This is a genomic window from Mesorhizobium sp. M0296 (genome assembly GCF_040321675.1).
Taxonomy (GTDB): domain Bacteria; phylum Pseudomonadota; class Alphaproteobacteria; order Rhizobiales; family Rhizobiaceae; genus Mesorhizobium.
Map to the genome: position 1 here is coordinate 112402 of NZ_JAMYRZ010000010.1, position 54083 is coordinate 166484.

The following is a 54083-nucleotide window of genomic DNA, read 5'->3' on the forward strand; positions in this document are numbered from 1 at the left end:
CAAATCGATCTCGCCCTCTGTCGTCTTGCGGATGAATTGTTGCGGCGTGAGGTGGCTAAAATACGAGCCGCAAACCTTGTCGACGGGAATCACAGCCGCGCCGTCGAATTGCGCCATGAGCAGGAACGCGGTGTTCATGGGTAAACCATGATCGGCGGATTGATGGCGCGGTCAATGAAGTTGCGGAAGATTTCCGGATGCGACGTGCCATAGGTGATCATGTTCTCGATTTGGCGCTGCCGCTCGGCGCGCAAGGTGCGCTCTGTCACGCGCCGCCATCGGTCAATCTCACGCCATTGCTCGCGCGTGGTGCTTCGCGGGATTGCGTCGGCGTTAAACAGGAGGTGGATCAAATCCGCCTCCCGTCCAGCCATGCAATCGCCTTGGCCTGGATTTCGGCGTCTCGCGGGTCCCGGGCTGGCAAGGCTACGATCGCCTCGGCAATGGCGAAGGCCGGCGCGCTGGCGGCGCTTATTACGTCGCCCTCGTCTCTGATGCTGGCCTCCTGCGGAATGGCGTCACCTACCGCTTGGCAGTAAGCCGCGGCGATATGCAGGGCGTGCCTGAGAAATGCAAACTCGGCATGTCGGTCGGCAAACCCGTCTTTCTGCTTGGTGAGTTCGTCAACCAAGCGCTCGAACTCCGGCAGGCGGAGATCGAAACGCTCGGCAACACCGGCGATCCGCTCGCGCCACTCCGCAACCTGGGCGTCTGTGATGCGGCTCATGGTCAAATCTCCCGTCTGTAAACGAAACCGTTGATGTTCAGCATATCAGGCAATGGCGGCGGCGCGGCGTTCGGATCAATGCCAAGCTCGCCCAGGCAGGCCGCAATGTGCGGCTCGGCCTCGCTGCCTCTGATTTCGCGGCTGTAGCCTTTCCAGAGGGCTTCGGCGGGGCCGCGCTCGCTGATCTCCAGCCTGCCGGCGAACTCGCGGACAAGGAACACCCTGATCAGCGCCTCGCCGTGGTGGCCGGCCCAATAGCGCATAGCGGCCTTGCGGGCCTGGGTGAGATCGTCGGGCCGCTCCTTGCGCGGCGGCTTGAAGGCAACGCCACCATTGCGGCGGAACAGGGCGACGGATGCGAACGGGGTCATAGCTTGGCCCTCCAGTTGAAGAAGCCAAGCGCGCCCTTGACCGGGATGAACTCGACTGGCCGCGCGTTTGCGATGACAAAGCCGTACTTGCCGACGAACCATTTGGATGGCGAGGCTCTAACGCAGCCGACGATCTCGGCAACGCCGACGATGCCGCCGCACTCGTCTGTGTGCGGCTCTCCATCTGCGACCGTGAAGCGCTCGCCCGTAACCGGGTGGCGGTTCAGCGACAATTCCCAGGCGCAATCCTGGTCAAACTTCTTGCCGGCATGAATGCAGACCGGGCCGCGGAACTTCGTCGGCCAATCGCGGTTTTCGATGTGCTTGTGGCCGTTGACGATCAGCCATGCCCAAGGCTGCATGATCGACAAGGCGCGATCGGGGAGAGTGGCGAGGTCGATCATAGCCGTGTCTCCCTCAACATGTAGCCGAAACCGGCTTGCGATCCGATCCGCGCGCCAGACCGCTTTAGGCCGGCCATGTCGCGATAGATTGTTCGGATGTTGCAGGCTGTAGCCTCGGCGAGTTCGTCGGCCGTATGAACCTTGCCGTCGCCCATGATCAGCAACAGCTTTGCTCTCCGGTCTCGCTGGGCGAAGTTGAACAAATCGCTCACGGCTTAGCTCTCCAGTTCGTTGAAATCGTCGGCTGGGTCGTAGGGCTCAAGCTCAAGATCGGCAGGCGTGACGCCTCTTTCGAGTTCGGCAAAGGTCCGCTCAAGCACCTCGAAATATTCGCCGTCCACAAGGACGAGGATGCGAGTGGGCAAGCCGCCGCCGTGGCGCTTGGTGACCAATGTGACGCTCTGCTTGGCGCGCGGCTTCATGCCCAGCGCGGCGGCAATGTCTGTGCCTGTCACGCCGTAGGGCGTGCGGAATTTCGGGGAGACGGTCATTCCTGGATCCTCAGAGAAGCGAAAGCTGCGCCGGGTTCGGCAGATAGATGCCTGTCACTTCCTCAAGCGGCTGGCGGTTCATCGAAAACGTGTGGCCTATGCGCTTCTCGGTCTCGACATAGCGCCGATACAGTTCCGGCTTGAGCTTGGCGGCGGTGCGGAGATCGCCCCTGCTCGCCATGATGCAGAAGACGCAAGAAAGGCGCGTCATGCCCTGAGCGTAGGCAGGATGAGGTTCCTGGCCGGCGGCGGCGATCTGCTCAAACACCTGCTCGGTGGTAAGATCGAAGATTGGAAGCCAGTTGTACCATTCTCTCCCGGCGCTGCTGTTGCGCTCGTCGATACGGAACGGCGTTTGCTTGCTCCTGGCTGGGCTCTCGGCGGCACGAATGCCCATGCAGTTGACGACAAGGCCGTTGAAATGCGGATTGGCTTTAAGGTGGCGGCGGATTTCCCGATTGATCGGATCGCGCTTAAGGTCGCTTGTGCACTGGCGCTGACTGGCGCTTGGCCACATGCCGCGCCGCTCGACCATTTCCAGGAACGTCTTGTTCTCGTTGCGGCACACGATCAGCGGGAGATCGCCAACCGTGGCGCGGATGAAATCAACGTTGCCGTCCCATTCGATTTCTCCAAGGTCGGCATGAATGACCAAAAGCTGAGCGGCGGGGATGATCTTCCGAAGCGCAATCGTCATGGCCTGACTGTCTTTGCCGGCGCTGTGGTTGACGACGAAAAGAGCGCCGCGTTTGATCAGGCTTTCAATCCGGCTGTCCATCTGTTGTGATCCTTGTTGAAGTGATGCGTTATTCGCATCACTATAGACCTGTTTATAACCGCGTCAATAGAGCGTTTGAGAAAATCGCCGCATCACTGCGGCGCTCCTTTGGGTACGGCCTCAGCGTTCTTTTCCGCGCCAGTCGCGGCGGCAATCAGGCGCTCCGCAAGCAACCGGGCGGTTGCCGCGCTGATGTCAACAAAGCGCCAATTCCGCTGATCCGGCAGCATCATGACGGTGATCCTATCACCGTCGCCGCCATTGCTCACAAATGCATCTATGTCGTCTTTTACTGCGCATGCACTCACTTGTTTGGCCTCCTAGCCACTTGGTGTTGCCTAAGCTTTTCGCCTGTTTCTTGTTGTTGGTCGCTGAGCTAGGCCCGCCGCCCTGATCTCAGCAACAGTGATAGGTAGGTCGTTGAGGTAGTATTCGCTCGCCCAGGCGATCCGTTCGCCGCGTTCGCCTGCCCACTGCCGCCGCCATGTCGTCACGCGCAAGCGGCCTATAGGCGTATCGACGCCTGCGGTCGCGTCCACGCCAGTGTCGACGCCAACGATGGCGCGCTTCCTGGCCCATAGGTCTCGTGCCGCATCCTGCACCTCAGCCATATAATCGCGCCGGTCGAGCGAGGTTACGCGCGTCGGCTCGCCATCGCGCAAGCGTTTAATCGCGTCGATGATCCTGAACGCCTGTTCGGTCGGAACCTCGTCGCCAAGTGCGGCGTTGATGGCGCGCAAGGCGTCTGTGATGGCGTCCTCTCGGGCAAGGCGGGCTGTGTGGGTCATTGGTCGCCCTTCGGGAACAGCATCGCTTGAAGCTCTCCGCGCACTCGGGCGTGCTGAGGCTTCTCAAGCTCAATGGCGATGTGATCCCATTGCATAGGATGAGGCAGCATATGCTCAGCGATCGCGTCTAGCACGGCAACCTGGTCGTCGCTGTTCATCGCCGCGAAAACGCGACCGAACGTGTCTGGATCGGCTTCAATGAAAAGCGGGGCGTTTGCTCTGATATCAACCTTAATGCCGGTCATTTTGTCCTCTTTTGCAGCCAGTAGCGGGCGGAAAACTTGGTGTCCTCGTCCATATCGCTTGTGTCCCGGATCCACTCCAGGTAGCTCGGGTCATCTTGCGCGCACTGCTCGAATGTCATGGTGACGCCGTTGCGCCTGTACTTGCCGAACTTCATGACTTTGAGCAGCGCGGGATACTCACTGATCTTAGCCATTTCCTCTGGCGTCTTGTGGTCGAGCAAGCGGATGAACAGGTGCGCCGTCACATAGCTGTCAGGCAATGCACGGTGCGGCGGATCGGCGAGCTTCCGATCGCATGGAAGCTCCAGCCAATAGCGCAAGCCTTGGTTCGAATGCGTCGGCGCGTCAGGCCATACGATGCGAGCAACCTTGTATGTGTCGATCCAGCGAATGCCCCATGGCGGCGTGAAGTGTTTTTCGAAGTCAGCCTTGTGAGCGACAAGCCAGTTCGGATTACCGGCAAGTAGCCGGTCCCACAAATCGCGGGCGGGCGGCGCGTTGGCAACGTCTTCCTCGTTTATGTGATGGATGGCCTTGGTCTGCGGCGTGATCGGTCCGCGCGGGCGGCACAGTGACGTGAACGCGCTTTTAGACAGAAGCATGCGCGAGATCAGATTGACGTCATAGCTGCCCATTTCGATCACTTCGGGATCGGCGTCCTCGGGCGTTCCCGTGGTTTCGAAATCGATAACCCTTGCGATGCTATGCGACATGTTTCCATGCCTTCCCGCTGCGGATTTGGCGGATAGCCGCGCCGCTGACGCCGAAGATCGACGCGACCTTTTCTGACGATAGGTGCGAGTAATTCGCCTTTATGTCGGCAACGTCCGCCTCCGTCAGCTTGGCTTGATACGATCTCGATCCGATGCCTCGCTTGCCGTTCTCTATGGCGTCGACCAAGTTGTTTGATCGCGTTCCCCACCTGAGGTTTTCGAGGCGGTTGTTCGCCGGATCGTCGTCGCCGTGCAATCCCTCCATGCCGGGCGGGCAGGGGCCTTTGAAAGCGGTCAGCACGAGAACATGAACGTGCCGGCTGTTGCCTTTCCCGATGGCGACTGTGAGGTGTCCGCTTGGCGTTCTGCCTGGGCGTAGGACGCGACCTTTGAGCTTGCGCGAGACGGTGACGATTGAGTTGGAATAGTAGTCCTCGCGGCTATAAGTTTCGATCCTGTCGAGGCTGCGAACGCGCCCGAAATTCGAAACCTCGTATGCGCCTTCGTGGCTGACGACAGGCATCCAGATTTCGGCGAGGGCGCTCATTGCCCGATGGTCTCCAGCGCGGCGGCGGCGCATTCGGCTGGCGACTTGCCGTCAACGAAAGCTGTCAGCATCGCGAGGCGCGCGGTGCGTGTGGCGTTCTGCATCTCATAGTTCTTCCACGTCTTTTTTGTCGTGGAGACGTTCGCCTTAATCTTGGCCTCGACGGTCGACCACTCGGCGCGCATCGCGGCCTCAAGCTCGGGCTTGCCGGCGATCATCTTGCGGGCCTTCTCGGCGATCTTGTTGGGCTTCACAGTGTCACCTCATCCTTGATCCGCTCGGCTTCAATCCTGCCGGCGTCGGTGACAACGTAGCCGCTTCCGGCCATCGAAAAATCGGCTGGGTTTGAGAGCATCGAGAGCGTCACCATTCCCTTGCGCGCGAGCGCCCGAACGACGCGGCGGACGTTGGCCGGCTCGATCACCTCCGCATGGCGGATCGCCTTCATGTAGATCCCGTATTCGGGCGGAACGTCCTCGGACATATAGACCAGGACGCGCTTTTCGCGGTCGGACAGTTTCATGTTGCGGCCTCGCATAAGTGTTGCGTCTTTCACAACGCATCGCACAAACCGATTAGCCGCGCAAGCAGGTTTGTAAGAATATTTTTAAGGCCACGTTACAGGAGGTTATATAGTGCTGTGAACGCTCTTCCGGATAACGTCCCAAAACGTTGAACAATCCAAAAAATCCTCCGTTAAAAACCTCTTCGTCTGTAAATATCCAATGAAATCAATATAATAAGTAGTGACAAGATAGTTTTTAAGAAGGCAGTAAACTTTTTAATCGTGGTGGGTTGGTCGGTTTATAAAATTGAGGCTGATATATAAACGGCATATTCACCGTAATTAAAAAAGTTTGGTGCTCCTTAGAAACCTCCTTCCAAACCTCAGGCGTGATCTGCGGTCTTCGCGGCAACCATTGGTGCGTAATTCTCAACGTCTAATGCATGCTGAGATTGCGACTGGACCAATGACGCCGAAACAAGAGCAATTCGTGAGGGAATATCTGATCGATCTGAACGCAACTCAGGCGGCGATTAGGGCTGGGTATAGCGCGAAGACGGCCGGCGCTGTCGGCGCTGAAAACCTCACGAAACCTGAAATAAAAGCCGCACTCGACGCGGCCAAGCTCCAGCGCTCCGACAAGCTCGACATCACGGCTGAACGCGTCCTCAAAGAAATCTCGCGCATGGCCTTCTATGATCCGCTCGACCTGATCGAAGTCATCCGCGATGCGCTGCCCGATGAGATCGCTGATGATGTCGAGCTATCGGACGACGGCAAGGTGATCACCGGCCTGCGCAACGCTCGCGATCTCAAGTATCTGCCGGAAGACGTTCGTCGCGCCGTGGTCGGCTGGGGCTATGACCGCAACGGCAATTTCACGCTCAAGCTCGCCGACAAGAGTAAGGCGCTCGACCAGCTGGCGCGCCACCTCTCGCTCTATAACGACAAGCTCGAAGTGACCGGGCTGGACGCGCTCGCGGACCGGCTGGCGCGGGCGTCTAAACGCGATGTCTGAGAGGATCGCCTGTTGCGTGCCGTTCTGCCGTCGCACCATAGCGGCGGCAAAGCTCGCACCTCATAAGGATTGGGTTTGCTCCGTCCATTGGGCCGGCGTCTCGCGCAAGCTAAAGGCGGAATACAACCTCGCCAAGCGCCGCGCTCGCCGCATACTGAGGTTCAAGCCGATCTATGCCGAATACTGGAAGCTTCCGGGCGGATCGCCTGGGCGACTGTCGGCGGTCGCAATGTGGCGTCGGCTTGATGTCACCTGGGCGAAGTGCAAAGCCGACGCGATTGAGCGAGCGGCCGGCATATGACCAAGTTCACTGATCCGATGTTCCCGATCCTCGGCGACCCTATCGTCAAGGCTATTCCGTGGGACGCTATCAGGCCGCATGAAGTCCAGGCGCTCAAGAACCATTACCAAGCATTGAACCGGCTCGCCCAGCGCGGCGGGCTCAGTGTGGTCGAGGCTGTCCTTGTGATGCTCGGCAAGCCGCTGCACTTCAATAAGATCACTCCTGGGCAGATGGCGCACTATCGCGTCATCCTCATGCAAGAGTTGATGCGCTTTGAGCGTGAGCGGGTCGAATGACCGCCGCCCGCCGCCGCGCCGATCCGAATGACGCGATAATCGAACTCGCTGCCTCTTGCCGGTTCGATCCTCGCCGCTGGTCGCGCGTCGGCTGGGATTGGGGACACGGCTCACTCGAAAAACACGCTGGCCCGCGCGAGTGGCAAGACGACATCAACGAGATCATCCGCGACCATCTGAGCGATCCCGAGACGCGCTTTCAGCCGTTGCAGATATCGGTCGCGTCCGGTCACGGCATCGGCAAGTCAGCCGAAATGGGCATGCTCTCGAATTGGGCAATGTCCTGTTGGGATGACGCGAGGATCGTCACCACGGCGAACACAGAAGGCCAGTTACGCACCAAGACAGCGCCGGAAATCGGCAAGTGGTTCCGCATGTCGCTCACGGCTCACTGGTTTGATGTGCAAGCCATGTCGATCAAGAGCCGTGATCCGCTGCATGGCGATAGCTGGCGGCAAGACTTCATCCCCTGGAGCGAGCACAACACCGAAGCGTTCGCCGGCCTGCACAACGAAAGCAAGATCATTCTCTTGCTGTTCGATGAAGCGTCGAAAATCCATGACAAGGTTTGGGAAGTCGCCGAGGGCGCGCTCACCGACGAAAACACTGTCATCATCTGGATCGTGTTCGGCAACCCGACGCGCAATAGCGGGCGCTTTCGCGAGTGCTTCCGCCGCTTCCGTCATCGCTGGGTCAATCGGCAAATCGACAGCCGCACGGTTCCCGGCACCAACAAGACTTATCTGCAACGCCTAGTGGACGATCACGGCGAGGATAGCGATCTCGTCAAGGTTCGTGTGCGCGGCCAATTCCCGAGCCAGTCAGCCATGCAGTTCATCAGCGAGACCGACGCCGACAAGGCGCGCAACGTGCATCTGCGCAAGGAGCAATACAGCTTTGCGCCCGTCATCATTGGCGTCGATCCGGCTTGGACCGGCGACGACAAGCTAGAGATCATGCTGAGGCAAGGGCTCTATTCCAAGAGCCTCGCCAGCATCGCCCGCAACGACAATGACGTTGAGGTGGCGAACCTGATCGCCCGCCTGGAGGATGAGCACCAGGCCGATGCGGTGTTTGTCGACGCGGGATATGGCACGGGCATCGTCAGCGCCGGGCAGACCATGGGTCGGACGTGGCAACTGATTTGGTTCTCGGGCAAGCCGGTCGATCCCGGCTATCTCAATCAGCGGGCCTACATGTGGGGAATGGGCAAGCTTTGGCTCAAGGCGGGCGGTGCAATCGATCCGCATGACGAGGAATTTTATCAAGATATCGTTGGGCCGGAAACGGTCGCGCGCCTGGATGGCAAGATCCAGCTTGAGAGTAAGGAGGACATGAAGGAGCGCGGCCTGCCGTCGCCGAACAAGGGCGATGCCTGGGCGCTGACGTTTGCCCAGCCCGTGGCGAAGAAGCTGAGGCCAGCGATCGGCAGCGGCGGCGCGCGGCCTCATCAAGCTGAGGTCGATTACAACCCGCTCGGCTGAGTTGGTCGCGGCAACCATCCCGCGCGTAGTGGTCGATCCATGGAACAAACGACCGACGCGTACAGGATCGCCGTAGCTCAGAACGTCGCCACGAACGGCCGGCTGTTCTGCATCCTGCTTGCTGCCGCCAATTACGCGGCTGGACACCCTCTCGCCGTTGCGCTCGCCGCGCTTCCTGTCGGCCTCGCATGGGTCGCCGACGTTGCGCCGCGCCCATACAGGTCAAACCTCGCTGTGGCGTCGGTCGCGTCCTCGTTCGGCCTCGCAATCGCAACCCTCGTCAACTGCTGGTGATCCGCAATGTGCATTTTTCCGAAGCAAGACACTCCCGACGCGCCGCAGCTGCCGCCTGAGACTGCCGCCATGCGCGAGCCCGACGCTGGCGCGGTGCGGTCGAATACCGGCCGGCGCACGCTGGACAAGATCAGAGCCGGCACGGGCACGGTCTTGACCTCTGGATCGGGCGTCACGGCGGCGGCTCCTACCGATAAGAAAACACTGCTCGGTCAGTGATCCATGAAATTCCGGCTGCTCGATAAGGACGGCAAAGAGAAGGTTCATGAGGGCGTCATGGCGCGCCTCAAGCCGTCTCTGTCCGTGACCTGGGGAGACCGGGCATTTGTCCGCATGTCCGTTGACGATGATGTCGCGATCTTTCGTGAGGTCGACAATTTCAGGATCGGACGATGACCGACAACGCACCGCGCAACGAAACTCAGGTCGCATATCATCGCCGCCGCGCCGAAGAACTGAAAACGGTTCGCAATCCGTGGGAAACGGTCTGGCGTCCGCTCGCCGAATATATCGAGCCGACGCGTCTTCGCCTGTCCAACGCCAATGAAGGCGCGATGTCGCGCGCCAGCATCCTTGACAGCGCCGGCACAACGGCACTGCGAACGCTTGCCTCTGGCATGCATTCCGGCATCACGTCGCCGGCTCGCCCGTGGTTTCGGCTGGCTACGTCCGATCCCGATCTCAAGGACTTTGCGCCGGTCAAGGCTTACCTGTCCGAAGTCGAGACGCGCATGCGCGAGGTGTTCGCCGGCTCGAATATCTATAACGCCTTCCACATAGGCTACGGCGATCTCGGGCAGTTCGGGCAGTCGGTCGGGCTCTTGGTCGAGGACGAAAAGTCGACCATCCGCATGCAGCAATTGTTGCATGGCCGGTTCTGGATCGCCCGCGACGAAAAAGGCCGCGCAACCACGCTCTATCGCACGTTCCGCTGGTCTGTGCAGCGCATTGTCAGCCGCTTCGGCTATGACAAGGTTAGCTCGCGCATCCGCACTCTGTTCGATCAAAGCAAGTACGATGAGCGCTTTGATATCTGGCACGCCGTTGAGCCGCGGCTAAACCGCAACCCGTCCCTGATCGACAAGAAGAACAAGCCGTTCCTGTCGAACTATTGGGAGGATTGCGGGACGTATGGCAGCGGCGCGGGCGGCGAAATGCTGGAGGAAAGCGGGTTCGATGACAACCCGATCATCGCGCCGCCCTGGGAGCTTGCCGGCGATGATCACTATGGCTTGTCGCCTGGGCAGATTGCCCTTGGCGACGTGAAGGGCTTGCAGCTTGAAACCAAGCGCAAATGGGAAGCGATCGACAAGAAAGTGCGCCCGCCAATGACCGGGCCAACGTCAATGAAGAACAATCCGGCTTCGCTTCTGCCTGGGTCGGTCACGTACGTCGATGATCCGACCGGCAAGGGCTATCGGGCGGCGATGGAAGTGAACATCGATCTGGCCCACCTCACGGCCGACATTCGCGAGCTTCGCGACCACATCAAGGAAATTTTCTACGCCGATCTGTTCTTGATGCTCGCCAACATGGAAGGCATACAACCGCGCAATCAATTCGAGATCGCGGAGCGCAAAGAGGAAAAGCTGCTCGCGCTCGGGCCGGTTCTGGAGAACATTTACGGCGGTCAGCTTGAGCCGGTGATCGACCGCACCTATGCGACCATGATCCGGCGAAACATGCTGCCGCCGCCGCCGCCTGACCTGCACGGGGAAAATCTCGAGATCGAATACATTTCGATCCTCGCCCAGGCACAGAAGGCCGTCGCCACGGGCAGCATCGAACGCGGCTTTGCCTTCGCTGGGCAGCTTGCGTCGGTCAAGCCCGAAGTTCTCGACAAGCTCGACGCCGACGAAGCGATTGACGTGTATTTCGATTACCTGGGCGTACCGCCGTCGATCGTCATCCCTGACGATGAAGTCGCCAAAATCAGGCAGTCGCGGGCTAAGCAACAGCAAGCGGTCAAGAACGCCGAAATGATGGCGGCTGTTGCGCCCGCCGCAAAGCAAGGCGCGGATGCCGCTGCCGTGCTGGCCGGCGCACAAAACAACCCAGGCGGCGCGGAACTGCTCAATCGGCTGGGGATCGGCTGATGTCCGACGATTTGAGCGAACAACTATCTCCGCAGGAACAATCCGAGCGTGACGAACTGGCGAAGGCGTTTCGCGATGTCGTCGCCACGGCGTCGGGCAAGCGCGTCCTGTTCTGGTTCATGGAACAGACCTCGCTCTATCCCGATCCGTTCGCGGGCGAGAACACGAACGCCACGAACTATTCGCTCGGGCTCCAGGCGGCAAGCCGCAAGCTGATCTCAAAGCTCGATGAGATCGATCCGCGCCTTTATCCGCGCCTGCTGCTCGATGTCGCCGATTTGAAAGCAATGGACCGCGCGGCGCTCGCCGCCAAACAGGAGACGGAAGATGAGGAATAGGATCGCGGCGCTGATGACTGGATCGTCGCCCTTCGCCATGGCGACTTTCAACGCGGATGGTAGCGGCGGTGGCGGTGCGCCTGCCGATCCGCCCGTTGCTCCGCCGCCGCCTGAGAGCGTGCTGTTCCCGGCCGAAAAGCCAGCCGATCCTCCTGCCGGTGAAAAGCCGGTTGACGGCGAGAAGCCGGCCGACTGGAAAGAGTACGTCGATGATCCGACCAAGTCGGCAGACGAGAACGCCGCCGCCAAGGTCGAGCACGACAAGACCAAGCCGGCCGAAAAGACCGACGCGGAAAAGGCGCTCGATGTCGTTCCCGAGGACGGCAAGTATGCGCTGACGATGCCGGAAGGCGTCCAGGTCGATCAAGAATTGCTCGACGCCCTGGGGCCGAAATTCGCGGCCAAGAAGATGACGACGCGCGAGGCCCAAGAACTCACCGACGAGTACGTCAAAATCGAAACCGCGCGCTCGCAAAAGCGGCTCGAAGATTGGGGCAAAACAATCTCCGGCTGGGTCGATACCGCCAAGAAAGACGGCGAGATCGGCGGCGACAAATGGGACGGCACAGTCCAGGCCGGGCAGCGCGCCGTCAACACGCTCGGATCGCCGGGCCTCAAAGATTATCTCAACGCGAGTGGTGGCGGCAACCATCCCGAGCTTATCCGTTTCATGGCAAAGGTCGGCGCGATGATTTCCGAAGACAGTCCGCCAACGGATGGGGCGGGAGGCAAAGGAAAGCCAGCGGAAGCCGCACACGTCTTGTTTCCGAACGACGCACCGAAAGGCTGAATGAACTATGGCAACCATCGGCAACACCTACCCGCAGCTGATCGACATGCACAAGGCGTCTGCCGAAGGCACCGTCATCGAACTGCTCAAGCAGAACAACCCGATCCTCGACGACGCGATTGCAACGCCCTGCAACATGGATGCGCTGCACCGTCATTCGATCCGCACCGGTTATCCGACCGTCTCTTGGGGTCGGCTGTACAAGGGTGTGAAGGCTTCCAAGGCCACCATGCAGCAGGTCGATGACACGACTGGTTTCCTCCAGGCGCGTTCCGAAATCGACGTTAACCTGCTCAAGCTCGCGCCCGATCCGGCCAAGGCCCGCCTTGTGGACAGCGCGCCGTACCTGGAAGTCATGAACCAGGAAATGGCGACCGGCATGTTCTATCACAACACCGACGCCACGCCCGAAAAGTTCAAGGGCTTGTCGCCGCGCTTCGCGCTCTACAACACCAATATTCCCGATCCGACCAAGCCGAACATCGCCAATCAGGTCATCCACGGCGGCGGCGTCGGCTCGGACAATACCTCGATTTGGTTCATTACCTGGGCCGATCACGCCACCTCTCTGCTTTACCCGAAGCTGAGCAAGGCTGGCGTCCAGATCATGGACAAGGGCGAGGAAAAGGTTTTCGACGCCAACAACGATCCGTACTACGCCAAGGTGACGCTGTTCCAGTGGGATATCGGCGCTTTCGTGAAGGACTATCGTTACAACGTCCGGATCGCGAACATCGACGTTTCCGACATGCTCGCCGGCACGGTCGATCTGTGGGCTCTGCTCCGCAAGGCTTACTATCGCATGTTCCAGGTCTACGGCATCGGCGCTCTTGGCGGCAAATCGGCCTGCTACATGAACCGTCAGGTTCTCGAAATCCTGGACGCGCAGTCCACGGATCGCGCGCTGATCGCCGCAAACCCGAACTATACCGCGCTGGGGCAGGCCCAGGTCGAGGGCAAGCTTGTCAGGACGTATCGCGAAATACCGATCCGTATGACCGACGCGCTTCTGAACACCGAAACGGCGGTCGGCTCCGTCGCCATCTAACGGATCACGCTTGGGCCTGTCGCCATCTGGCGGCGGGCAAATGAACTTTCAACGAAAGGCAAGGCAATGATTTTCGACCAGCAGACTTTGCTTTCCGACGCCCAGGCGATCACGGCGACGGCGGCAAGCACCAATCTAATCGATCTCGGCCCGATCAACGCCGGGTTCGCCCGCGATATCGGCAAGGGTAAGCCGATCCCACTGCGTATCCAGGTGGTCGAGGCGTTCAACAACCTCACCTCGCTTACCGTCGCTCTCCAGACCGACGACAATTCGGGTTTTGCATCGCCGAAAACCATCTGGTCTCAGGTGGTCGTGCTGGCCGATCTCATCCTCGGCAAGGTGGTCGTGCCCGAGTTCATCACGCGCGGCACGGATGAGCGCTACATGCGTCTCAACTACACCGTGACAGGCACCGCGCCGACGCTTGGCAAGGTCACGGCCGGCGTCGTCATGGGGGGTCAGTCCAATGGCTAAAGTGATCGCACAGATGCGCGGTTACTTCGGCGGCATTGTCCGCGAAGTCGGCGAGGCTTTCGGGATCGATGACGAGATCATGGACGATCCGAAGCGCCGCCCGCGCTGGGTCAAGGAAGCCGGCGCATCGGATGAAGTGGCCGAGGTCGAAGAGACCAACGCCAATGCCGACGCCGACGCCGACGCCGACGACAAGCCGAAGACAGGCAAGGGCAAGGCCGGCCGCAAGTCCAAGGCCGAAACGATCCAAGCTCCGGAAGCCAAGCCGTTCGCCGACGCCCCGACTCCGATCCGGGCCAAGAGCGAGATCAACGACGCTCTCGGCACTACGCAGCCGGATTGGCTTGCGCCCGGCGCTCCCGTCGCTGTGACCGATTAAACGGAAGGGCGCTTGTCGCCCTTCTTCTCTCTCCAGGCGGGTGATCCGTGGCCGAGGTCTTCAACGATCAGAGGGTTCTTGGTGTCCGCCTCCAGGCTGACGGAACGACCATGTTCAACGGCCTTCCCGTCATCGGCGTTGTCGACGCCGGACTTGCCCTGATCGTCAGCAATCAGCGAACGCTTGGCGTCAACGTCCTGGGCGCGGATGTCGCGATCAGCAACGATCAGCCGGTTCGCGGCGCGGTACTGATCGGCGATGGCCGCAAGCTTTACGGCAATCAACTTGTCATTCCGGTCAAGGCGATTAGCGGGGTTTTGGCATGACCATGATCTACGATTTTGCGCTCGCTCTCTTTTGGTCCGTCCTGGCCGTCACGCTCGGGATCGCGGCTGCACTCATCACTATGCCGGGGAGCTTCTGACCGTGAAACTGACAAGCCTCAAGCGCAAGTATAGCGAGCTTAGCAAGCCAGTCGGCGCTGAGACGGATGAATACTATCCGTCCCTCTATCTCGATGAAAAGCAGATGGATGGCCTTGAAGTCGACAACGCGCGCGTCGGCACGGAAATGCAGATGACGGCGACTGTCCGCGTCTCAAGCCTCAGCGAGAGCAAGAACGGCTCGCGGTCGATGTCATTCGAGATCACCGAAGCCGGATTTGAGCCGAAGGAAAAGAAGCCTGACGCGGCCTCCGTCCTGTTCCCGAACGGATAAGTCGCATGGCCTCCGTAGTCTCGATCTGCAACATCGGCCTGTCTAACCTCGGCAAGGACAATATCAGCGCCTTGACTGATGCCGGCGCTGAGGCGCGCGCGTGCAACCAGTTCTATGATCACGTCCTAGATACGCTGCTCCAGGTCTATCCGTGGAGCTTCGCGGGCAAGACGGCATCGCTCGCGCAAGTCACCAATGACAAGGCCGGAACGTGGCTGTACGCCTATCGCCGCCCGACTGACTGCCTCAAGGTCCGCTATGTGAGGCCGCAGTATTCCGAAGCCGATCCGGCTGACTACAGCGCAGCCAAGGCCGACGCCTTCGGCTTTGCGCATGAGATCGAAGGCCAGACGATCTATTGCGATCTGTCGCCGGCCTTCCTGCGCTACACCTGTCGGCTCACCGATCCAACCAAGTATTCCCCGATGTTCATTGAGGCGCTGTCCTGGCACTTAGCCGTGCGCTTCGCCATGCCTCTGACGCGCGATCCGAAGATCCGTGCCGACGCCTATCAGCTTGCCCAGGCTACCCAGGCACAGGCGGCGGCGTCGGACGCGAATGAGGTTCGCGAGACTTCCGACCACGACAGCGAATTTGTCACCGGGCGGGCTTGATGGCTGATCTGCGCGCTTATCAGCCCTCGTTCACTGCCGGTGTTCTGTCGCCGGCACTGTGGGCGCGCGTCGATCTGGCGAAGTACGCGACCGGGCTCAAGACAGCGCTCAACCTGTTCATTCATCCGCACGGCGGCGCGTCAAACCGGGCAGGGACGGAGTTCATTCGCGAGGTAAAGGACAGCGCCGACAACGGCAACCTCATCCCTTTCCAGTTCAATACTGAGCAGTCCTATATCCTGGAGTTCGGCGATCTCTATTTCCGCGTCTTCCGCGATGGCGCGTTGATCCTTTCCGGTGGCGTCCCTTACGAGGTGGTGACGCCCTACGTGCACGCGGACCTTGACGACTTGGTTTTCGTCCAGGAGGCCGATGTCATGTACATCACGCATCCAAACTATGCGGTGCGGAAGATCGGCCGGCTTGCGGATGACAACTGGACGCTGGAATTGGTTGACTTTGCGCCGGCCACGGTCGCGCCGACAGGGCTGACGGGAGCAGCGACATACTCTCTGCCAAAGGGCGATGGCGATAACCTTGCGTTTAAGGTCACGGCGGTCAACTTGGCCGGCGAAGAAAGCGCCGCATCAGTAGCAGCTAGCTCAAGTTTTTTTCGGTACGGCGAGCCAGCCGGGCGCTACCTCAAGATGATCTGGAGCCCAGTCGTAGGCGCAAATATTTATCGCGTCTACAAGACGGGCGGCAACGGGGACCAAGGCTTCATCGGCGAAGCAATCGCGCCTGAATTTGAGACGACATCAAACAATGGCGATCCGACAGACCTAGCGCCTGCCGTGGCCGATCCCGGCGCTCCAGCCACTCCGGCCGGCCTCGTTGTGACAAATGAGTTTGGCAAGAACCTAGTCTATGTGGTTGCGGCAGTAGACGAGGATACCGGCGAGGAAAGCCTGCCGTCGAATGAGCTAACGCTTAAGAATGATATGTCATTCCAGGGCAACAGAAACAGGCTGTCATGGGATGCGGTTGCCGGCGCTTCCGCCTATATCGTCTATAGGAACGACAACGGCGTCTTTGGGTACATCGGCCGATCTGAGGCCACGACTTTTACCGATGAGAATATTACCGCCGATATTTCCGACACGCCCCAGACCGCAAGAAACCCGTTTGTAGGGGCTGGCAACTATCCGCGATGCGCCACGTTCATAGAGCAGCGCCTCGGGCTGTTTTCGACAAAGAACGAGCCTCAGGCTGCTTGGCTATCTCAATCAGCGAATTATGAAAACTTCGGCGTGTCGTCGCCAGCAAAGGCGAGCGATGCGGTAACGTTCCGCATTCGTGCGCGGCAAGTGAATGAGATCAGGGCTGCGCTGCCGATCCGCGGCATGATGCTTCTCACCTCGGGCGCTGAGTGGGTTGTGTCTGGCGGAGCCAATTCCGACGCGATCACGCCATCGGCTATCAAGATCGAAAATCAAGGCTTCCGGGGATCGGCCAAGGTTCAGCCGGTCGTTGTCGGTAACACGGTCCTATTCCCTCAGGAACGCGGCTGCGTCATTCGCGATTTCAGCTATGAGTTCGCGCAAGACAGCTTCACCGGCAAGGATTTGACGATCCTCGCGCGGCATCTTTTCGAGAACAAGAACATCAAATCATGGGCGTTCGCCCAGGCTCCCTATTCGATGGTGTGGGTGGTGATGGATGACGGCTCGCTTGTCACGCTCACCTATCTGAAAGAGCATGACATTTGGGCATGGACGCACCACGAAAGCGGCCCGAATGACGATGCTGTTTTTGAGAACGTGGCGGTGGTCGCTGAGGGCAACGAAGACGTTCCGTATTTCATCGTCAAGCGCACCGTCGACGGCTCGTCCAAGCGGTATATCGAACGGCTTCACTCGCGCGCCTTCACCTCTGTCGAGGATGCATTCTTTGTCGACTGCGGCCTTACCTATGAGGGCGCGGCGGCGACGGTGATCAGCGGGCTTGACCATCTTGTCGGACAATCTGTCGTGGCACTTGCGAACGGCAACGTGGTCCGCAATCTGACGGTCTCGCTCGGCGGATCGGTGACGTTGCCGAACGCGGCAACAAAGGCTCATATCGGCCTGCCGATGACTGCGGCACTGCAAACGCTCGATCTCGATCTTGGGCAAGTGAAGGGGCTCGGCACGGTTCAAGGTCGCATGAAGTCATTTTCTGAGGTGACGCTGAGGGTCCAGGACACGCGCGGCATCTTCCTGGGTCCGAAAGACGGCGGGCGCGACGATGTGAACACGCTGGTGGAGTACAAACAGCGCTCAACTGAGGCATGGAACGAAGCGATCCAGATGTACACCGGCGATATCAGGATCACGCCGCATTGGGATTGGTCCGATGGTGCGAACATGTGGGTCAAGCAATTCGATCCTCTGCCGATGACAATTCTTGCGCTGATGCCAGATGTCACGCTCGGCCGTTGATATCCAGGTAGTCCCGGCCCGCGCCGCGCACATCAGGACTATCGCCCGGCGCATGCGTCAGGCGGATCGTGATGAGGTGTTTGCGGCGTCTGAGCGCTCGCCGGCCGGCGCGTTGGTCTTCTCTCTGCGCAAGTCGTCGCACGCCTGGACGGCCATGATCGACGGCGTTCCTGAGGTGATGTTCGGAATTGGCGACATCAACGTTCTTGCCGGTATCGGCGCGCCGTGGCTGCTCGGGACCGATGCGGTTGAGCGGCACTATGTGGCGTTCCTTCGCCGCTCGGTCGGGTTTCGGGACCAACTGTTGAAGCGCTATCCGACCATGAGAAATTTTGTCGACGTTCGCAACCGGGCGTCGATCCGCTGGCTGCGCTGGCTGGGCTTCACGCTCTCCGATCCGGTCACGCTCCGGGGGCATGAGTTCCGGCTGTTCGAACTGAGGTCTGCCTAATGTGCGATCTGTCAATTGCCTTGATGATCGGCTCGACGATGCTCGGCGCGGCTGGCACGGTGCAGCAAGCCCAGGCGACGGCTGCGGCGGACAAATACAACGCCCAGGTCCAGGACATGAATGCCACGCTCTCTGAGCGCCGGGCGAGGGATGCAATCGAGCGCGGGCAGAAAGAGGAACAGCGCAAGCGCCAGCAAGTCGCCGGCATCAAGGGTCAGCAGCAAGCCGCGATGGCCGCGAATGGCGTCGATCTCACCTTTGGCTCGCCACTCGATACCCTCGTTGATACCGCCGTTATGGGCGAGCTCGACGCCCTGACGATCCGCACCAATGCCAATCGCGAGGCGTACGATTACCGCGTCGATGCGGTCAACAAGCGGGCCGGCGCGAACATGAGCCGGATGAGCGCCGCGTCGGCAAGCACGGGCGGATATCTCGATGCCTTGGGAACCGTCCTCGGCGGGGCTGGCAAGGCTTACGGGCAATACAAGACTTCGCAAATCGGCAATATCGGGTGAGGTGAGGGATGGTCAAGGTTCCCGAGTATCAATCGGATATTTCGACGCGCCCGATCTTTCAGCAAGACTTGGACGCCAACGCCACGCCGGAAGCTTTCGGCGCGGGCATTGGTCGCGGCATGCAGTCTGCGGCGCGCGGTCTCGATATGGCCGGCGATGCCGTCGCTCGCGTCCAGGAGCTTGAGGATGTGGCTCGCGCCAAGGATGCCGACAATTCCTATTCCGACTGGCTTCGCGAACGCATGTATGGCGACAACGGCTTTATGACGCTGGAGGGCCGCAACGCGATCGATCAGCGCAAAACGTTCGAAGAGGACGCCGCCAACAAGCGCAAGGAATTTGGCAGTAGTCTTTCGGCCGGCGCTGCTCGCGCTTACCAGACCGCATCACAGGCGCGGCTCCAGTCTGTCTATCAGCAATCGATCATCCACACTGCTGGCGAGCGCAAAGCATGGTTCAAGGACGCTTCGGCCGCGCGCGTCCAGACGTTCGCGAACGATGCGCTGGTCAATTTCAACAACCCGTCTGCGGTCAACAAGAACCTCGGGGCGGGCATTATGGAAATCAGGGAGACAGGTGCGCTCCAGGGTTGGGATGCCGACACGCTCAAGCTGCGCGAGAGCGAGTTCACCTCGGGCGTTCACAAGAATATCACTCTCAGGATCGCCCAGGACGATCCTGTCGCCGCAGAAAGCTACATGAAGGCGAACGCAAAGCAGATGACCGGCGCGGATCAATACGCGTTGAGCACGTCGCTTGAAACCGAACTCGTGGCCGAAAAGTCCAAGCGCGAGGCTGAGGCGATCCTGTCGGGCGGTCGCGCCGCCGATGTGCCAGCGGCGTCAGCTGCGGATAGAACCGTTCGCGAGACCGGCCCGACGAAGGCGCGCGGGTTCCTTTACGGTCGCTTGACGGGAGGCAAAGGCAAGGGAAGCGTCGACGGCCTGCGGGAGAGCTTCGCAACCAATCTGGCCGCGATGATGCAGGATGCCCCTCCAGGCATCCGTGAGGGCCTGGGCATCTATTCCGGCTATCGCTCGCCGGAGCACCAGGCGGAGTTATATGCATCGGCGGTCAAGCGGTATGGATCGCCCGCTGCGGCTCGCAAATGGGTCGCGCCTCCAGGCCATTCGCAGCACAATGAAGGCAACGCCGTCGATCTCGCCTATAACGGCCAATCGCTTTCGCATGCGCCGAAAAACGTTGTCGATTGGGTGCATGAGAACGCGGGCAAATACGGTCTCTATTTCCCGATGAAGCATGAGCCGTGGCATGTCGAACCGATGGGAACGCGCGGGTCGGCGGGTTTCGCCGGCACTGTCGCGCCTAGGAGCAACACCGTCGCACCGCGCGCCGTCGCGCCGTCCTATGACGACATCGAGACGAAGCTTGCCGCGATCTCCGATCCTGACGTGCGAGACGCCACGCGCAAGCGGCTCTATTCGGCGTTGGAGGCTCAAAGCAAGGCAGGGGAAGCCCAGGAGAAGCAAGCCAAGGCCGAACTGTGGAAATATATCGATCAGGGGCAGACGCCCGATCAAGTGCCCATGGAGGTTCGCCAAGCGGCCGGTATGGCGGCGGTGTCGTCGGCCTGGGAATACATGAACAAGGCGGCGTCGGGCCGTGCCGTCGATAGCGACGAAACGCTGCTCTATGACATGCGCAAGTACGCCGCGACCAATCCGACCGACTTCGCCGCCTTGGATTTGAACGATTACCGCGACCGTCTGTCGAAAGAGGCGATCAAGGAACTGACCGGAACGCAGACAACGGCGCTGACCGATCAGCGCAAGGCGCGCGAAGACGGGATGACGCTTACGACCGCGTTTTCCCAGGCGCAGAGCCAGCTTGAAGCCGTGGGCATCACAACGACCGGGAAAGAGGATAGCGCGCGCGAGGATGCAGCCAAGCGCGTGGCGCAATTTCAGAACGCCTTGGCCGCGCAAATGGAAGAGTTTAAACGCTCAACCCAAAAATCGCCGAACCAAATGGAAATTCAGTCGATGATCAACCGCCTGCTCTTGCCGGTGGTAATCCGCGATCAGACTGAGCGATCGATCTGGAACCCGCTTAGGACGCCATGGTCTTTGAACGCGACGAGTGAGCGGAGCGGCTTTGCGTTCGAGGCGGGTCAGCGCTCGGACAGCGAGACCGTCGATGTCGTGGTGAAGTACGGCGATATCCCGATTGACCTGCGGCGCGGCATTTCAACCGATCTGGAGCGCGAGCTTGGCCGCAAGCCCAGCGAAGAAGAGGTTGTCCAGCGCTACGAGGATTTCGTTCTCAACCGTTGATCGCTCTGGCGGCAAGCTCGATTTGTGCCGCCAACCAAATTCCAAAGAGGATCAGCGCGACAACGCCGATGCCCTCATTTGTGACGCGCCAGTTGCGCCGCTGTTCTCTCATAGGAATGTGCCCCTAAATGGATACAATCGCGGACTATAACGCCTGGAAAGATAAGCAGCAACAGAGCGGCGTCGGCGCGGCGCAAGTCGTGCTTGGCTCGGTTAACGAGAAGCCCGACGAAATAGCCGGCGATCTGAACCTCGCAAACGAGTTCGGCAAGGCCACAGGCAACCCGGTTCCGCCGCTGCCAATGGTCCGCGAGTACCGGAACGTCTTTCAGCAAAAGATCGAAGAACAGAAGAACAAGACGATCCTGTCCTCTGCGCCGCGCCTGACGGAATGGCTGCGCAGCCCCGACAATGCGGCGCTCGCCCGCGATGATCTGCAAAACCTGTCCTGGTTCGAAGGCTTCGGGCGCGGCGCAACGAACACGCTGGCGCGCTCGGGTGATCGGCTTAGCCAGATGGGCAATCAATTCATGTTCGAACAGACGGCCGGCCGCGACCGCGACCGCTCTAAGCCGTTCGGGCAAATCCTCCAGGAGGAGAAAACCAGTTCCGGCTTGAAGGACATGCAGGGGAACCCGCTTGAGACCTGGACGGGCGCGGAATACCTCGGCGCGTTCGGGCGCTGGGTAGATGCCCGCTACGCCGACATGATCGGCGCGGATGACAACGCGGCTGCGGTGCAATTCGCGGAGGGCGTCAAAGCCAGCCAAGACCGGCTTGCCGCAACGCCAAAATCAGCGACCGCCCAGTCGTTTGAAAAGGCCGCAATCGTCAAGGATGCGACGCCCGGCCAAGCGATTGCCAATTTCGGCACCGCGTTCCTTCAAAACCCGGTAGGCGGTCTGTCGTGGGCTCTGGAGACGGCCGGCGAAAGCGCGCCACAACTCGCGGCGGCGCTCGTAGCTGGCCGGTTCAGCCCGGCGCTGGGCGTTGGCGCTCTCGGCGGCGGCTCCTACGTTACCGAACGATACACCGCGCCGGCCGATTTCCTGGCGGAAAAGGGGATTGATCTCGGCAAGCCTGAGGACGTGCAGCGCGTTCTGTCCGATCCGAAGCTTATGGAGGAAGCGGCAAAGCGCGGCGTTATTCGCGGCGCAATCATTGGCGCGTTCGATCTGCTGTCCGGTGGTCTCGCCGGCAAGGCCGCTTCCCACAATCCCCTTGTCGAGGCGATAGCGCAAAGCGCTCAACAGGCGATCCTCGGCTCTGCCGGCGAATACGGCGCGCGGGTTGCGGCTGGTCAGCCAGTCGACTGGAACGACATCATTGCGGAAGGTGTCGCGGAGATCGCCACCGCGCCCGTTGACATGGGCGTGGCCGGTCGAGAGTTTGCAGCCAATCGGCGCAAGGCCAAGACCGCTGAGGGAACAGTCGCCCAGGTTGGTGAGATATCCGCCAACGCCCAGGCGTCACAGGTGCGCGCTCGCACGCCCGACAAGTTCCGCCAGTTTGTCGAGGCCGCGACCGCGAACGGGCCGGTGGAAAATGTCTATGTCCCGGCCGAACAGTTCTCAACGTACTTCCAAAGCCTCGGCGTCGATCCTTATGCCCTGGTCGATGAACTCGACGGCGTGAGCCGTGACGATCTCGACGTTGCGCTTGCGGGCGGCGGCGATCTGCAAATCCCGACTGCCACCTATGCGGCCAAGATCGCCGGCACCGAACACGACGCCTTCCTCATGGAAAACATGCGGTTCGATCCGAATGAGTTCACGGCGCTGGAGGCCAAGGAGTTCAACGAACGCGCGCAAGACGCGATGGATGAAGCATTCCAAGCCGCTGAGACCGCGCGCCTGGAGGATGAGGGCTCGCGGTCCTTCGAACAGCAAATCTACGACACGATGGTTTCGCGGTTGCGCGAGGCAGGCCGGTCGACAGATGTAGCCACGACTGAGGCCACGCTTTATCCGGCGTTCTATCGCACCATGGCCGAACGCTCGGGGCAGTCGGTCGAAGACTTCATGGCCGCTTATCCGCTGCCGCAGGTGAGCGGATCGATACCGGAAGGCATGCAGTTCCGCGACGTTGACGCCTTGAACCGGACGCTCGCGGAGGCGCGAGCCCGCCGCTCTGCCGGTCTCGACAAGCGGCAATCGCTGCTGGAGTTCATTTCCGACTATGGCGGCATCAATGACGTAGGCGGCAATTTGAAGGCTCGCGATGCTGCCGTGATCAAACGCAAGGGCAAGAAGTCGCTCAAGTTGGCGCGCGGCGGCATTGTGGACGGCGTGCGCGATCTGTTCGGGCAGGCGAGCGGCAAGAAGCACGGCGTTGATGATGTGGCTCAGGCGGCGATTGAGGCCGGCTATCTGGCGAACGATCCGGTGGCGACCGAATACCGCAACGCGGTGAAGGAAGGGCGCGAGGTTCCGAACATCGGCAATGCGCTGCTCGACGCCATCGACCGCGAACTGCGCGGCGAAGCTGACTATGCGGTTCCGGCCGATGCAGCTGCGGCGGATCACTCCGCCCAGCTTGACCAAATCGAGGCGTATCTGTCGAGCCTGGGCGTCGGCCTGGACGATAGCGATGAGGCGATCCGCGCGGCGGTCCAGTCCGATCAGGCTGATGAGGGGCAGAAGTACGGGCAGAGCCGCCCGGCTATCGAGACGCAGGCCTTCAAGCGCTGGTTTGGCAAGAGTAAGGTTGTTGATGACAACGGCGAACCGATGGTTACCTATCACGGTACGCAAGCAAATTTTGATGCGTTTCAACCGTCTAAAGCCGGGAGGCTGGATAGCGGGTTCTTGGGCGAAGGCGTGTATTTTTCATCCAACCCTGACACAGCCAACTATTACGCAAATAGCGGGGTCGACGAGGGACAAAATGTCATTCCTGCTTACCTATCAATTCAAAATCCATATGTTTGGAATGCTAAGACTAGAGGTGTTCGCGGCGTTGTTATGCAGGGCCTTCGCCTGCCAGACGATATCCACGATAAGGTAATGAAGCGAACCGGCTTTTCTTACGACGAGAATGCCGAGTGGGACGCCAACGCCGAACGGCTCATATCGCGCGCCGTGACGGAAGTCCTTAAAGAGCGCGGTTACGATGGCGTCGTGGCCGATGTCGGCGAAGGGGAGCAGGAGATCGTAGCCTTCTCTCCTGAGCAAATCAAATCCGTCAACAATCGCGGCACGTTCGATCCGGCTGATGCGCGGCTCCTGTTCCAATCCGGCGACGTTCGCGGGCCGCGCGGCTCGATCCAGTTCCCAGGCGGCGGCGTCGGCAATGGCGACACGGTTGTTCGCCTGTTTGAAGGCGCGGACCTGTCCACATTCCTGCATGAGAGCGGGCACTACTTCCTGACCGTTCTTCGCGATCTCGCCGCCAAGGGCGAGGCGTCGGCCGCTGGCGACATGGAAAGCGTCAAGGCATGGTGGGGCGAGAATGCCGACGCCGTGGCGAAAGACGGCATGCGCGTTATGCCCGATGTCACCCTGACTGCCGATGACGTGAGCGCGGCGCTCGCCAGCGGAACGACCGGCGATCTGATGAAGGACGCGGCGGTTGATGTCGGCATGCAAGAGCAATGGGCGCGCGGGTTCGAAGCCTATTTGATGGAAGGCAAAGCGCCGTCCATCGAATTGCGCGGCGCGTTCGAAAAATTCCGGTCTTGGCTGATCTCGGTCTATCGCCGGCTGGCTGGCCTCAACGTCACGGTCTCGGACGGCATTCGCGAGGTCTTCGACCGCATGGTTGCCTCGGATGATGAGATCGCCAAAGCCAAGGAGCAGGCCGGCGATCACGGCCCGATATTCGCCACAGCTGACGAAGTGGGCCTGACGCCCGGCGAGTTCGTCTCCTTCCTCAAACTGCGCGATCAGGCTGAGGATGACGCCAAGGCGCGGCTGTTGCGCGAGGCGATGGCTCCAGTAAAGCGCGCGCAAGAGAAGTGGTTCAAGGATGAGCGCGCCAAGGTGCGCGAGGAAGTCGAGCGCCAAGTCAACACCTATCGCTATTATCGCGCATGGGAATGGATGGGCAATCGCCGTTGGTGGGACACCGAAACGAAGCCGGAAGGAATGCCAGATATCCGGCTGTCCAAGGAAATCCTTGTGCAGCGCTATGGCGATGGCGTCTTGAAGACGCTGCCGCGCGGCATGCAAACCATTTACGCGGTCGAGGGCGGGATTGACCCTGACGACGCTGCCGGGTGGTTTGGGTTCGATAGCGGCGATGAGCTTGTCCAGGCTCTCGAAAAGGCTCCGCCGCGCAAGGAGGCGATTGAGGCCGAAACGGACAAGCTCATGCGCGAGCGGCATGGTGACGTACTGACTGACGGCTCAGTCGAGGCGGCGGCGCTCGATGCGCTGCACTCCGACAAGCGCGGCCAATGGATCGCGGCCGAACTCAAGGCCGTTGTCGAGGTCGCCGGGCTCGGCGTCGGCATGACCGCGAAAGAGGCTCGCGCGTCGGCTCGTGCGTCGATTGCCCGCATGCGCGTCCGCGATGCCGTCAATTCCAGCCGGCTTCTCGCCGCCGAACGTAAGGCCGCTGATGAAGCCGCCAAGCTCGGCGCGATGCTGGCGCGCGAAAGCCTATGGATGCAGAACGCCCGTCGCCGGATCGCGACTAAGGCGCGCGCCGCCATGCGTGAGGCCGGCACAGTCGACGCCGTTGCACCTCAGATCGACCGGGCAAATGCTTCGACAGGGAATTACAACGAAACGGTTGCTCGGCTGGTCGAGACCAAGCGCCGCCAACTGATCAATCACGCGCTCTACATGGAAGCGCGTAATGTCGCCGATGAAGTCGAGAAGGCGGAGAATTTTGTTGCCAAGCTCGGCAAGAAGTCGACGCGCGAACGGATCGCGGGCGCTGGCCGGCGCGAGAACGCCCAGGTGGACTATCTCGGCGCTATCGATGAAATCCTTGAGCGTTACGACTTCCGCAAGCTGAGTGGGGCCGCTGAGGGCCGGCGCGGGGCGCTGAACGCGTTTGTCGCCGCAATGACGGCTGCGGGCCGGGAGAATGAGCTTGCCATTCCTGAGGCCGTTCTGAGTGACGCGGCGAGGCGTCCCTACAAAACCCTGCCGGTCGAAGAAATGCGCGGCGTGATCGACAGTCTCAAGAACCTGGAGCACATGGCGACACGCTGGAACAAGCTGATCGACGCGCAAAAGCAGCGCGAGCTTGAGGCGGTCGTGACCGATGTTGTCGCGGCGTTCGACGCGAACATGCCGAAGCGCCCGCCCGGCCGCGTAGGCACCAAGCGCGAGGCGTTGCGCCATTCGGTTCGCCAGTTCTTTGACCTGGTGCTGAACGCCGGCACGATCCTGCGCGAGATCGACGGGTTCAAGGACATGGGCGCGGCCTATCGCAACATCAAGACACCGCTTGATGAGGCGATGGATCGGCTAACCGTGCGCAAGCTGAAAGCAGCAAGCGACCTCGAAAGCCTGTATGCCGTCTATGACAAGGCGGATCGCCGCCGCATGGCCGTCCGGGATCATATCCCCGAACTCGGCTATGCGCTTTCGAAGTGGGAGCGGATCGCCGTTGCGCTCAATCTCGGCAACGCCGGCAATCGGTCGAGGCTCACTGATCCCAAAGTTAGAGGATCCTTGTCTGAGGCTCAAATCGCCGCCGTGATCGCCACGCTCGACGCGAAAGACGCGGCTTTCGTGCAATCGGTGTGGGATTATGTCGGATCGTTCCGTGACGATATCGCCGCTCGCGAGCGCCGCGCCACGGGCGTTGAACCGGATTGGGTCGAGGCAACGCCGGTCGAGATCGCCGGCAAGACGTTGAAGGGCGGCTATTATCCGCTCAAATACGATCCGCGCTTGTCGTCTCGCGCTCGCGATGATGAGGCGAACAACATCGCCCAGGCGCTCCAGGCCGGGCGGTTTGGCAAAGCGCAGACACGGCAAGGGCACCTCAAGGAGCGCGCGCGTTCCTCGGGCCGCGATGTCGAGCTTGATATGTCGGTGCTGCACCGTCACGTCAATCAGGTGATATATGACCTGGAGCTTAGTGAGCCGGTCGCGAACTCCTGGCGCATTCTCCAGAACGGCGAGGTCCGCTCCGCGTTCATGGAAGCCGGAAAGCAGGCCGATTTTGACGCTCTGGAAATCTGGCTAAAGGACGTGGCGGAAGGTGAGTTGAAATCCGCCGATCTGGTCGGCCGCGCGGCCCGCACGCTGAAATCGAACTTCACCGCGGCTAAATTGGCCTTCAACATTTCGACGGTCGCAATGCAGGTGACTGGCCTGTCTCAGTCAATGGTTGTCGTCGGCAAGAAGGATATGGCCGTTGGCATCATGCAAGCGGCGAAAAATCCGATCAGCATGGCGCGCGATATCGCGGCCAAGTCGCCGTTCATGGCGACACGCCAGACCACGTTCAACAAGGATATCTTTGATTTCTATTCCGATCCGAAGACAGGGCCGATCGCCTCGCGTTGGGGCGAGATCAAAGCGGAGATCGTGGGGCCGCTGGCCTTCTGGCTGATGACCAAGACGCAATGGTATCTGGCTGACGTGCCGACATGGCTGGCCGGCTATCGGCAGGGCTTGCGGCAGAACGGCAATGACGAGGCTAAGGCCGTCGCCCATGCTGACGCCGTAGTGAAGCGCGCCCAGGCGTCTGGCCTGTTTGCCGATCGCTCGGCGGTCGAGCGTGGTTCGGTCTCGCGCACCGCGCGCCAAAATGACGTTGTGCGACTGTTTACGGCGCTCGGCTCGTACATGTTCGCCAAGTTCAACGTCGCCTATGAGCGCACGGCCAAGGCCAAGCGTTTAATCGGTCAAGACGGATTTTCCGCGCGGTCGGCGCAAGAGGCGCTTTCCTGGACCCTGGATATGGCGTTCCTGTTCACGCTTGAGGCTATTGTGGGCGCGGCGATCCGTGGCCGGCTACCCGACGACGAAGACGACGACGATGACGGCTGGGCGGCGTTCCTCGCCAAGCAAACAGCGTTTTCCGTCATGGCGACGATCCCAGGCGTTCGCGATGTCGCTGGACCGCTGCAAGGCTTCGGCGGCGGCGGCTCTTATGGAGCGGTCACTGAGGAAATCGGAAAGCCGCTCGTGGAAGGCGCGAAGTCGATCGAAGACGGCGAGGTTCGCCGCCAGTTCCTCAAGTCGGTCATCAATGCGACCGGCCTCGCAACCGGCCTGCCGGCCACTCAGATAAACCGCGCCGTTGACGCCGCATGGCGAGAGGCTGAGGGCAAGGACGTTTCTCCGCTCGAATACCTTCTTGGCCGGATTGGGAAATAACTATCGGCTCCTATCGTGCTTGAAACCTTTTGAGCGCGAGATCACATGACTGTTCCAAGCGATGCCAACCGTTCCGGTCCTTACAACGGGAACGGGGTGACGACAGCCTTTGATTATGACTTTCGGATCATCAAGGACAGTCATATCCGAGTGGTCAAGACGGTCACCGCAACCGGTGTCGAGACGACGCTAACGCTGGGCAGCGATTACACCGTTTCAGGCGTTGGCGATCCGGGCGGAGGTCAGGTCACCGCGCTTGTCGCCCCATCCGCTGGCGAGACGATAACGCTTCTGCGCAAGGTTCCATTCACCCAGGAAACCGATCTCGAAAATCAAGGGGCGTATTACGCCGAAACGGTAGAGGCGGCATTTGATCTTGCTGCTATGCGCGACCAGGAATTGCAGGAGCAAGTCAGTCGCGCGGTCCTTCTGCCTCCCGCGGAAAACCCCGATCAACTAGACGGGTTGGTCGCCGACATTCTCAGGCTTGCGGCAAGCGCTGACAATATCGATGAGGTCGCCGACAACATCGACCTTTTGGAAGATGTTGTCGCCAACATGCCGGCGATTATCGCCGCGCCGGATGCGGCCGCAGCCGCCGCTGCATCCGCTGGCGCTGCGGCAGGATCAGCCGGAGCCGCCGCCGCCTCAGCCGCCGCCGCCAGCGGCTCGGCAGCGGCTGCAAGCGGCTCGGCGACCACCGCGACAACCAAAGCGCTTCTCGCTCAAGCATGGGCTGAGGGTACGCTCCCTGGCGGGGCCGGCACGCAGTCCTCGAAGGAATGGGCGGCGCAGGCGGCATCGCTCTTTGCAGGAGGCTATACAGCATCGACAATACCTGCTGCGGCAATCGCGGCCATTAAGGCGCTCAACACTGCGACGTTTCCAATCGCCTATCGGAAGGATGCCGGCAAAGAGGGCTTTTACGAATGGGACGCCACAGTTGATAGCCAGAGATCGAAAGGCGATCTGATCGAGGAATACGATTATATCTCGCCTAATACGGCTGTTAACGGTGCCTACAAGCGGGTGAATTTCTCAACGAATGAACAGAAGGCGATCAACAAGGCGCTCAACGAAAGGCCGTTTGAGGCTCCACCGGAAGTCATCGACACTTTTAACGCGATTGTTCCTCGGTCGCCTTACTATGGCCGGCAGGTCAATTGGAACAGCAAGTCAGAAGACCTAACCGACGTACACTATGCCAAGGACACGCTAACGCTTGTGGCTGGTGATACTGTCAAATGGCAGGGAATTACGCTCCAGCGCATCACCAACACGGGCGGTTTTGGTGGTACGCGCATCCGCGATTTGAGGGGGTCTGATTATCCTTTGATCCCCGGCAAACGATACCTTGCGTCTGTCGTGGCGTGGGCTCCGTTCATCGAAACGGATAGCGAAGGGATCGAGGGACCGTGGAACCGCTTCATGTGGCTTCAATCTGTCGCGAACGGCAACACGTTCGGTAGCGGCGCAAAACTGCTCGGGCCGGTTCCTCGCCGAATTTCGATCCTGATCGAGGCCGACACGACCACGACGTTTAAAGTGGTGGCCGATCCTCGTCTTAGCCTTTCGGCACAGACCGGCAGTTCAACCTCGTTTGGATGGTATTATCCAAACTTTCCGCTCGGCGGTGCTGCGCCGGCTCCGATGGATATTTACATCGGCGGAATGCAAATCGAGGAAGCGCCAAATCAGACCGAAAAAACCGGCATCGTCACGCTTGGAACATCGATCGACGTTGGCGGCGGCGGTGCTGGCATCGGCGCAATGTGGACTTCTGGACGTGGCTGGCCGCGCTGGCTTGAGGGCTTGTTGAACGTCCCGATCTATTGCGCGTCCGTCGGCGGTCAATCTTCGGCGACCATCCTCGCCCGCTTCGATACTGACGTCGCACCGCTTGCCGCAAGCGCGCGGGATATCGTTCTCTGTCACAACGTCAATGATTTTTCGACCGGCTTCAATAGCGCGACCTATCGTTCGAACTGGCAGCAAATCAACGATAAAGCCGTGCTTGCCGGTTTCCGGGTCATTCACATGACCATTCAGCGGCGTTCCGTGTATGACTATGCGAACGGTGCCGCCGATCTGGAAGCAGAAAACGCTTACATCAAAGCAACTTACCCCTTCGTGATCGAGCGCGATAAGGTGCTGCAAGACGCGTTTAATGCCAATCTCCTAAACAGGTTCTATGAGAGCGACGGCATTCATCAAAGCCACAGGGCAAACCGCGCTTTCGCCTTCATGCTCTTTCACGAATACCGGCATTTCTTCCCGTTCGACAATGCGCAGCCTGGCCCGTATCAGGTCACGGTAAACGACAACGCCAAGGTCCAAAGCTTTGGGAGTCCGTCTTGGCTCAATCGCCGGTGGGCAACGAGGGTCGACGCCTCGGGCTCGATCACGTCAATCCGGGACACAGAAAAGGCGACCGCTCCAATCTTGGTGTTTGAGGGTGCGGCCGGAAGCGCGAAAGTTTTCCAGTTGCCATGCGCCAATTATCAGCGTGCGGCGGAGCGGGTTAACACCGACGTGCAGACACAGACGATCATCAACGCCACGAGCGACAACCAAGACGTTTCCATCCAGTATTATTCGCGCGATGTCGCTGACGCTCTCACGTCTTATGGTTCGGTTTTTCTCATCCGTCCTGGCGAAAGCGCCACGCTGATGACGGATGGAACTGCCACCTGGCGGGCCGATCTTGGCGGGAGCGCGAAACAGCAGACGATTGCAACCGATGTCAACGTGACGCTCCTGCCCGCGAACAACTCGCCGGAAGTGCGCCACACGGGAACGCTGACGGCCAATCGCACGCTCACGCTGTCGACGACAGGCGCGCTCGCCGGGAAAACGAGGTTCAAGGTTACTCGGACGGGTGCCGGCGCTTTCAATCTCAGTGTGGGCGGGCTGAAAGACCTAGTGCAAAACACTTGGTGCGAGGTCGTTTACGACGGCGCTGCCTATTATCTCTCGGCCTATGGCGCGTTGTAATTCAGGGACGCTGTTCCATCTGGAAACAATACGGATCGGCATTTCGCCATTGCCCGCGAAAGGCCGGTCTGTCCCTCTTTGTTCAGGTGGATAACGTCTCGATACCCGCTATCGGCGATGAAGTGAGCGTCATCTATAATCAGAACGCTGCTCACCCCACTAACGATATCTGAATAGCCGTCGCCGCGAATGCCTGAACTGTTTTCCAGCCTATCCGCGTGGGTGATAACGCAAACCGGAATGTTGAGGCGGGTCATGCGCGCTATGGCCGCAAGGGCGCTTTTTGCCGCTGGCCTGACAATCTCCTTCGGTGCTTCCCTCCAGGGCATATATCGAGGGAGGTAGCGGGAGGCCGCTTCCGATAGGGCAAACCAAGGCGTTTCGGTCGGATGCGTTGCTGGATTTAATGCTGCAAAACTTGGCACGTCGCCCGCGTCGTGAGTGGACAGCACAAGGATAAGCATGTCGGCGTTGAAGGTCCCGAACTGGTTGATATATGCTTCTTCGTTTTGCGGTCCCCAACTCCCGGCAGAAGCATTCAGGTAAAGCGCGCCGTCGACCGACAGGATGTCCGTCGCGAGTTCGGCTTGGTCAGTAAGTGCCCCGCCACCTATGACGGAATCGCCGACGACCAATGCGCGAAACTCGCCACTCGGCTTTTCGATTGGAAAATCGGAGCTTCGCATCCCAAACTTGTTGATCAGCACATGATTTCCGAAGCGATATAAATCCTGATTCGGAGCCCACATGTATTCGATGGTCGGGTGAGTTATCGATAGCGGCGGCGTTCCGAGGCCGAGATAATATCGGCAGAACAGTTCGCCGCAGACCAGCGTCCAAAAGCAGACGCCCAATGCCGCGACCGATGCAGCGACACGACCGCAGCCGACGCCGCGCCCTTTAACGTGAAGTTTCATGAAGTCTTGCCCCGAGCCCACGATCTTCTTAGCTGGTCTAGTTAGATGTGGTCAACCTTTCGCCTCTAGCTACATTGTTCCAGTAGCCGCGCGGAGACTGGTCTATTGGCAGACATCAATGACGTGATGGTGGCGCTCGGGCGCGTTCAAGAGGGCGTCAACCGATTGCGCGAAGACTTCGGCGACGAAAAGCGCCTCGCGCATGAAAGCCGGGCCGTCATTCATCACCGGCTTGACGAGCAAGGCCACGAGATCGCCAGCCTTAGGACAGACATGGCAATCGCCGGCAAGGTCGACGCCCAGGTGCGAGACGAGATCAAGGCGCTCGCTGGAAAGGTCGAAGCCAACCAAAATGAAGTTCTCCCGTCCGTCCAGGACTGGAAGCGCATGAAGACAATCGGCGTCGGGATCGCTGGGCTCCTGGCGATCGGAGGCTTGTCATTCGGTGCGATGCTCATGTGGGCCGGCGATGCAGCTGCAACAGCTGTTCGGCACTGGCTGCGGATCACCTGATTTTCGCGGCAACTCTTACGGGCGCATGGTCTCCCGCCAAACCGGAGATCGCGCCATGACCAAGACCTTGCGCCGCTGGCGCACCTGGATTTTCAACCTTGCCGCTGCCGGCGCTCTTGCCTTGCCGGATATCCTGCAACAGCTTGGCGGCGTCTATTGGGGCGATATCATCCCGCCGAAGTATCTCGCGTACTTCACGATTTTCGTTGTCCTCATCAATATCATGATGCGCCCGCGCGCCGCCGTGCTGCCCGATGACGACGAAGTGAGGCGGAAATGATCGCCGGGTTGCTTGCCGCTGTTTCTGGGCGGGCGCTGTGGATCGCTATGGCGGTCTTGGCTGGGTTTGCTCTGGTCGGCGGCGTGTTCCTGTATGGGCGTTCAGTGGAAGCCCAGGCGGGCCGCGTGTCGGCCCTGGAAGATACCGTCAAGGCTTACAGGAAAAGGAACGATGTCGATGCGACTGTACGGAACATGGATGCTGCTGATTTGTGCGCTGAGCTCGGCGGGTTGCCAGACGACTGCAAGCAATTGCGCGGGGTGGAATAAGATCAACGTCAAGCCCGCGACGGCTGTTTATCTGGCCGGTAACGACGCGGTGGCAGGGCAGGGGATCGCCGGTCATAACCGGTTCGGCGTGGGTCAAGGCTGCTGGAATTAGCGGCGGCGCGATCCTGTCGCGTTGTCCCTGACCAAGACCTCGCCAATCGGCAGGCGTCCGGTCTCGCGCAAATTCGTGAGCGCCTTCCTCGGCGGCATGTAAGAGCGCCGGCCCGGCCGCTGCTCCTGGTCCTCTTGCTGCCAGCGCAATTCTAGGCGGCACATTTCAGCCCATATGCCTAGCAGCTTCGCTTGATCGCGCTCGCGGCGCATGGCGCGGAATAGATCGTACATTTCCGCGCCTCGCTTCATGCGGCGATTGTTGAAACCAATGCGGCATGTGGTGCAGCAAAATTCGCGGCCCGCCTTGCGGTCATTCCAGAGCTTTCCGCATTCAAGGCAACCGATGTGCCGGATGGTCATGTGTTGCGCTCCTGATGCGATAAGGGCACTGACGTTTAAACGCGTCAGCGCCCTCATGTTGCATACTGTTGCGAAGAACGCAACAGTATTATGCTGCCTTAGACTTTTTGTCCTTCTTCAAGAACTCCGGTACGTCTGCATCGGCGGCCGGCTCGGGCTTCGCCTCGGGCTCGGGATCGGGCTTCTGCTCATCGGAAGTCGTGCCTCCTGACGTTTCCGTCGAGGTCGACTGTGAGACCGAAGTACCATTTGATCCGGACAAAGGGGCGGCATCCTCGATCCTCCGCGTCTTCTGCTCGGTCTTCACGTCCTCGACGGTCGCGGCCTTCAAGAGCTCCGAATAGTCGCCGGTCTCATGCGCCGTCTTGACGATGCTGAGCGCTTCGAACTGCTCATTCAATGTCTTGCCGGTTTGCAGAAAGGCCCGGATGGTGATTGCAATTCCAGTCTGGTTTGCCATGTGGATTATCTCCGTTGCTGGCGTTGGTGATGAAGTGCGGCCGTGATTGGCCGTTTACCGATAGGATTTGAACTCGGCGACAGGCTTTACAGGGTACGTGCCACCGGTCTGCACCCTCCACCATGCGCGGAACGCGTCGGTGCCGTCGGGCTCGCTCATGACCATAAGGAGGCTTGGCGCGAGAGGGCCGCGAAAGTGCAGCAATTCGAGATAGATATCAGCGCCCTCGGCGATGGCCTTTCTCTGCTCGTCGGTGAGAGAAAAGCGAGAGATCGCGCTATCTCCGCCCCTGCCCGGCAGGGTTCGAAGCGGGCGATACTGCGGTTGATGTTTCGCGTAGACCGTTTCGAACTGCTCAAGCCCGACGACGACGGGTCCATCATGGGGATCAAGAACGTCAAACATTTCGCTGCTTTTCCTTTGGCTGGCGTTGGTGGTTACTTGGCGATGAAGGCGCGGACTGCTGCGTCCTTGGCCTCCAGAAGCTTGTTGAGCGCCATTGTGCGCTGCTGGTTGCGGGGTAGCTTGCGAACGATGTCCTCGGCCATCTGGCTGAACGGGCGGCTGATCTCCTTTAGTGTTGGCGGGAGGTGAGAGAATTCGAAGAACTGCATGACATGCTCGGGGGGCGGCTCGTCTTTGGGTCCCTCAACCGCCCATATCTCGACAAGATCGAACGGGCTTACGGTGCGGTCCGCGTGGTAATGGCCGTCTTTGGTGTAGGACCGGCCAAGAAAGAAATAGGTTCCATCCTGGCTGGCGCGCACCGGGCCGACCTGGTTCCCGTTGCGGCTGCGATAGGTCTTTCCGTCTTCGATCTGCATCATTATCCCCTGAGCATTTTCGACGTGGCCTTGATCTTGTGGTGAGCAAGGATTGCCAAGCTTTCGTCGTTGTGATGAAGGCCGGCGATCCTATCCAGTTCGCCGGCCAATTGCCTGAGTTCATAGGCGGCGATCGCGATCTCGACCTTGCCGCCTGTGCGGATTTCGACGCGGGAAAATCCGGGGATGGTGTCGACGCTCATATGTCATCCCCCGGCCGCTGGTCGGGACCGTCATAGTCGATGATCTCGCCCGTCTCGCCGTCATAGGCTTCGCCGTCCTCGGTGCGCTCTGGCTCGGGCTTCGGCTTGGCCGTCTGCTTCGGCGTCACGTCCTTGAGCGCCGCAGCCGCGCCGCCTCGCTTCTTGGCGGTCGCAGCAGGGGTGTTGGCGGGCGCTGTCTCGGCGTCGATGTCGAACGTGTAATCTTCATCGATCCGCTCTGCGGCTTGCTGTAGACGGTCCTCGCGGTCGCTGCTTGCCGGCAGGTATTTGGACAGGCGGCGGAACACCGTCTTGCGCGCCATTTCGCTCCAGTCGGTCGCCCAGGGCGTTGACTTGATCTTCTTGGCGACGAATGCCTTCCATGCGTCGGAACGGTCGCGGATGCGGTTCACGTCCGCAACCGTCATCACGTCATGGATGACGCCGCCGTCCTTGAACTCGGCTAAGGCATAGACGGCATAGACTTCGCCGCGATCTGACTTGAGGTCGATCTTGTGAATGATCGGCTCGCCGGATCGCGTCGGCTGGTAGTCGAACAGGTCGTTCATGCGAACGCTCTCGACCACAAGGCTTTTCAGGACGCCGCTGTTGTAAGCGAGCTTGAGAAGCCCGCGCATCATCGGGCGATATTGCACGTCGCCGTTATAGTCGATGACAAGCGCGGCCTCGCGCCCGTCCAGGATCAGGCCATCAGCTGCGGCCTTGGTGCAGGCAGCGAGCAAGGAGCCGGTGTTCTTCACCTTGTCGATGTTGCGCGTGAGGGCAATCGCCGTCTGCGCGGTGCGAACGAACTTGTCGGCAGTGATGTGGCCGGGAAGCGCCTTGCCGAACTCGACGCCCATGCGGGCGATGTCCTGCTTAAGCGCGGGAAGGGTGGCGATCTGGTTCATTGATCTCTCTCAGAAGGGCAGCGGCGCGATCTTTGACCGTGCCGGCTGCGGTTTCTTTGACTTGCTCCAGAACTGAAACAGCAATGGCGCGGTTGCGGCTTGGATCGGCGCGGCGATAGAAATACGCCGCGCACCAAAATTTTCGGGTTCGGCCGGCGAGGGTCAGCGTCACGCCGCTTCCTCGCCGTCCATTCCGTTCGGCGCTTCGGTGAGCCGGTAGGCCCAACGCTTGAACGAAAGCTCCTGCACGCCGTCACCATATGCCGGCCAATGGTTGGCCTTGACGCATTCGGCATAGGTGTCGAGCGCCTTGCGCATGACGGCGCGGCCTTCTTCCACGATGGACGGCGGAAGCTCGTACACGCCGAAGGCGTAGGGAGATTTCTTTTCCCAGGCGAGGAATACAAAGCCCTCGACGCTGCGGCCCAAGGTCCGCCAGCCGTCCGAATAGATTGCTTCCTGCGCATGATATCCGTAGTTGGTCACGCTTCGAGCGAAGGCGTCAGGGTGCGCGCTTAGCGCCGATTTGAGGTCAACGATGATGCCCAGGTCGGCGCGGTAAAGGTCGGGACGGCAGCGGCAAATCATGCCGGTCGCCGGATCGATCCAGTAGCCGGATGCCTCGATCTCAGGCTTTCCGCCCGTGATGATCGAATTGACCCAGGCGTCGGCGTGAACGGCGTCACGCATTGCAAGCACTTCGTCATAGGCCGAAGCGACCAGAAGCGTCTTGTCCTCGCTCTGGCAAAATTCTTCGGCGTCGGTCCACTTGTTGCCGCGACGGTCGACCGGCCCGCGAAACACGCGCTTCTCGAAAGTCTCCGGCTCCAGGATCGCAATATGCGCAGCTGTGCCAAAGTCTCTGTTGGCCTTGACTTGCGTGCTCTCTTCATCCTTGGCCGGAGGGGATTTGTAGTGAGCCGGCGATTGCGAATGGATCGTCCAAAGGCCAGACTTAGAAACGCCTGGGCCTGAGTGGTAAGCTTCGTTCGGAACGCCCTGATAGATGCCCGGCTTGAAGCCTTTCGGGATTGCGTTCATGCGTGTTGCTCCTTCTGTTGCGTCGTTGCTATGATCGCAACAATAAGCGCAACAATGCGCAACGGTCAATAGGCTGAATTTCAGGATTTCAGAATTTAATCGATTGACGAGATGTGGCGATGCGTGCGTTAACCGCAACAGTTGCTCGCATCCTCCCTGAGCGACCGCTAAAACGCCCGGCCCGGTTCCTCCCCGCGTCGGGCGTCTTTCTTTCGGCGGTTCACGATCTCAACCGTCTCGCGATCACAGTGGCCGCGCAGACTGCTCAATCCTGATCGAAAGGGAAAACCTATGCGCTACATGAGATCGTTCTATTCGGGGTATATGTTCGTCGCCGCCGCGATCGGTGCGTTCTTCACGCTGGACTGGCTCGACGCCCGCGCTTCGCTGGACTTCGAAGCGCTCCGCTCCGAAGCGCCCGACAATCCCGCGCCGCTGGCACGGTTCCGCGCCTTCATCGCGCGCGCGCTCCGACATGCCTGCTTCACTGCCGGCTATTTCGACCCCGGGCGATCCTTCGCCTAATCGGTTGAATGGTGCTGAAACGGGAAAGCCCGCCAGTTAGGCGGGCTTTTTCTATGGGATCATCGCCAAGACAGGCGTTGCCGCTTCTAGCGAAACTTCCATCGGTTCGCCCGTCGCGCTGATCACGCTTGCCTCTCCAGTCTTCCTGGCGCGCTCGATCTTGGCGAGGAACTGTTCCCCACTACGAGCCCGGCAGATCGACAGGGCACCGATCGCAGCAGGATCGATGCTCTCGGTATCCCGAAACAGAACTACAGCGTCATCCATAACGGACATCGGCCCGCTCAAGGCGCGTATTTGCGCGCCAACGATTCGGCTATTCCCGTGAACCGTTATCGACGCATGGGCGCGGTCGATCACGGCCTGCGGTAGTGGCTTTGGGTCCGCAAGCCTTTGCATAATTCCACGCTCGTCAATGGTTGCCGCAAGCAAGATGCTCGCCGGCCGCTCGTCCAGGGTAATCGACACCCCGGAGTGAGTGAGAACGTCAGCAATGGAAGCGTCTAGAAATCTTGCGATCTCGTTGGCTTCTTCCATCTTCATCTTTCGTTGACCTGAAAGCATCCGCGAGACTGCGGACGCATCAACTCCCAGATGACGGGCAAGACCGCGAACGGACTTTCCCGTCTCCGCCAGCTTATCGATGAACCATACTTTATCGATAGCCGGTCTCTCCATGGTTCTTTGCATGCTCTTTACACCGGGTTGCGCGATTCGAAAATCCCGCCGCGTTAACAATGTTGCACCTTTCGCAACAAACAGCAAGGCAGGCAAGCGGACTAGGCCGGATTGGTAGGTTGTGGTTAATCGGATTATTTTGGTTAACCTCCGGTTGAGGCATCTTGACGATGTGAAAATCGCAACGTATTGTTGTGAAACATGCATCAAAAGGAGACACCTCACTTGTCGGAACCCCTCAAAACTCCGTGGCAGAAGGTGCATGCGAAGTTCGGCATGTCGCCTGCGCAGCTTGCCCGTGTCCTCAAACGGCACAGGTCCAAGATCAGCCGGGCGCTGCGCGACGAAAAAGGACTGATCAGCGGCAAGGATCAAGAACTGATCATTGAAGTCGCGTCGGCCTACGGCATCCCGCTTACGTCTGACGATCTGACGCCGGAAGTCCAATGAGCGGTGAGGCGCGACCGGCCTTAACGCTGGCTCAGCAGGCGGATTTTGTCGATGGCCTGCTGCTGCACTGCACGGCGCTTGGTGGCGTGATTGCCGGCGAAACTCACCTGACGATTACAGCTAGCGAGGCTGAGGATTTGTTGCTGCTCGGCGCGCGTCTGCGGCGGATGGCTCCGCATGAGACGGCGATCAAGCGCCTGGTTATCGGGAGAAACTAAATGGGATTTTTCAAACAAGTCGATGGTGAGGCGGCAATCGTCATCATCAACGGCGTTTTCAAACAGGTCGATCTCTATGAGCGCGACGGCAACCTGTACGCCAAGACGGCGGGCGGCTTCGTTCGCCTGATGGCTGACGGCTCGACAAGCAAGGCCAAGATGAGCCTCAACTATATGTCCTGGAACGGTGCTCTGATGCGCGACAGCATGGGCCGGCTCTGCACATCTGCCGCACCGGGAGCGCAGCCGCTTGAGGCTCCTAAGGCGCAACTGTTGCTCGGCGCGCCGGCCGAATGATCACGCTGCGCGAAGATCAGGAGGACGTTCGGGCAAAACTGCGGATCGCGCTGCGTTCGCATGCGTCGGTCCTTGCTTATGCTCCTACCGGCTTCGGCAAGACCGTCCTCGCGGCGGCGCTGATCAAGCTGATTATAGCGGCCGGAAAGCGCGTGATCTTCTGCGTTCACCGCGTCGATCTGATCACGCAAACGGCCAAGACCTTTGAGAAGTTCGGAATTCCGTTCTCCTATATCGCGGCCGGCTACCACTATAACCCGTATCACCGGGTGTTCATCGCCTCGATTGCTTCGCTGAAAAACCGGCTTGGCAAGATCCCCGCGGATTACGTCATGGTCGATGAGGCGCACCTGTCGGCGGCTGCTGGATGGGCGGCGGTCGCGCTGCACTACAAGGAAACCGGCGCGCGCCTGATCGGTTACACCGGATCGCCTGAGCGCTTGGACGGCAAGCCGCTGGGCGATGTGTGGGATACGATGGTCCTCGGCCCGACGCCGCGCTGGCTGATCGACAACGGGCACCTCTCCAGATACCGCGCATTCTCTCCTGCCGGTCTTGATCTGAGCGGCCTACACGTGCGCGGCGGCGAGTTCGTCGCATCCGAGCTTGACGATCTGATGTCGGGCAAGGCGGTCCTTTCGAACGCCGTCAAGCACTGGCGCAAGTATGCCCTCGGCAAGCGCACGATTGGCTTTGCTCCATCGGTCGCGAGCGCCGAACGTCTCGCCGCCACGTTCCGTGAAAACGGGATCGTCGCCGTAGCGCTAGACGGCAACACGCCACAGCCTGACCGGGTGTCCGCGTTCAATGCCTTCGCTGACCGGCAGATTGATCTGATCATAAATTGCCAACTGTTCTGCGAGGGCTTCGACCTGGCAGCGCAAGTTGACCGGCCAGTCACCATTGAGGCGGTGCTTGACAACTCGCCCTCCCAATCGCGGGCGCGCCACCTCCAGAAGCACGGGCGCGGGCTGCGCCAGGACGGGACAGGCGTGCCGCATATTCTGCTCGATCTGGTCGGCGGCTTCGCTCGCCTTGGTCTGCCAGATCAAGAGTTTGAGTGGTCGCTTGAGGGCAATAAAAAAGCCTCGCGCGAGGAACTGACAATGACGTGCGTGAAGTGCTTTTGCTCGCACGATCCCGCGCCGAAATGCCCCGACTGCGGCTTGGTCTATCCGGTCAAGAAACGCGATGCCGTTGGCGGCAGTCGCGTCATTGATGAGGTCGAGGGCGAGCTAGAAGAAATCGACCTGGAGGCCGTGAGGCGCGAGCGTAAGCGGCAGCACGATGAGGAAGCGCGCCAGCTTGCGGCTGACATCAAGGCCGGACGAACCGACGATCTCGACGCCGGCATCAAGAAGCAACTGAAAATCCTGCTCGAAACGACAACGGCGAAAAAATCAAAGTCCCCTGAAAAATGGGCGGCTCACGTTCTGACGGCGAGGCTTGCGAAAAAGGCGGAAAGGCAAGGGGAATACCGATGATGATGAACCATGCAACTCTGAAACTCTCACCGATTGATTGCCCGTGCTGCAAACAGCGCGTGACCGTTCCGTCGCTGGAAATCGTGATCGATCGCTACAAGGTCACGCCGCTGGAGGCGCGCATTCTCGGCGCGGTCTGGCGCGGCAAGGGCATGCCCGTAATGACCGAAAGAATTTTTGACGCCATGTACTCCGACGATCCCGATGGCGGGCCGTCGCCGACGCGCATGTACGCCGCTTTCAAGGTGGCGCTCTGCCACCTTCGGGCTCGCTTGGCCGGGTCCGGTATCACTGTTGAAAACGTGGGTTACCGCCAAGGGTATCGCCTCATCCTGGGAGTTCATTGAAATGGCCGGCTCACTCAACAAGGTAACGCTGATCGGCAACCTCGGGGCCGATCCCGAAGTCAGAAACCTCAACAGCGGCGTTGCGGTTGCGAATTTCTCTATCGCCACATCCGAAAGCTGGAAAGACAAGAACAGCGGCGAGAAGAAAGAGCGCACCGAATGGCACCGCGTCGTTGTCTGGAATGACGGGCTGATAAGTGTCATCGAAAAATACGTCAAAAAGGGCAGCAAGGTCTACGTCGAAGGCGAGTTGCAAACTCGCAAATGGGAAAAGGACGGCGTTGACCATTACTCGACTGAGGTTGTTCTGACGGGGTTCGATTGCAAGCTCATCCTCCTGGGCGATAGCGGCGGCGGATCGCGTGCGTCCGATCAGAACGGCAATGCTGACAGGCCGGGCAACAAGAGCGGCGGTTATGCCTCGCAATCGGGCGGCACAGCGCGGCAAGGCGAGGGCGAGAGCTTCAAGCGGAACAGCGGCAGTGCTCGCAATGCGAACCATGACCATGGCTCGCGAGAGCTTGACGACGAAATTCCGTTCTGATGGCTGAGGCTGATCTTATGCGCCGGCTGCAAAAGCTCGCGTCCTCTCTCGGGGCGCGGCTTTTCAGGCAGCAAGTCGGCATGGCCTGGGTCGGGAACAAGGTCGAGCGCGGCCCCGGTCGCTTCGCCCTCGGACCGGGCGATGTCGTGATCCGCAACGCTCGCCCTTTCCATGCTGGCGTGGCTGGAATGTCTGACCTGGGCGGCTGGGTTCCGGTCGAGATCACGCCTGACATGATCGGCTCAACCGTCGCCGTTTACGCTCAGGTCGAGGTGAAGGAAAACGGCAGACCATCGGCGGAGCAAATCGCTTGGATCGAGGCCGTGAACAATGCGGGCGGGAAGGCGGGCATTGCCCGCAACGATGCGGACTTAAACCACATCCTCTGGCGCTAATCGTTCCCTAAGTTTTTATGCAAATCGTCGGGTTGCCTCTTGCGATTTGCTCCATGCGTTGTGATTATCGCAACATGCAAATCAGTTGGTGGGATTTTCAAATGGCTTCCGATGTCGAGCGTCTACGGCGCGACGTTTCTCTACCCGCCACTGTCGAAAGCTTCGGCGTCACGCTGGAGAAAGACGGCGATGAATGGATTGCCTGCTGTCCCTTCCACGGCGACGACACGCCGTCATTTACGATCTTCAAGGGCAAGGATAACGTCGAGCGGTTCCAGTGCTTCGGCTGCGGCGAGCGCGGCGACGTTCTCGATTTCGTTCAAGGGATCAAGGGCGTCGATCTCAAAGAGGCGATCCGCATCTTGGGGGGTGGTAAGGCCGGGCCGAACGTCGCGCCGCGCACGGTCGAGGTGCGCGACGTTTACGCGGGGATCGTGCCATTGCATCCTGCCGGTGAGATCGTCGCCGGACGCAAGGTCAACCTGTACAATCCCAAGCGCGCCGGCACTGACCGCGAATGGGGATCGTTCGCCCCGTCAATGGTGTTCCCGTATCACCGCATTGACGGCTCGCTGATCGGCTATGTCCTGCGCCACGATCTACCAGACGGCGGCAAGGAAACGCCGATGGTGATGTGGGTTCGCCTGCCGAACGGCAAGGAATGCTGGTCGCGCTTTCCCTTCCCGAAGCCGCGCCCGCTCTACGGGCTGCGCGATCTGCGCGATGGGCAAGTGATCGTTGTCGAGGGCGAGAAGTGCAAGGACAAGCTTGCCGCCAGGAGCGGGCGCAACGTGGTCTCCTGGGCGGGCGGAACCTATGGAGTTACTCACGCGGATTGGTCGCCGCTCGCTGAGCGCTCGGTTGTGATCTGGCCGGATGACGACGCGCCCGGCCTAAAGACGGCCTGCGATATCGCGGCCTATCTGGTCGGCCTCGGGTGCTCGGTCAAGCTCATGCACCGAGACGCGAAATGAGCGGGTGCCCTTGCTGCGGATTTCGGGACGGTAGCGGCAACCCGTTGGAGATCGTGAAGACGCTTCGCCTGACCAATACAGAGCGCGCGATGTTCGGCGTGTTCGCCAGAAGCTTCGGGCGCTTCCTGTCGTCTCGCGAGATCGTTGATGGAACCTATGCTAACGATCCGAATGGCGGACCGATAAACGCCGACAACTGCATTGCGGTCGCGCTCGTGAAATTTAGAAAGAAGCTCGGGGCGGTTGGTTTGGAGATCGACGCTGTTCCTGGGCCGGGCGGCGGTCGCCGCATGGTGTGGGCAAAGACCGGACGCGCTGCCAAGAAATGACTTACTCATTCGAAGACTGGCAGGCAGGAAAGCAGCCGAAAAAGGGCTGGGACTGCGCCGACGCCATTGATGACGGCTGGACCAAGGATCAGCTTGACGCGTTCATGCGCGCCACGGCTCGCCAGTGGGTGCCGGCGCAACAGAAACCGGCAGGCGAGGCCGCTGAGAGCGTTTCGCCCGATCCCGCTCCTTCGCAGCCTGCCGGACCGTCCTCGCCGGCTCCTGAGCCCCAAGCGTGGGCGGTAGAGCATGATCGCGCTGTTGAGCGCGACCGCGTCACGCGCGAGGCTCGCACGACGCAGCAAGCCCAGCCAGAAAGCGCGACCGTCACTCAGTTGCACACGCGCAAGACGGTCAAGGCTGATGACAACTGGCAACTCGAACTGATCTGCAATGAGGAAGGCAAGGTCAAGCCGGGCGCTACCAAGAATTGGGCGCTGTTCCTCGAGAACCATAAGGACATGGAAGGCGTGTTCGCCTTCGACGCGTTCAAGCTTCGCGTCATGCTCCAGCTTCCGCCGCCGTGGGCTCCGAAAGGCGCGTCCTGGGAGCCGCGACCGATCCAGGATCGCGACTATAGCGAGGCGGTCATGTGGCTCGAGGGACGCTACATGACGCCAAAAGCTTCGAATATCGCGGCTGTGATCCAGACCGTCGCCGAACATTCGAGCTTCGACCGGCTGACTGATTACCTGGAGGGCCTGGAGTGGGACGGCAAGGCGCGCGTGAAGATGTTCGCCAATGACTACCTCGGTTGCGTCGGCGACAATTACGCGCCGATTGTCAGTGAACGTTGGCTGATCTCCAGCGTGGCGCGCGGCCTCAAGCCGGGCTGCAAGGTCGACACGATGCCGATCATTGAGGGGCCGCAAGGGCTGCGCAAGTCGACCGCGATCCGGGCTCTTTATGGCGACGAGTTCTTTACCGACGAACTGTCTGACATCGGGTCCAAGGATGCGATGATGGAACTGCAAGGGGTGTGGGGGCTTGAGGTCGCGGAAATGCATCGGTTCTCCGCCGCAGAAACCAACTCGGTCAAGAAGTTCTTGACGCGCCAGACGGATCGCTTTCGCCCGCCTTATGGTCGCTCTGTTATTGAAGCGCCGCGCCGCGTCGTTCTCAACGGAACGATCAACCCGGAAGGAAATCCATATCTGCGCGATCCTACTGGCGCGCGTCGGTTCTGGCCGCTGGAGGCGCGCAAGATCGACATCGACGCAATCCATCGTGACCGCGATCAGATTTGGGCTGAGGCCGTGGCGCTGTTCAAGTCCGGTGCGCGTTGGTGGGTGCAAGAGGAAGAACAGCAAGCGGTCGAGACCGAACAGGAAAAGCGAACTGACGTTGACGTGTGGGTCGATCACATTGCGCCGATGCTCAAGACCCGAACATCAATCACGCAACTCGAGATTTTCGAAGCGCTAGGCATTCCGAAAAAGGATGCAGATTGGAAGCACTCAAACCGCGTCGGGCGGATCATGAAAAAGCTAGGATGGGTGTCCGGTCGAGACCGCAAAGACGGCGAGGATCGGATCGTGTTCCGCAATCAGAAACCCGACTTGCTGTCATATGCCGACGAAAAACTAGACTGGTGAAATGAAAGAGCCGCGAGCCGGCTCATTCCGGTCGCGGCCCCGTCACCCTGATTTGCCGCATTTCACTGGGTTCATGTCCACTCCGCTCGCGGCCCAGTGCCGATCTTCTCGGACGATGCCAGCCATGTTCACCAATCTCTCAGGAGGCGATTGGCAGGAGTACCCGCGCCGGAGTGTTCGCTGCCGCCAACCATTGCCGGGGAAAGTTGTCGCGGTTTCAACCCAAAGGGGATAATCGCAATGGCTTCTGGAAATCTCTCGGCCTGCCTGAAAGTCTCGCTCGCTTATGAGGGCGGATGGTCCGATCATCCTAAAGACCCTGGCGGCGCAACGATGAAGGGGATCACGCTTGCCACGTTCCGGCGCTACAAGCCCGGCGCAAGCAAAACCCAGCTTCGCAATATCAGTCAGACGGACGTTGAGTTCATCTATCGTGACGGCTTTTGGACGCCGATCCGGGGCGATGCTCTACCGTTCGGCATCGACATGGGGACGTTCGATTTCGGCGTCAACTCGGGACCATCGCGAGGGGTGAAGGCTTTGCAATCTGTCCTCGGCGTCGATGCTGACGGAAGGGTCGGGCCGGATACGCTCAAAGCCCTGGCCGTCGCCGACAAGAAAAAGACCATCCAGAAGCTATGCGCCAAACGGCTGAGCTTCATGCAAAGCCTGAAAATCTGGAACACGTTTAAACGGGGCTGGTCCGCGCGCGTTGCTGACGTGGAGGCCAAGGCCGTCGCCATGTGGCTGGCTAACTCCGGAACGCCTGTGGAGAGTCGTAAAATCGAGCTTGACGTTGAAGCCGACAAAGCAGCCGGCAAGGCCAAGACCCAATCCCAGGGCGCTGGCGGTGCGGTTGCTGGCGGTACGGGCGCGGGCGGCAGCGATGCCGCCATGAGCGGCGAACCGAACTGGCTGCTGATCGCCGGCATCGCGGCTGTCGTCGTGGTGGTTGTCGCTGTCCTGGTGATCAAGTCTCGCCAGAGCAAAGAGCGCGCGGCTGCGTACAAGGCGGTCGCGGCAAGCGCTTGACAAATCGCAACATGCGATGCGATAAACGCAACGGGACTGGATGACGTAGTCTTTCAAGACGGTCCCCATAAATGTCCACGAAAGGCCGTCCTCAGATCGACGTTAAAAGCATGGGACCAACTTTCCTGATGTCCTTAAAAGCTGGACGGTTTCTCCCGAATGGGTTAGCGCCCTGGCCGGGGAATGGGGTTTTGTCAGCCCCGTTCCTCGGCCTTCTCTTTTTGTGGCGCGGCGATCTCAAGCCATTTCCAGCCGGCGTATTTGTCGCCCTTGGCGCGAATGTGGGTGTACCTCTTGAGGTTCGTCCAGGACCGATGCCCGCTGACGGCGGCGACGTGCGGGATATTCAAGCCAAGCTCAAACAGTCGGCTGACGCCTTCGTGCCTTAGATCGTGAAACCTGAGATTGTCAATTCCCAAGGTCGCACAAGCGTCTCGCCATGCGTGGCCGATGGTGTCGGGAACGTACGGGAATATCCTGTTCGGGCCGCGCGGCATGGCCTGGACGATCTTTAGCGCCTGCTCCGGGAGATCGCACCAAACGTCATTGCCGGCCTTCTCGGTAGGGTTCTTCATGTCGCGGACAAGAACACGGCTATGTTCTTCGTCCAGGTCGGGCCATGTGATCCGCGTGATTTCCTCCTGGCGGCGGGTCGAGAAGATCGCGAACGCTGTGATCTGGAGCATCGGCGCGGCGCTCACCCGCCTGCTGGTAAAGAACGTCATGATCCTGTCCAGTTCGTCCATCGTCGGGCGGCGGTCGCGTAGGTTTGATCGCCCTATTATGCCCAGCCGGCGCGCCACGATCGCGGCGTCTTCGATTGCCTTCTTGTCGAGTGGGTATCCCCAAGCCGGGCCGGCTACCGTGAACACCTCGGAAAGGTGAGAAAGGTAATTGCCGACTGTCTGCGGTAGGCGCGTCTTGCCAAGCTCCTGGGCGAACTCGACAAGGTTGGGGCTCCCGATCCTGTCGCATGGCAATTGCGCGATGTCGAAATCCTGTATGGATTTTAGGACCTGTTTCTTGGTGCGGCCTACAGGCTTGATGCTGTCGGATAGATATTTCTTGATGACTTGGCCCAGCGTCGGCACCGGCGCTTTAGCGCGCTCGATCTCGCCCGGCTTCGATAGCGCTTCCTCGCGTTTGACAATCCACGCGTTCGCAGCTGCGCGGCGGTCGAATGTCTCCGTCTCGCGGTGAACGACCTTGCCCTTTCGCTTGAGGATGATTTTTGCCATATAGGCGGTTGTGCCGTCCTTGCGAGGACGCGGGACGATAGTGCCCATTTCGGTATCACAAAGCTCCTGTCGGGATTACATTGTGATCCTACCGGAACGAAATGCCTACCGATATGGTCAAATGCGCAACGATGCGCAACATGTAGCGCAACAGTGAGCAACGGGCTTTATAAGGGAAACCGGCAAAATCAATGGCTTACGAGTGTCAATCTGTTGCGGCTTTGCCGATGTACGACTGGCCGGAAGCGCGGGACGATGTCGACGCGCAATGGGCGCGGCTGCGCGATGCTTTCAGACAAAAAGGCATCGATGCGCCGGAGACGATCATCCGCCGCACCGGCGATTTGCCCCCCGTGCCTGGCGGTATTCGCGACGATCAGGGAAAACCCATCGCGCCCGATCCGGCGACATTGCCGCCGGACGAACTGGATTTTCACCAGCTCTGGCTGCATCCGGCGCTGCTCTTTGCGCAAACCTGCTGGGGACCGATGGAACTCGGCCTGTCGCAGCGTGTCCAGCTCATCGGCCAGCCGCGTTACGACGCCTTCGAGGGTGGACAGGGCGAACTCTATTCGAGCGCCATCGTCATGAGAGCGGGCGAGGCACCGCCGGCAAGGGCGCCGGCCGACGGCGGTGCCGTCATTCCGCTCGATCAGCTGCGCGGCAAGCGCTTTACCTTCAACAGCCTCGATTCCATGTCGGGCATCATCGCGCCAGCCCGCGACCTGCAAACATTGGGCGAGAGTTTGGATATCTTTTCCGCGCTGAGCGAAAGCTGTGGGCACCGTGCTTCGATCGTTGCCGTTGCCGAGGGCAGGGCGGACGTCGCGGCGATCGATTGCGAGAGCTGGGCGCTGGCGCAGAGTTTCGAGCCGGCGGCGCAGAAGGTGACGGTCGTCGGCTGGACAAGGCGGCGCAAAGGCTTGCCGTTCATCACGGCCAGGACAACGCCGGAAACGATCGTCGCTGCGATGCGCGAGGCGATCGCCGCGCTCGCATAAAGCGCGTCGCGTTCGGTCGGCCTCATGCGACGCGCTTTAGATTCTTGTTTTATGCATGTCGTTATCGCAAAGCCGCTGCATACTTTTGCGCGACATGCATTAGCGTCGCTCAGCCGCCAAGCAGCCGATTGTCGAGCGGGTAGGTCGAAAGCTTCTCGTTGCCGGTTTCAGTGATCAGGATCTGTTCTTCGATCTTGACGCCTTCGTAGCCGCCAAGCCGACCGATATAGCTCTCGACGCACAGCACCATGCCAGGTTCGAGCACTCCGTCCGGTGTGTCGTCGGTCCAGTCGCTAGCATGCGGCAAAGTCGGGTATTCGTCGGCAAGGCCGACGCCGTGATAGAGCACCCCGTAACGGGCCGGGAAGCAGTCTCCCGGTGGCACTGACGAGCCCTCGACGAGGTCGCGGAACGATATGCCCGGCCGCATCAGCTCGGTGTTGTGGGCGATCTGGTCGGCGGCGATGCGGAACAGGTCGCGCTGCTCCTGCGACGGCGGCGCATCACCGCAAAGCCAGGTGCGCGAAAGGTCGGCGCAGAAGCCGTAAGGACCGATCAGGTCGGTGTCGAAAGCGACGAGCTCGCCGGCCTCGATCGTCCGCGACGAACACTCCTGGAACCATGGATTGGTGCGCGGGCCCGACGACAGGAGCCGGGTTTCGATCCATTCGCCGCCGCGCGCGATGTTGCCGCGATGGAGTTCGGCCCACAATTCGTTCTCGGAGATGCCAGGCCTCAGCGCCTTCTCCATCTCGCCCATTGCCGCCTCGCAAGCGGCGATCGCCCGGCGCATGGCAAGGATTTCGTCGGGCGATTTGATCAGCCGCGCATTTTCCATCACCGCCTCGCCATTGCCGGTCGAGATGCCGAGGCGGGCGAGCTCTTCGATGCCCTCGGGATTGATGTGGTCGACTGCGATGCGGCGATTGCCGCCGCCATGTTCCAATACCAGGTCGGCGATGCCGGCTGCCCAGCGGCGGACTTTTTGACTGGTCAGCTCGCCGCTGTACAGATAAGCCCACGACACCGCCGGCCGCACCTCGTCGACGACGCCGGAATGATCGGAAAGGTGCTCGCAGGAGAAATAGTCGAACAGCACCACCGGGCCATCGGTGGCAACGAAACAATGCCTGGTCCGATTGTGTGCGACCCAGAGCTGCATGTTGGTTGCGTCGGTGGCATAGCGGATATTGACCGGATCGTAGAGCAGGGCTCCCGCATAGTCGCGGCGCTTCAGCTCGGCGCGGATGCGCTCGAGCCGGTATCGGCGCATGGCGGGCAGGTCAGGAGCAGCAATGCCCGCCGCCTGCCATTCGGCTTCCGCCAGCGCTCCATAGCCCAGTGCATGCTGGTTGAGTTCAGCGGCCTTCATCTGCGATTTTTTGCGCAGCACATCATTCGAGCCGTCGGGCTCGAACGGCATGATCTTGCGGTGATGACGGGGCCGGTCAGTCGGGTTCCTGTCCACCCTCGGCTCCTCCGCTAACGCCTTCCTTGGGCGCCGTGGCTTCTCCCACCGCCATTCTCTTCAATCTTACATAGGCGCCGGCCCGGGCGGACTTGCCGGTGCCGCGCAACAGCGGAACCATCATTTGCCGTGGTTGGCCGTCCGGCTCATAGCCGGCCGCTTTGAGCTGCTCCAAAATGACCGGCCGCGGATCGTCGCGGTCAAGCCAGACGAGTACGGCCGGCTCCTGCATCAGCGTTTCGAAATTAGGCACTTCCTGGTCAAGTGCGACCAGTTTTTCGTCGACCAGCCGCAGGTTTCCGACCCATGCACCATCAGATATTGCGGTTTTGACCGGTCCGTCCGCAGTCAGTTGGCGATAGAGGGCGGGGTAATCCACGCGGATCATCCGCGAGAGGCCACTGGCCCCGTTTATCTGGACGTACCAGGTGGCGGGCGCGAGCAGCACGGCGATGATCGCTCCAGCCGCGATCACCATGAGCTGCGCATTCCTGCCGCGCGGCGCCAGCCGTTCCATAGTGGCGACGATGGCCAGCGGCAACATGAACAGGACCGGTAGCAGCCAGCGGTCCTTGACCACCGTCACGCCGGTGGCAAGTACAAGTATTGCCAGCATGGCCAAGCCGAGCGCCAAGGTACGCCACAACAGAATTTCCCGGGGCGGACCTTCCGGATGCCGCTCCGAGAAACGGAACTTCGCCAGCCAGAAAGACAGGGCGGAAACGAGCACCGGCAAGACCGCGAAATTGAAGGTGCCCATGATAAACTTGCCGGCGCCGACAAAGGCCGCCGCCATGCGCGCTTGTTGCGAATCTATTCCGAACTTCTCGCCTCTCGACAATAAATCGGCGGGATGCATGAGGCTCCAATAGGTGGTTGGCGCCAGCACCAATATCGCGACCGCTATGCTGATGGCGAACTTCGGATCGAGGATCGCGCTGCGCCATTCGCGCAGCGACAGCACGGCCGCAACAAGGGCCACCACGAGGAAGACATCATTATATTTGGCAAGAATTGCCGCCGCCGTGGCTAGGCCAAACGCCGCACAGGCGATCATGCTTCGCCGCTCGAGAAGATAGGACATGGCCAGCAGGAGCAGCGAGCAGAAGCCGACGACGGCGACGGAATGCGACAAGGCGCGCTGCGATTCCCAGACGATCTGCGGGATCGTAAACAGGCCGAACATGGCCGCCGCCGCTGTCGCTTTGGTGTAGCCGAACCGCCGCATGGCGGCGAACACGCTGCAGGCGGCAAGGAACAGCACGGAGTATTTGACGAGCTTCAGCGTGAAGATACTGGTGCCGAAAATATGCGCGGCCAGCCAGTTGATCCAGGTGTACAGGGGTGGTTGCGAGCCGCCATATCCAGCCCAGAGATACGGAACATAGATCAGTTGCTCCGCATCATCGATGCCGACGCCGGTTCCCGCCCAAGAGCTCAACAGGGACAGTATGATGGTCTGCAAGGCAAAGTAAGCCGCGACCATGACGATCGCCGCCGGGAAGGGGCCGATCCGCGCCTCGGCAAGCCAGTCGGCCCATCTCAGATTGTACTTCAATGAAATCTCATCGCCCTTGCAGCAGAGTGTTGCCGGCTGCGCTAGCATGAAGAGTATGCTCCGCACAATGCGACCGGCTGGCTGCGCCTACGTCCTCATCTTTTCGCCGCTCGGGTCGAAGGGCGGCTCGACATTGATGCGTGCCGGCCGCCGGTGCCCGAGGATTTCGATCTCGAACAGCCCGGCGCTCTCGTTCTCGGCAAGCGCTGCCGGTACATAGCCTTGCGCCATCGACTTCTCGACATAATGCGCATAGCCGCCGGAGGTGACCCAGCCGACCACGCGCCAGTCGCCGTCGACGATGCCGCGCACGGCAGACGCGCCTTCGGCGGCGTTCGAGCCGCGCACTTCCTTGCCGCCCGCGTCGAAGCGCGGCGCGCCATAGCCATGCGGCTTTTCCACGGTGCCGTAATCCTTGCCGCCGACCTTGGCCCAGATCGGCTCGTCGCCCATGACGTCTGCATCCGCGGCATCGACGATGAAGGAGACACGGCGCAGTTTCGGCCCTTCTGCCTGTTCCTTGGCCGCTGCTTCCCGGCCGATGAAGTCGTTCTTCTCTAGCTTGATGAAGCGGTCCATCGAGCCTTCGAACGGTCCGTAGATCGGACGTAACTCGCGGAACCAGGTCGGGAAGTTCTTCTCAAGCCGCATCGAGAGCAAAGCCCGCATGCCGAAATCGACAAGCCCAAACTCTTCGCCGGCCTCCTTGATCGCCTTGTAGACCAGGCGCTGGTAGGCAGGCGCCATCCAGATCTCATAGCCGAGGTCGCCGGTGTAGGTGATGCGATTGACCATGCAAGGCGCGCCGCCGACCGCCATTTCGCGGAAATCCATAAAGCGGAAGGCCTTGGTCGAGATGTCAACATCGACCAGTTTCTGCAGCAGGTCGCGGGATTTCGGCCCGGCGATGGAGAGACCGACCAGCATCTGGTCGAAGCGGTGGATGCGGATGCTTCCATCCTTTGGCAGATGCTTCTCGAACCAGCGCATGTGGTATTTTTGCGCTGCCGAAGAACCCCAGATCATGAAGCGGTCTTCCCCACCCCTTGGGCCCGCCTTGGCGATGGTGAAGTCCCCGATCAGCCGGCCGAACTCGTTCAGCATGGGCGTCAGCACGATGCGGCCGGTCTTCGGCATGCGATTGGTCATCAGACGGTTGAGGAAGTCCTCGGCCCCTGGCCCGGAGACTTCGTATTTGGCGAAGTTGGCGATCTCGGTGACGCCGACCCTCTCGCGGGTGGCGCGCACCTCCTCGCCGATCGGGCGGAAATCATTGGAGCGGTGGAAGGACACGACGTCCTTCGGCTCCGAGCCTCTCGGCGCGAACCAGAGCGGGGTTTCGAGACCCCAGCTGTCGCCCATGACGGCGTTGTTGGCGAGCATGGTGTCGTAAAGCGGGGTCGTCTGCGCTGGTCTTGCCGCCGGTAATTCCTCGTTGGGAAAGCGGATGGAGAAACGGCGCGAATAATTTTCGCGGACCTTTGCGTTGGTATAGCGCAGCGTTGCCCATTCGCCGAAGCGCGCAACGTCCATGCCCCAGACGTCGAAGCCGGGGTCGCCATGGACCATCCAGTTCGACAGCGCCAGGCCGACGCCGCCGCCCTGGCTGAAGCCGGCCATGACGGCGCAGGCGCACCAGAAATTGGTCAGGCCCTGTACCGGGCCGACCAGCGGGTTGCCGTCCAGCGCGAAGGTGAAGGGGCCGTTGATGATCTGCTTGATGCCGGCCTTTTCGATGCCGGGGAAATGCTTGAAGCCGATCTCGAGCGACGGCGCGATGCGGTCGATGTCGGGCTGCAGCAGCTCGTGGCCGAAATCCCACGGCGTGTTGACCGGCGACCACGGCTTGCAGGCCTTTTCATAGGTGCCGAGCAGGATGCCGTTGCGTTCCTGGCGGGTATAGATCTCGCCCTTGAAATCGAGCACGCCAATCATCTCGCGGCCGGTCGACTTGTTGAATTCCTCGACCTCCGGCATCGGCTCGGTCAGAAGATACATGTGCTCCATGGCCAGCACCGGCAGTTCGACGCCGACCATGCGACCGATCTCGCGCGCCCACAGGCCGCCGCAGTTGACCACATGCTCGGCTTTGACTGTGCCTTGCTCAGTGACGACGTTCCAGGTGCCGTCGACCTCCTGCGTCAGTTCCACGACGCGGTTGCGCAGTACGATCTCGGCGCCTAGCTTCCTGGCGGCCTTGGCATAGGCATGGGTGGTGCCGGAAGGGTCGAGATGGCCCTCGACTGGATCCCACATGGCGCCGACGAAATTCGTCTCGTCCATCAGCGGGAACATCGCCTTGGCTTCAGACGGCGTGATCAGTTCGGTGTCCATGCCGAGATAGCGGCCCTTGGCGTGGGCGAGCCGCAAGAAGTCCATGCGCTCGGGCGTGTCGGCCATCATCACGCCGCCGGTCAGGTGCAGCGAGCAGGATTGGCCGGAAATCTCCTCGATCTCTTTGTAGAGCCGCACCGTATAGGCCTGCAGTTTGGCGACGTTGGGATCGCCGTTCAGCGTATGGAAGCCGCCCGCCGCATGCCAGGACGAGCCGGAAGTGAGCTCCGAACGCTCGATCAGCATGATGTCGGCCCAGCCAGCCTTGGCCAGATGATAGAGCACCGAGCAGCCAACGACCCCGCCGCCGATGACAACCGCTTTTGCATGAGATTTCATGAAGATAGATCCGTGTTTG

At 60.4% G+C, this 54083-nt stretch carries 68 protein-coding genes and 1 pseudogene (1 of these 69 running past the window's edge); 38 read left to right on the forward strand and 31 right to left on the reverse strand.

Annotated features, from left to right (window positions below):
* From NKI97_RS12515 to NKI97_RS12590, 16 genes and pseudogenes are all read right to left on the reverse strand, one after another.
* Positions 1-138, reverse strand: the 5' portion of a protein-coding gene (locus NKI97_RS12515) for a pyocin activator PrtN family protein (RefSeq protein WP_352834327.1). The gene continues 129 nt to the left of window position 1, outside the view; only the first 138 of its 267 coding nucleotides appear in the window; it begins with the start codon at positions 136-138; the stop codon falls past the left edge of the window.
* The gene (locus NKI97_RS12520) at positions 135-353 is read right to left on the reverse strand and encodes a hypothetical protein (RefSeq protein ID WP_352834329.1); all 219 of its coding nucleotides are present in this window, start codon (positions 351-353) and stop codon (positions 135-137) included. The genes NKI97_RS12515 and NKI97_RS12520 overlap by 4 nt, the downstream gene beginning before the upstream one ends.
* Positions 350-727: a hypothetical protein gene (locus tag NKI97_RS12525; RefSeq protein WP_352834332.1), complete on the reverse strand. Its 378-nt coding sequence runs from the start codon at positions 725-727 to the stop codon at positions 350-352. The genes NKI97_RS12520 and NKI97_RS12525 overlap by 4 nt, the downstream gene beginning before the upstream one ends.
* Positions 728-729: 2 nt before the next feature.
* Entirely contained in the window at positions 730-1098 is a 369-nt protein-coding gene (locus NKI97_RS12530; protein ID WP_352834334.1) for a hypothetical protein, read from the reverse strand.
* Complete coding sequence (locus tag NKI97_RS12535; protein ID WP_352834337.1) at positions 1095-1502, reverse strand: ASCH domain-containing protein; 408 nt, start codon at positions 1500-1502, stop codon at positions 1095-1097. Before NKI97_RS12535 ends, NKI97_RS12530 begins: the two co-directional genes overlap by 4 nt.
* On the reverse strand, positions 1499-1714 hold the full coding sequence (locus tag NKI97_RS12540) for a helix-turn-helix domain-containing protein (RefSeq protein ID WP_352834340.1): 216 nt from the start codon (positions 1712-1714) through the stop codon (positions 1499-1501). Before NKI97_RS12540 ends, NKI97_RS12535 begins: the two co-directional genes overlap by 4 nt.
* A 3-nt stretch (positions 1715-1717) precedes the next feature.
* Complete coding sequence (locus NKI97_RS12545; protein WP_352834343.1) at positions 1718-1993, reverse strand: hypothetical protein; 276 nt, start codon at positions 1991-1993, stop codon at positions 1718-1720.
* A gap of 10 nt (positions 1994-2003) precedes the next feature.
* Positions 2004-2204, reverse strand: coding sequence for a hypothetical protein (locus NKI97_RS12550; RefSeq protein ID WP_352834527.1), 201 nt, complete (start codon positions 2202-2204; stop codon positions 2004-2006).
* Positions 2205-2234: 30 nt separating this feature from the next.
* Positions 2235-2771: pseudogene (locus NKI97_RS12555) on the reverse strand (phosphoadenosine phosphosulfate reductase domain-containing protein); the annotation flags it as partial.
* A 92-nt stretch (positions 2772-2863) separates the two neighbouring features.
* A complete protein-coding gene (locus NKI97_RS12560) occupies positions 2864-3004 on the reverse strand; it encodes a hypothetical protein (RefSeq protein ID WP_352834345.1) in 141 nt (46 codons plus the stop codon).
* A gap of 105 nt (positions 3005-3109) precedes the next feature.
* Positions 3110-3559, reverse strand: a complete 450-nt coding sequence (locus NKI97_RS12565) for a hypothetical protein (RefSeq protein ID WP_352834347.1) — start codon at positions 3557-3559, stop codon at positions 3110-3112.
* The gene (locus NKI97_RS12570; RefSeq protein WP_352834349.1) at positions 3556-3804 is read right to left on the reverse strand and encodes a hypothetical protein; all 249 of its coding nucleotides are present in this window, start codon (positions 3802-3804) and stop codon (positions 3556-3558) included. The genes NKI97_RS12565 and NKI97_RS12570 overlap by 4 nt, the downstream gene beginning before the upstream one ends.
* On the reverse strand, positions 3801-4517 hold the full coding sequence (locus NKI97_RS12575; RefSeq protein WP_352834352.1) for an exonuclease domain-containing protein: 717 nt from the start codon (positions 4515-4517) through the stop codon (positions 3801-3803). The genes NKI97_RS12570 and NKI97_RS12575 overlap by 4 nt, the downstream gene beginning before the upstream one ends.
* Positions 4507-5064 (reverse strand): NUMOD4 motif-containing HNH endonuclease, encoded by a 558-nt coding sequence (locus tag NKI97_RS12580; protein ID WP_352834354.1) that lies wholly within the window; start codon positions 5062-5064, stop codon positions 4507-4509. The genes NKI97_RS12575 and NKI97_RS12580 overlap by 11 nt, the downstream gene beginning before the upstream one ends.
* Positions 5061-5318, reverse strand: a complete 258-nt coding sequence (locus tag NKI97_RS12585; RefSeq protein ID WP_352834357.1) for a hypothetical protein — start codon at positions 5316-5318, stop codon at positions 5061-5063. Before NKI97_RS12585 ends, NKI97_RS12580 begins: the two co-directional genes overlap by 4 nt.
* Entirely contained in the window at positions 5315-5587 is a 273-nt protein-coding gene (locus NKI97_RS12590; protein WP_352834359.1) for a hypothetical protein, read from the reverse strand. Before NKI97_RS12590 ends, NKI97_RS12585 begins: the two co-directional genes overlap by 4 nt.
* Positions 5588-6035: 448 nt before the next feature.
* On the opposite strand from NKI97_RS12590, the gene NKI97_RS12595 reads away from it, so the two are divergent.
* The 20 genes from NKI97_RS12595 (at position 6036) to NKI97_RS12690 (ending at position 21086) form a co-directional block, all read left to right on the forward strand.
* On the forward strand, positions 6036-6587 hold the full coding sequence (locus tag NKI97_RS12595; protein WP_352834362.1) for a terminase small subunit: 552 nt from the start codon (positions 6036-6038) through the stop codon (positions 6585-6587).
* A complete protein-coding gene (locus tag NKI97_RS12600; RefSeq protein WP_352834365.1) occupies positions 6580-6888 on the forward strand; it encodes a hypothetical protein in 309 nt (102 codons plus the stop codon). Before NKI97_RS12595 ends, NKI97_RS12600 begins: the two co-directional genes overlap by 8 nt.
* Positions 6885-7166, forward strand: coding sequence for a hypothetical protein (locus tag NKI97_RS12605; RefSeq protein ID WP_352834367.1), 282 nt, complete (start codon positions 6885-6887; stop codon positions 7164-7166). The genes NKI97_RS12600 and NKI97_RS12605 overlap by 4 nt, the downstream gene beginning before the upstream one ends.
* Positions 7163-8650, forward strand: a complete 1488-nt coding sequence (locus NKI97_RS12610) for a terminase (RefSeq protein ID WP_352834370.1) — start codon at positions 7163-7165, stop codon at positions 8648-8650. Before NKI97_RS12605 ends, NKI97_RS12610 begins: the two co-directional genes overlap by 4 nt.
* Positions 8651-8689: 39 nt before the next feature.
* A complete protein-coding gene (locus NKI97_RS12615) occupies positions 8690-8944 on the forward strand; it encodes a hypothetical protein (RefSeq protein ID WP_352834372.1) in 255 nt (84 codons plus the stop codon).
* A gap of 6 nt (positions 8945-8950) precedes the next feature.
* Complete coding sequence (locus tag NKI97_RS12620; protein WP_352834375.1) at positions 8951-9163, forward strand: hypothetical protein; 213 nt, start codon at positions 8951-8953, stop codon at positions 9161-9163.
* A 3-nt stretch (positions 9164-9166) separates the two neighbouring features.
* The gene (locus NKI97_RS12625) at positions 9167-9340 is read left to right on the forward strand and encodes a hypothetical protein (RefSeq protein WP_352834378.1); all 174 of its coding nucleotides are present in this window, start codon (positions 9167-9169) and stop codon (positions 9338-9340) included.
* The gene (locus NKI97_RS12630; protein WP_352834380.1) at positions 9337-11040 is read left to right on the forward strand and encodes a portal protein; all 1704 of its coding nucleotides are present in this window, start codon (positions 9337-9339) and stop codon (positions 11038-11040) included. The genes NKI97_RS12625 and NKI97_RS12630 overlap by 4 nt, the downstream gene beginning before the upstream one ends.
* Complete coding sequence (locus NKI97_RS12635) at positions 11040-11378, forward strand: hypothetical protein (RefSeq protein ID WP_352834383.1); 339 nt, start codon at positions 11040-11042, stop codon at positions 11376-11378. Before NKI97_RS12630 ends, NKI97_RS12635 begins: the two co-directional genes overlap by 1 nt.
* The gene (locus NKI97_RS12640; RefSeq protein ID WP_352834385.1) at positions 11368-12168 is read left to right on the forward strand and encodes a hypothetical protein; all 801 of its coding nucleotides are present in this window, start codon (positions 11368-11370) and stop codon (positions 12166-12168) included. Before NKI97_RS12635 ends, NKI97_RS12640 begins: the two co-directional genes overlap by 11 nt.
* A gap of 7 nt (positions 12169-12175) precedes the next feature.
* Entirely contained in the window at positions 12176-13216 is a 1041-nt protein-coding gene (locus NKI97_RS12645) for a major capsid protein (RefSeq protein WP_352834388.1), read from the forward strand.
* 66 nt (positions 13217-13282) lie between these two features.
* Entirely contained in the window at positions 13283-13693 is a 411-nt protein-coding gene (locus NKI97_RS12650) for a Bbp16 family capsid cement protein (protein WP_352834391.1), read from the forward strand.
* On the forward strand, positions 13686-14072 hold the full coding sequence (locus NKI97_RS12655) for a hypothetical protein (protein WP_352834394.1): 387 nt from the start codon (positions 13686-13688) through the stop codon (positions 14070-14072). The genes NKI97_RS12650 and NKI97_RS12655 overlap by 8 nt, the downstream gene beginning before the upstream one ends.
* Positions 14073-14119: 47 nt before the next feature.
* Complete coding sequence (locus NKI97_RS12660; RefSeq protein ID WP_352834397.1) at positions 14120-14398, forward strand: hypothetical protein; 279 nt, start codon at positions 14120-14122, stop codon at positions 14396-14398.
* A gap of 100 nt (positions 14399-14498) precedes the next feature.
* The gene (gene gp10 / locus NKI97_RS12665; RefSeq protein WP_352834400.1) at positions 14499-14789 is read left to right on the forward strand and encodes a capsid staple protein; all 291 of its coding nucleotides are present in this window, start codon (positions 14499-14501) and stop codon (positions 14787-14789) included.
* 5 nt (positions 14790-14794) lie between these two features.
* A complete protein-coding gene (locus NKI97_RS12670) occupies positions 14795-15403 on the forward strand; it encodes a phage connector family protein (RefSeq protein WP_352834403.1) in 609 nt (202 codons plus the stop codon).
* Entirely contained in the window at positions 15403-17823 is a 2421-nt protein-coding gene (locus NKI97_RS12675) for a phage nozzle protein (protein ID WP_352834406.1), read from the forward strand. The genes NKI97_RS12670 and NKI97_RS12675 overlap by 1 nt, the downstream gene beginning before the upstream one ends.
* A complete protein-coding gene (locus NKI97_RS12680; RefSeq protein ID WP_352834409.1) occupies positions 17804-18274 on the forward strand; it encodes a phage protein Gp13 family protein in 471 nt (156 codons plus the stop codon). Before NKI97_RS12675 ends, NKI97_RS12680 begins: the two co-directional genes overlap by 20 nt.
* Positions 18274-18792 (forward strand): virion core protein, T7 gp14 family, encoded by a 519-nt coding sequence (locus tag NKI97_RS12685; protein ID WP_502907100.1) that lies wholly within the window; start codon positions 18274-18276, stop codon positions 18790-18792. Before NKI97_RS12680 ends, NKI97_RS12685 begins: the two co-directional genes overlap by 1 nt.
* An 8-nt stretch (positions 18793-18800) precedes the next feature.
* On the forward strand, positions 18801-21086 hold the full coding sequence (locus NKI97_RS12690; protein ID WP_352834414.1) for a D-alanyl-D-alanine carboxypeptidase family protein: 2286 nt from the start codon (positions 18801-18803) through the stop codon (positions 21084-21086).
* Here the strand turns inward: NKI97_RS12690 and NKI97_RS12695 are convergent.
* Positions 21076-21198 (reverse strand): hypothetical protein, encoded by a 123-nt coding sequence (locus NKI97_RS12695; RefSeq protein ID WP_352834417.1) that lies wholly within the window; start codon positions 21196-21198, stop codon positions 21076-21078. The genes NKI97_RS12690 and NKI97_RS12695 overlap by 11 nt on opposite strands.
* A 16-nt stretch (positions 21199-21214) precedes the next feature.
* On the opposite strand from NKI97_RS12695, the gene NKI97_RS12700 reads away from it, so the two are divergent.
* Positions 21215-28372: an ADP-ribosyltransferase-containing protein gene (locus NKI97_RS12700; RefSeq protein WP_352834420.1), complete on the forward strand. Its 7158-nt coding sequence runs from the start codon at positions 21215-21217 to the stop codon at positions 28370-28372.
* A 45-nt stretch (positions 28373-28417) separates the two neighbouring features.
* Positions 28418-31366, forward strand: a complete 2949-nt coding sequence (locus tag NKI97_RS12705) for an SGNH/GDSL hydrolase family protein (RefSeq protein ID WP_352834423.1) — start codon at positions 28418-28420, stop codon at positions 31364-31366.
* Here NKI97_RS12705 and NKI97_RS12710 read toward each other — a convergent pair.
* On the reverse strand, positions 31351-32283 hold the full coding sequence (locus tag NKI97_RS12710; protein ID WP_352834425.1) for a hypothetical protein: 933 nt from the start codon (positions 32281-32283) through the stop codon (positions 31351-31353). The genes NKI97_RS12705 and NKI97_RS12710 overlap by 16 nt on opposite strands.
* 105 nt (positions 32284-32388) lie before the next feature.
* Between NKI97_RS12710 and NKI97_RS12715 the strand changes: the two genes are divergently transcribed.
* The 3 genes from NKI97_RS12715 to NKI97_RS12725 are packed head-to-tail and all read left to right on the forward strand — an operon-like array spanning position 32389 to position 33345.
* A complete protein-coding gene (locus NKI97_RS12715) occupies positions 32389-32796 on the forward strand; it encodes a DUF1515 domain-containing protein (protein WP_352834428.1) in 408 nt (135 codons plus the stop codon).
* Between the two features lie 55 nt (positions 32797-32851).
* Complete coding sequence (locus NKI97_RS12720) at positions 32852-33076, forward strand: hypothetical protein (protein WP_352834431.1); 225 nt, start codon at positions 32852-32854, stop codon at positions 33074-33076.
* On the forward strand, positions 33073-33345 hold the full coding sequence (locus tag NKI97_RS12725) for a hypothetical protein (RefSeq protein ID WP_352834434.1): 273 nt from the start codon (positions 33073-33075) through the stop codon (positions 33343-33345). The genes NKI97_RS12720 and NKI97_RS12725 overlap by 4 nt, the downstream gene beginning before the upstream one ends.
* A 108-nt stretch (positions 33346-33453) precedes the next feature.
* Here NKI97_RS12725 and NKI97_RS12730 read toward each other — a convergent pair whose 3' ends face one another.
* Genes NKI97_RS12730 through NKI97_RS12765 form a run of 8 tightly spaced genes read right to left on the reverse strand, consistent with a single transcriptional unit; the run spans position 33454 to position 37258 of the window.
* Complete coding sequence (locus tag NKI97_RS12730) at positions 33454-33876, reverse strand: hypothetical protein (RefSeq protein ID WP_352834437.1); 423 nt, start codon at positions 33874-33876, stop codon at positions 33454-33456.
* A gap of 31 nt (positions 33877-33907) precedes the next feature.
* On the reverse strand, positions 33908-34279 hold the full coding sequence (locus NKI97_RS12735) for a hypothetical protein (RefSeq protein ID WP_352834439.1): 372 nt from the start codon (positions 34277-34279) through the stop codon (positions 33908-33910).
* 54 nt (positions 34280-34333) lie between these two features.
* Positions 34334-34684 carry a hypothetical protein gene (locus NKI97_RS12740; protein WP_352834442.1) on the reverse strand — a complete coding sequence of 117 codons (351 nt, stop codon included), beginning with the start codon at positions 34682-34684 and terminating at the stop codon, positions 34334-34336.
* 32 nt (positions 34685-34716) lie between these two features.
* The gene (locus tag NKI97_RS12745) at positions 34717-35106 is read right to left on the reverse strand and encodes a hypothetical protein (RefSeq protein WP_352834444.1); all 390 of its coding nucleotides are present in this window, start codon (positions 35104-35106) and stop codon (positions 34717-34719) included.
* Complete coding sequence (locus NKI97_RS12750) at positions 35106-35306, reverse strand: hypothetical protein (protein WP_352834446.1); 201 nt, start codon at positions 35304-35306, stop codon at positions 35106-35108. The genes NKI97_RS12745 and NKI97_RS12750 overlap by 1 nt, the downstream gene beginning before the upstream one ends.
* Positions 35303-36217, reverse strand: a complete 915-nt coding sequence (locus NKI97_RS12755) for a recombinase RecT (RefSeq protein ID WP_352834449.1) — start codon at positions 36215-36217, stop codon at positions 35303-35305. The genes NKI97_RS12750 and NKI97_RS12755 overlap by 4 nt, the downstream gene beginning before the upstream one ends.
* On the reverse strand, positions 36186-36389 hold the full coding sequence (locus NKI97_RS12760) for a hypothetical protein (protein ID WP_352834451.1): 204 nt from the start codon (positions 36387-36389) through the stop codon (positions 36186-36188). Before NKI97_RS12760 ends, NKI97_RS12755 begins: the two co-directional genes overlap by 32 nt.
* Positions 36386-37258 (reverse strand): PD-(D/E)XK nuclease-like domain-containing protein, encoded by an 873-nt coding sequence (locus tag NKI97_RS12765; RefSeq protein ID WP_352834454.1) that lies wholly within the window; start codon positions 37256-37258, stop codon positions 36386-36388. Before NKI97_RS12765 ends, NKI97_RS12760 begins: the two co-directional genes overlap by 4 nt.
* Before the next feature lie 291 nt (positions 37259-37549).
* Between NKI97_RS12765 and NKI97_RS12770 the strand changes: the two genes are divergently transcribed.
* Positions 37550-37783 carry a hypothetical protein gene (locus tag NKI97_RS12770; protein WP_352834457.1) on the forward strand — a complete coding sequence of 78 codons (234 nt, stop codon included), beginning with the start codon at positions 37550-37552 and terminating at the stop codon, positions 37781-37783.
* Between the two features lie 51 nt (positions 37784-37834).
* Here the strand turns inward: NKI97_RS12770 and NKI97_RS12775 are convergent, their stop codons facing one another.
* On the reverse strand, positions 37835-38557 hold the full coding sequence (locus NKI97_RS12775) for a helix-turn-helix domain-containing protein (protein WP_352834460.1): 723 nt from the start codon (positions 38555-38557) through the stop codon (positions 37835-37837).
* Positions 38558-38686: 129 nt separating this feature from the next.
* On the opposite strand from NKI97_RS12775, the gene NKI97_RS12780 reads away from it, so the two are divergent.
* The 11 genes from NKI97_RS12780 (at position 38687) to NKI97_RS12830 (ending at position 46126) form a co-directional block, all read left to right on the forward strand.
* On the forward strand, positions 38687-38911 hold the full coding sequence (locus NKI97_RS12780; RefSeq protein WP_352834463.1) for a helix-turn-helix domain-containing protein: 225 nt from the start codon (positions 38687-38689) through the stop codon (positions 38909-38911).
* Positions 38908-39129 (forward strand): hypothetical protein, encoded by a 222-nt coding sequence (locus NKI97_RS12785; RefSeq protein WP_352834466.1) that lies wholly within the window; start codon positions 38908-38910, stop codon positions 39127-39129. Before NKI97_RS12780 ends, NKI97_RS12785 begins: the two co-directional genes overlap by 4 nt.
* Positions 39130-39426, forward strand: coding sequence for a hypothetical protein (locus NKI97_RS12790; protein WP_352834469.1), 297 nt, complete (start codon positions 39130-39132; stop codon positions 39424-39426).
* A complete protein-coding gene (locus tag NKI97_RS12795) occupies positions 39423-40910 on the forward strand; it encodes a DEAD/DEAH box helicase (RefSeq protein ID WP_352834472.1) in 1488 nt (495 codons plus the stop codon). The genes NKI97_RS12790 and NKI97_RS12795 overlap by 4 nt, the downstream gene beginning before the upstream one ends.
* Positions 40907-41257, forward strand: coding sequence for a hypothetical protein (locus NKI97_RS12800; protein WP_352834474.1), 351 nt, complete (start codon positions 40907-40909; stop codon positions 41255-41257). Before NKI97_RS12795 ends, NKI97_RS12800 begins: the two co-directional genes overlap by 4 nt.
* A gap of 1 nt (position 41258) precedes the next feature.
* The gene (ssb, locus tag NKI97_RS12805; protein WP_352834477.1) at positions 41259-41801 is read left to right on the forward strand and encodes a single-stranded DNA-binding protein; all 543 of its coding nucleotides are present in this window, start codon (positions 41259-41261) and stop codon (positions 41799-41801) included.
* Positions 41801-42196, forward strand: coding sequence for a VRR-NUC domain-containing protein (locus NKI97_RS12810; RefSeq protein ID WP_352834479.1), 396 nt, complete (start codon positions 41801-41803; stop codon positions 42194-42196). The genes ssb and NKI97_RS12810 overlap by 1 nt, the downstream gene beginning before the upstream one ends.
* Positions 42197-42213: 17 nt before the next feature.
* Positions 42214-43170, forward strand: a complete 957-nt coding sequence (locus NKI97_RS12815) for a CHC2 zinc finger domain-containing protein (RefSeq protein ID WP_352834481.1) — start codon at positions 42214-42216, stop codon at positions 43168-43170.
* Between the two features lie 53 nt (positions 43171-43223).
* On the forward strand, positions 43224-43499 hold the full coding sequence (locus tag NKI97_RS12820) for a hypothetical protein (RefSeq protein ID WP_352834484.1): 276 nt from the start codon (positions 43224-43226) through the stop codon (positions 43497-43499).
* Positions 43466-45094 carry a virulence-associated E family protein gene (locus tag NKI97_RS12825; protein ID WP_352834486.1) on the forward strand — a complete coding sequence of 543 codons (1629 nt, stop codon included), beginning with the start codon at positions 43466-43468 and terminating at the stop codon, positions 45092-45094. Before NKI97_RS12820 ends, NKI97_RS12825 begins: the two co-directional genes overlap by 34 nt.
* A 240-nt stretch (positions 45095-45334) precedes the next feature.
* Positions 45335-46126 carry a glycoside hydrolase family 108 protein gene (locus tag NKI97_RS12830; protein ID WP_352834489.1) on the forward strand — a complete coding sequence of 264 codons (792 nt, stop codon included), beginning with the start codon at positions 45335-45337 and terminating at the stop codon, positions 46124-46126.
* 194 nt (positions 46127-46320) lie between these two features.
* Here the strand turns inward: NKI97_RS12830 and NKI97_RS12835 are convergent, their stop codons facing one another.
* On the reverse strand, positions 46321-47412 hold the full coding sequence (locus NKI97_RS12835; protein WP_352834492.1) for a tyrosine-type recombinase/integrase: 1092 nt from the start codon (positions 47410-47412) through the stop codon (positions 46321-46323).
* Between the two features lie 143 nt (positions 47413-47555).
* Between NKI97_RS12835 and NKI97_RS12840 the strand changes: the two genes are divergently transcribed.
* On the forward strand, positions 47556-48365 hold the full coding sequence (locus tag NKI97_RS12840) for a phosphate/phosphite/phosphonate ABC transporter substrate-binding protein (RefSeq protein ID WP_352834495.1): 810 nt from the start codon (positions 47556-47558) through the stop codon (positions 48363-48365).
* A gap of 109 nt (positions 48366-48474) precedes the next feature.
* Here NKI97_RS12840 and NKI97_RS12845 read toward each other — a convergent pair whose 3' ends face one another.
* Genes NKI97_RS12845 through NKI97_RS12855 form a run of 3 tightly spaced genes read right to left on the reverse strand, consistent with a single transcriptional unit; the run spans position 48475 to position 54064 of the window.
* A complete protein-coding gene (locus NKI97_RS12845; protein WP_352742511.1) occupies positions 48475-49788 on the reverse strand; it encodes a M24 family metallopeptidase in 1314 nt (437 codons plus the stop codon).
* A gap of 25 nt (positions 49789-49813) precedes the next feature.
* Positions 49814-51439: an ArnT family glycosyltransferase gene (locus tag NKI97_RS12850; protein WP_352744815.1), complete on the reverse strand. Its 1626-nt coding sequence runs from the start codon at positions 51437-51439 to the stop codon at positions 49814-49816.
* A 39-nt stretch (positions 51440-51478) separates the two neighbouring features.
* Positions 51479-54064 (reverse strand): GcvT family protein, encoded by a 2586-nt coding sequence (locus NKI97_RS12855; RefSeq protein ID WP_352742263.1) that lies wholly within the window; start codon positions 54062-54064, stop codon positions 51479-51481.
* Positions 54065-54083 lie beyond the last annotated feature (19 nt).

Coding starts and splice junctions, on each gene's coding strand:
- NKI97_RS12615 (WP_352834372.1), top strand. CDS start 8,690: ATGGAACAAACGACCGACGCGTACAGGATCGCCGTAGCTCAGAACGTC.
- NKI97_RS12670 (WP_352834403.1), top strand. CDS start 14,795: ATGGCCTCCGTAGTCTCGATCTGCAACATCGGCCTGTCTAACCTCGGC.
- NKI97_RS12605 (WP_352834367.1), top strand. CDS start 6,885: ATGACCAAGTTCACTGATCCGATGTTCCCGATCCTCGGCGACCCTATC.
- NKI97_RS12650 (WP_352834391.1), top strand. CDS start 13,283: ATGATTTTCGACCAGCAGACTTTGCTTTCCGACGCCCAGGCGATCACG.
- NKI97_RS12850 (WP_352744815.1), bottom strand. CDS start 51,439: ATGCTAGCGCAGCCGGCAACACTCTGCTGCAAGGGCGATGAGATTTCA.
- NKI97_RS12565 (WP_352834347.1), bottom strand. CDS start 3,559: ATGACCCACACAGCCCGCCTTGCCCGAGAGGACGCCATCACAGACGCC.
- NKI97_RS12620 (WP_352834375.1), top strand. CDS start 8,951: ATGTGCATTTTTCCGAAGCAAGACACTCCCGACGCGCCGCAGCTGCCG.
- NKI97_RS12680 (WP_352834409.1), top strand. CDS start 17,804: ATGTCACGCTCGGCCGTTGATATCCAGGTAGTCCCGGCCCGCGCCGCG.
- NKI97_RS12815 (WP_352834481.1), top strand. CDS start 42,214: ATGCAAATCGTCGGGTTGCCTCTTGCGATTTGCTCCATGCGTTGTGAT.
- NKI97_RS12840 (WP_352834495.1), top strand. CDS start 47,556: ATGGCTTACGAGTGTCAATCTGTTGCGGCTTTGCCGATGTACGACTGG.
- ssb (WP_352834477.1), top strand. CDS start 41,259: ATGGCCGGCTCACTCAACAAGGTAACGCTGATCGGCAACCTCGGGGCC.
- NKI97_RS12535 (WP_352834337.1), bottom strand. CDS start 1,502: ATGATCGACCTCGCCACTCTCCCCGATCGCGCCTTGTCGATCATGCAG.
- NKI97_RS12785 (WP_352834466.1), top strand. CDS start 38,908: ATGAGCGGTGAGGCGCGACCGGCCTTAACGCTGGCTCAGCAGGCGGAT.
- NKI97_RS12630 (WP_352834380.1), top strand. CDS start 9,337: ATGACCGACAACGCACCGCGCAACGAAACTCAGGTCGCATATCATCGC.
- NKI97_RS12800 (WP_352834474.1), top strand. CDS start 40,907: ATGATGATGAACCATGCAACTCTGAAACTCTCACCGATTGATTGCCCG.
- NKI97_RS12560 (WP_352834345.1), bottom strand. CDS start 3,004: ATGATGCTGCCGGATCAGCGGAATTGGCGCTTTGTTGACATCAGCGCG.
- NKI97_RS12580 (WP_352834354.1), bottom strand. CDS start 5,064: ATGAGCGCCCTCGCCGAAATCTGGATGCCTGTCGTCAGCCACGAAGGC.
- NKI97_RS12755 (WP_352834449.1), bottom strand. CDS start 36,217: ATGAACCAGATCGCCACCCTTCCCGCGCTTAAGCAGGACATCGCCCGC.
- NKI97_RS12720 (WP_352834431.1), top strand. CDS start 32,852: ATGACCAAGACCTTGCGCCGCTGGCGCACCTGGATTTTCAACCTTGCC.
- NKI97_RS12640 (WP_352834385.1), top strand. CDS start 11,368: ATGAGGAATAGGATCGCGGCGCTGATGACTGGATCGTCGCCCTTCGCC.
- NKI97_RS12705 (WP_352834423.1), top strand. CDS start 28,418: ATGACTGTTCCAAGCGATGCCAACCGTTCCGGTCCTTACAACGGGAAC.
- NKI97_RS12855 (WP_352742263.1), bottom strand. CDS start 54,064: ATGAAATCTCATGCAAAAGCGGTTGTCATCGGCGGCGGGGTCGTTGGC.
- NKI97_RS12685 (WP_502907100.1), top strand. CDS start 18,274: ATGTGCGATCTGTCAATTGCCTTGATGATCGGCTCGACGATGCTCGGC.
- NKI97_RS12725 (WP_352834434.1), top strand. CDS start 33,073: ATGATCGCCGGGTTGCTTGCCGCTGTTTCTGGGCGGGCGCTGTGGATC.
- NKI97_RS12740 (WP_352834442.1), bottom strand. CDS start 34,684: ATGTTTGACGTTCTTGATCCCCATGATGGACCCGTCGTCGTCGGGCTT.
- NKI97_RS12750 (WP_352834446.1), bottom strand. CDS start 35,306: ATGAGCGTCGACACCATCCCCGGATTTTCCCGCGTCGAAATCCGCACA.
- NKI97_RS12550 (WP_352834527.1), bottom strand. CDS start 2,204: ATGACGCGCCTTTCTTGCGTCTTCTGCATCATGGCGAGCAGGGGCGAT.
- NKI97_RS12735 (WP_352834439.1), bottom strand. CDS start 34,279: ATGGCAAACCAGACTGGAATTGCAATCACCATCCGGGCCTTTCTGCAA.
- NKI97_RS12545 (WP_352834343.1), bottom strand. CDS start 1,993: ATGACCGTCTCCCCGAAATTCCGCACGCCCTACGGCGTGACAGGCACA.
- NKI97_RS12830 (WP_352834489.1), top strand. CDS start 45,335: ATGGCTTCTGGAAATCTCTCGGCCTGCCTGAAAGTCTCGCTCGCTTAT.
- NKI97_RS12610 (WP_352834370.1), top strand. CDS start 7,163: ATGACCGCCGCCCGCCGCCGCGCCGATCCGAATGACGCGATAATCGAA.
- NKI97_RS12745 (WP_352834444.1), bottom strand. CDS start 35,106: ATGATGCAGATCGAAGACGGAAAGACCTATCGCAGCCGCAACGGGAAC.
- NKI97_RS12570 (WP_352834349.1), bottom strand. CDS start 3,804: ATGACCGGCATTAAGGTTGATATCAGAGCAAACGCCCCGCTTTTCATT.
- NKI97_RS12730 (WP_352834437.1), bottom strand. CDS start 33,876: ATGAGGGCGCTGACGCGTTTAAACGTCAGTGCCCTTATCGCATCAGGA.
- NKI97_RS12575 (WP_352834352.1), bottom strand. CDS start 4,517: ATGTCGCATAGCATCGCAAGGGTTATCGATTTCGAAACCACGGGAACG.
- NKI97_RS12795 (WP_352834472.1), top strand. CDS start 39,423: ATGATCACGCTGCGCGAAGATCAGGAGGACGTTCGGGCAAAACTGCGG.
- NKI97_RS12765 (WP_352834454.1), bottom strand. CDS start 37,258: ATGAACGCAATCCCGAAAGGCTTCAAGCCGGGCATCTATCAGGGCGTT.
- NKI97_RS12845 (WP_352742511.1), bottom strand. CDS start 49,788: ATGCCGTTCGAGCCCGACGGCTCGAATGATGTGCTGCGCAAAAAATCG.
- NKI97_RS12590 (WP_352834359.1), bottom strand. CDS start 5,587: ATGAAACTGTCCGACCGCGAAAAGCGCGTCCTGGTCTATATGTCCGAG.
- NKI97_RS12675 (WP_352834406.1), top strand. CDS start 15,403: ATGGCTGATCTGCGCGCTTATCAGCCCTCGTTCACTGCCGGTGTTCTG.
- NKI97_RS12635 (WP_352834383.1), top strand. CDS start 11,040: ATGTCCGACGATTTGAGCGAACAACTATCTCCGCAGGAACAATCCGAG.
- NKI97_RS12810 (WP_352834479.1), top strand. CDS start 41,801: ATGGCTGAGGCTGATCTTATGCGCCGGCTGCAAAAGCTCGCGTCCTCT.
- NKI97_RS12695 (WP_352834417.1), bottom strand. CDS start 21,198: ATGAGAGAACAGCGGCGCAACTGGCGCGTCACAAATGAGGGCATCGGC.
- NKI97_RS12770 (WP_352834457.1), top strand. CDS start 37,550: ATGCGCTACATGAGATCGTTCTATTCGGGGTATATGTTCGTCGCCGCC.
- NKI97_RS12700 (WP_352834420.1), top strand. CDS start 21,215: ATGGATACAATCGCGGACTATAACGCCTGGAAAGATAAGCAGCAACAG.
- NKI97_RS12645 (WP_352834388.1), top strand. CDS start 12,176: ATGGCAACCATCGGCAACACCTACCCGCAGCTGATCGACATGCACAAG.
- NKI97_RS12600 (WP_352834365.1), top strand. CDS start 6,580: ATGTCTGAGAGGATCGCCTGTTGCGTGCCGTTCTGCCGTCGCACCATA.
- NKI97_RS12790 (WP_352834469.1), top strand. CDS start 39,130: ATGGGATTTTTCAAACAAGTCGATGGTGAGGCGGCAATCGTCATCATC.
- NKI97_RS12595 (WP_352834362.1), top strand. CDS start 6,036: ATGACGCCGAAACAAGAGCAATTCGTGAGGGAATATCTGATCGATCTG.
- NKI97_RS12835 (WP_352834492.1), bottom strand. CDS start 47,412: ATGGGCACTATCGTCCCGCGTCCTCGCAAGGACGGCACAACCGCCTAT.
- NKI97_RS12530 (WP_352834334.1), bottom strand. CDS start 1,098: ATGACCCCGTTCGCATCCGTCGCCCTGTTCCGCCGCAATGGTGGCGTT.
- NKI97_RS12710 (WP_352834425.1), bottom strand. CDS start 32,283: ATGAAACTTCACGTTAAAGGGCGCGGCGTCGGCTGCGGTCGTGTCGCT.
- NKI97_RS12525 (WP_352834332.1), bottom strand. CDS start 727: ATGAGCCGCATCACAGACGCCCAGGTTGCGGAGTGGCGCGAGCGGATC.
- NKI97_RS12655 (WP_352834394.1), top strand. CDS start 13,686: ATGGCTAAAGTGATCGCACAGATGCGCGGTTACTTCGGCGGCATTGTC.
- NKI97_RS12690 (WP_352834414.1), top strand. CDS start 18,801: ATGGTCAAGGTTCCCGAGTATCAATCGGATATTTCGACGCGCCCGATC.
- NKI97_RS12625 (WP_352834378.1), top strand. CDS start 9,167: ATGAAATTCCGGCTGCTCGATAAGGACGGCAAAGAGAAGGTTCATGAG.